Source organism: Pseudomonas sp. Leaf129, assembly GCF_001423465.1.
Lineage (GTDB): Bacteria > Pseudomonadota > Gammaproteobacteria > Pseudomonadales > Pseudomonadaceae > Aquipseudomonas > Aquipseudomonas coleopterorum.
Genome location: NZ_LMOC01000011.1, coordinates 1 through 57,671, shown reverse-complemented (window position 1 = coordinate 57,671; position 57,671 = coordinate 1). Strand labels below are relative to the sequence as shown.

Genomic DNA, 57,671 nt, shown 5'->3' with positions numbered 1-57,671 from the left:
GCCGTATGGGCGTTGGCCGGGGCGCAGCTGAGCGAACAACGCCAAGCGACCCTGCGCATGGCGTACGCCGCCGTACTCTTGGCAAGGCTGGGGCAGGACGCCGAGTCCGGTGAACTGTTTCGCGTTGCCAATTTGCTGGTTCGAGCCGACGTGTCACTCGTCGACGAGGCGCAGCGCCTGGCCTTCGTCGATTTACTCATGCGAGCAACACGCCGGGCGATGGCTTGCGCCGCCGCCTCCACAGCCCTTGACTACCTGGCCCAGGCCGATCGGTTGCTCGAAGGGACCGGGGCGACCTATACCCAGCTGTCCGCCTCGGTTGCGCTGCTGGCAATCAATGCCCGGATTCTCAACGCAGATTTCGTGACCGCCGATGAGCAGATTATGGCGCTGCTGGCGACCGCGCGGGACCCGCTGCAACAGGCCAAGCTGTATCGACTCAAGTGCGAGATCTGTTCGCTACACGGCGACTATGCCGCCGCCGTGTGTACCGCGATCGATGGCCTCGCCGCACTGGGAATGACACTGACGCCGACCCCGACCGAGGCGCAGCTGCAGCATGCCTGGCAAGCACTGCAGGACGCCTTGGGTAGGCGCACGCCGGACGCTTTCACGACGCTGCCCGATATCCAGGATGCTCGCTGCCAGTCGATCCTCGAGCTGCTGGCCGCGATGGTGATACCCGGCTCGTTCGTCCATCCCCATCTGATGCTGGCCACGACTTGCCAGATCGCCACGCTGGCCCTGCAGCACGGGCTGTCGGCTGCGGCTGTGCATGGCATAGCGTGGCTTGGCCTAGCCTGCGCCCACCGCTTCGACGACTACTCACGCGGGTTCGACTATGCCGATACCGCCAGAAAACTCGTGGCGCTGCCCCGCTTCGCCAGCAGCAAGGTGTCGGTACTGCTCGCCCTGGATCAGGTCAGCGTGTGGACCCGACCACTGCCCTTCGCCCTGGAATGCGCTGAGTCGGCTTACCGCGAGAGCATTGCGCAAGGCTTGCCGAGCTTCGCGTGTTATGCCAACAACCATATCGTTTCCAACCTGCTGGTACTGGGTGCGCCCATCGAACGCATGCTTCGGCAGATCGATTCCGGCCTGGTGATAGCCAGGAACCTGGAGTTCGTCGATGCCCAGATGATTCTGTTCGCTCAGGCCCGCTACATCCGCCGTCTGGCCGGCAATGTCGCAGGCACTGTCGCCATCCCCGATAGCGCAGAACTGGCGCAGCGGGTAAACCTGAGCAGCATGGGGCCATTGCGTTTCTGGTGGGCGTTGTACGAGGGCCTGTTGTGCTTTCTCGACGGCTCGTTCGACGCCGCTGCCGGTCATTTCGATGCTGCCTGGGCGCTGAGTTGGTCAGCGCCTGCGCATATCCACCTGATTGACCTGGCGTTGTTCAGCGTGCTCAACCTGGCCGCACTGCAAGGGGCGTCGGGCAAGCCGCAGAACGTCGAGCGACCGATGCACCATCTGCGCCTGTGGGCCAGATTGAATCCGCGCTATTTCGCCGACCGCCTGGCATTGGCCGAAGCCGAATTATTGTATCGGCAGGGGCGGAGCATCGAAGCGCTGCAGCGCTTCGAACAGGCGATCGAACACGCGCAGAGCTGCGGGGCGGTTCATCTGCTGGGGCTCTCGCACACGCTGGCCAGCCGCTGTTACCAACAACTTGGCCTGCACAGCAGCCAACATATTCATCTTCGCAAGGCCCATGAAGCGTGGCAGCGCTGGGGCGCCGTTGCCCTGGCGCAGCGCCTGGAAGCCGAACACGGGTTCCTGCGCGAAGGCACCACCGCACACGTGCCAAGCGGTGCCTTGTCCACCAGCCAGAAGCTCGACATGCTGTCCATCACCCGGGCCTGCCAAGCGCTCTCACGGGAAATCGAGCCCGACGCCCTTATTCGCACGCTGTTAAGCAATGCCATGACCCATGCAGGCGCTACCTACGCGGCTTTGACACTTGCACATGCCGGCACGCTGCACGTCGAAGCCACGGGTCACACTCGCGCTGACGGCATCGACCTCTGCCTGGGCAACGCCCTGCCCACGGCTGATACCGCCCCGCTAAGCTTGATCCTGCAAGTACAGCGCGAGCATGAGCCGTTGCTGATCAACGTATGCGATGCCGTGCGCCGCGGTAGCGCGGACCCTTACCTGATGCGTCTGGAAAGCGGTTCGATCATGTGTCTGCCGCTGGTCCAACAGAACGAAGTGATCGGCGTGCTTTATCTGGAAAACGCCTTGATACCCGATGCCTTCGAGGCGTCGCGGATGGGTGTTCTGGAGTTGCTCGCCGCGCAGGCCGCGATCTCCTTGCATACTGCCAGGCTCTACACCGACCTGCTGGCGGAAAACCAGCGCCGTCGAGAAAGCGAATGCACACTGCAACGCACACAAACGCTGCTGGCCATCGGTCAAGAGGTCAGCCGTTACGGCACTTTCGTGTGGAAATACCACACCGAGCCATCGTTCTGGTCGCCGCGGCTGCTGGCCGAACTCGGGCTGCCTCTGCCGGAAAACGCCGACTATCAACGCGATCCGGCAATGCTGGTACATGCGGACGATCGCATGCGTTTCACCCAAAGCCTGGTGGACGGCGGCACATACCATGAAGCCTTTCGCGTGGAGTTCCGGACCGTCTGCCTCGACGGCTCGCTTCATTACCTGGAACTGGCAGGCGAACCCGATGGCGCCGACGCGCTGATCGGGGTGGTGTCCGACATTACTGAACGGCGGCAGACGGAAACGGCCTTGCGTGCCGCCCGTACCGAGCTGGACCGTACCTCCCAGGCGACTGTCCTCGGGGAGTTGGCCGCTTCGATCGCGCACGAAATCAACCAGCCGTTGGCGTCGATCTTGTCCAACGCTGGCGCCAGCATCCGCTGGCTGCAACGCGTGCAGCCGCACATCGGCGAGGCTATCGAAGGCATCCAGGACATTCTCACCGAGGGGCAGCGTGCCGCCGACATCATTCGTGCCATGCGGGCGCTGGCGCAACAAGAGCCACTGGAGCGCAAGCCACTGGCCATGAACCGCGTGATCCGTCAGGTTCTAGCCATTACCCAGCCCGACCTGAACGACAAGCATGTGGCAGTGACCCAGAACCTGTCGCCTGCCGATCACGTGTGGGGTAACTCGATCCAGTTGCAGCAGGTCATGCGCAACCTGATCATCAATGCCGCCGAAGCCATGCACGCCATGCCTTCGGGTTCCCGGCGACTGACGCTGCAAACCCAGCCGGTAGGCTGCGAGCTATTGATAATGGTCGAAGACAGCGGCCCAGGCGTGTCGGCAGACAAGCAGGCGAGCATCTTCCAGACCTTCTACAGCACCAAGCCCAGTGGCATGGGTATGGGTTTGGCGATCTGCGCCTCCATCGTGGCGACGCATGGCGGCTATCTGGGCTGCACCCGGGGACGTGAAGGCGAAAGCCTGTTCTTCTTCACCCTCCCCACTCGACCGCTCGCTTGAATCTGGATTCAGAACTTTTCAGGACTGGCCAAGGATTCGAACAGCGGCCGCGGTGCATTCTTTTTCCACAGGAAAAGGAGCTACCTCATGACCAGCTTGGCTATTTCAGTAACAGCGGTTCTCGTCCCCCCGCCTGACCAACCCCACGTTCCTGCCGAGAAAGTCGTGCTCGCCCCCTGGCAGGAGCGTAAAGCCAAGGCCATTCTCGAGCACAGCCTTTGTACCCGACTGTTCATCGCCGACGTCGCCAAGCAGTGCGCGATGTCGCGCAGCCATTTCTCGCGTGCATTCAAGAAGACCACCGGAATGTCGCCAAAGGAATGGGCACTGGACCTGCGTATCCGCAGGGCCAAGGAATGCCTGGCCACAGGCCGGGTGCCCCTGTCGCAGATCAGCCTGGAGTGTGGCTTCGCCGATCAGTCACATTTCAGCCGGATGTTCAGCAAGCTAGTCGGAGCAACGCCGAAGGGCTGGCAACGATTGAATTTGTCGCCAGAGCAGACCCAATGACTATCCCAATGGGTATGACCGTTAGGATAAGCCCGCCTTAAACTGCCCCTCGAACCGGCGCTAGATGTCAGTCATTGATCTGTAGTGGTCAACTGATCCCGGACACGACGTTAAATTTTTTCTCAGCCTGAGCCGGTGGCAGCCCACCATTCAATTGGTGCGGTCGAATCCAGTTGTACCGGTGCATCAAAAAAATGGCTGATATCCCGCTGAGCTTGTTGGACCGTCGTGTAGCCCATGGTCGGTATCCACTCGGTTTTAAGGCTCCTGAACACCTGCTCCATCCGCGCATTGTCCCAACAATTTCCCCGTAGGCTCATGCTCTGACGCATGCGATATCGCCAAAGGCGGTGGCGAAAACTCTGGCTTCCATATTGCGAGCTCCGGTCGGAGTGGAACAGCAAACCTTGAGGCTTTCCTCGCTGCTCGTAAGCCATGTCCAAGGCCTTGAAGACCAAGTCGGCATCCGGCGTTCCCGACAATGCCCAGCCCACAACTCGGCGGGCAAAAAGATCTAGCACAACCGCCCGATACTGCCATCTCCCTTGAGCCCAGATGTAAGTGATATCGCCTCACCAGACGTTGTCAGGAGCGGGCACATCAAACTCCTGGTTCAAAATATTAGGGATGTCGGGCCGCTCGACCGTTGCCTTTTTGTAAGCATGCGATCCCAGTTGTTTGCTGACCAACTCCAGCTCGCGCATCAGGCTGCGCACCTTGAATCGCTCGATCTGCTCGCCGTCGTCCTGCATCATGGTGATGATGCTACAGCTACCAGGAGCACCGCGGTCTTGGGTGAACAACTCGTTCACCCGACTGCGCAATCGAAGACGTTCTACATCCGATGTGCGGCGCCTGAGACGCCGAGCGTAGTAGCACGAGCGGGTCACTTCGAATATCTTGCACAGCCAATCAAACGACTCGTGGATGCTCAACTAGTCAATCAGCGCGAACGCTCGAGATCTTCCGACATCAAGAGCGCAGTGGCCTTTTTTAAGATCGACTTTTCCCGCTCAAGGCGAGTAATTCGGGCTTCCAGCTCTTGGATTTTCCGCTGCTCCGGGGTCAGCGCTTCGCTCTGCGGGGTGATGCTTGTGCGTTCTTGCTGAATCAAGCTGACCCATCGGCGCAAAGCCGACTCGCCGACACCAAGCGAGCGGCTGGCCTCAATGAAGCTGTAATCCTGCTTGAGAACGAGGTCGGCAGCCTCGCGTTTGAACTCCGGAGAAAAGGTACTGCGTTGTTTGGTCATATGACACCTCTATCTGGCGGTACTCTCGCCTAAATGAGTGTCTGGAATCATTAAACCACTACACTACCAAAGAGTGGTCTGAGAATGGTGAGGTGATGAAGGTCGGCGAGTACAGAAATAACGTTTTCTACGCTGCTCCCGCCATCAGCCAACCGGACAGCAGCGAGATTGATAGCTGCGTTAGTGACCACATTGACAAGTTCCACTCCACTAACGGCGCGGATGCCCCGATCAATAATGAGCAGCTTGGAGAATGGGAAAAGTGGTGCAGCAAAGGACATCGCTCGAACTGAGCTATCAACCTAAAAGCCAGCGAAATCGCTGGCATTCATGCAGGCGTTAATTGGTGGTCACTAAAGCCCCCGCCGGTATTAGCTCAACCATTGACTGTCACCTTTGCCAGGGGAGCGAGGACGCCCGGGTCTCGGCCTCGATGGTGGCTCTGAAGCGTGTCCCTTCCAAAGAGATCTGATGCCCGGGACTGAGAGCCTCAACAATTCATCCGGTTCGGTGATGTACTTCGCAAATTTCTCCAGACCCACACGGGCATCGCCGTCGGTGTGGTGGATAAGTCCTAGAAAACAAATATTCTTTTCCTGGTATCGCTCCTTGCGAGCATTGCAGTTGTAGTGGCTTCCTAAGCCTTCCGTGATGACCTTGTCCCAATGCTGGCCGATCTGCATGGCGACCTCAGTATCCATCCAGTTTCCGTTACCGTCGAAGAAGATAACCCAGTGGCTGTGATAGCCCTTGCGCATGCCCATCTCTAGCCTAGCGGCATAACCTTGCATAGGACCGAACGTGCCTGCGTTGAGGTCACTTAGCATAGCCTGTCGGTGCTGGATGACTGTCTCTGATGTCATTCCACGCCGGTACTGTTGCTTGTAGGAGAGGTCTAGACGGATGATCATCATCCTCGAATGCCTGCCAAAGAGACGTTTGAAGTACTGCATGAGGCTCTCGTAATTTTTCTTGATGGGCCTTCGGTAATCCCTCAAGCGTCTTCGGAAATCAGGACTCAGGAACTCTTGACGGATCTCACTCACGCATTGGTTGAGCCGGTTGACCAAATGCGGTACGTTCTCTCCCCGGGCAGTTCGGATATGAAATTCACCCAACATCATGCCATGGCGGTTCACGGCCATAAGGAAGGTGTCGAAATAGGGGTTGAATTTCGACAGCGGGAACATCTCGAAGATGTCCATTATCTCACTTCTTAGGCAGCGAAGAAACCATCCACCGAAGCGGGTTACCTTCACCTTATGCTCTCCATCGCGGGCTTTCTCGACACTGAACAAATCATGCACAGTCTTCTTTAGCATTTCGAGCATCGGTTTCACCCGATACACGAGTGTCATCCTGACCTGATGCTCCTCATCGGGTGTCAGCACCCCGTGCTCGTCAGAAGCTAAACTTGCTGCAAGAAATGAGGGGATTGCACCCTCCATGGCGTCAAGTGCACCATGGTCGTCAGATAGGTTCATCGGTTGACCTTGATAACCAGAATGATAGGTTTGCAGGCAGCAGTCGTCGGCTCGGTATTCGCGCGAGTGCTGTTACCCATATGGAATTGGCGGCTAGTAGATTTCTGCAGGGGGCTAGGGACAGATCCGAGCCATCAAAGAGCCCGTCTGACTGATGCGTAGAGTTGATTTTGGATTGGATTTATTCTGCTACTTCGGATTCGATTCTTTAGGTATACGAAATTCAAGCTGATCCAAAGCCAAGATCTGTCTGGCTTTGACGCACATTTCTGTGCTGGAAACTAGTACTCTAGCCGTGGCCGGCCACGAGTTCGTCGCCGGTGCACGGATCGGACAGTTTAGGGATTTGAAACAGAAGCTATTGATGCGTCAGAACGGCGGCCTCCATACCAGTGTCTCGCTCTTCGATGCGAGCTAGTAGCCAATCATAGACCTCGCTGTCTACCCACCCAACGCACCGGTCGCCGAGCGTCACGGGCCGTGGAAAAATCCCGTCGGCTATGTATTTGTACACCGTAGATCGGGACAACCCTGTCGTATCAATGACGTCTTTCAGGCGCATTACTCTCATAGCTGCGATCCTCTGTTATTCGCAGAGGATCAGGTACAGCAGTATTTCTTCCGGACGATCACTTACTCGCCTTTGAAGCACTGTGCAGTCCAGACCTGAACTTCGGCCAAGCCCGAAGCGGATTGGCTAGATAGCCAGTAACTATCCATAGCTTCGAAGTCAGAGGGTGGTGAATCAGGCTAGGGTAGCGGCTATTGATGTGCATGGCATTTGTCGTTAGCACGGCATAATTTTCGGAATCCCTCGCCTTAGAAGACGAGCTTTCAGTCAAGTGTGCTGGCCGTAAACAAAATAGCCATCCACCCTCCTCGACATATGCTGGCGTACGCCCCTTAAAAAGTTCATCCAGGATATTGCTGGCAATCCTCAAAAGCTCTCTCAAAAACCATGTTAGATTTTCGTCCGAGATGCCGGAGGGTGCCAAAGCGCTAATCACCTGACCCCTCAGCCGAGGGCTTTCCACAGGAATGGCGCTGGGCATCGACATCATTTCCGAAATCACTAATAGGAAAAAATTATGACAAAAAGCCCGTATTTCCTGCCTACTGGTGATCTCATCTATTACGGTATGGCATAGCCACCTACGGCCAACGGCCTCACTCTCGCCGGTAACACGCTTCCAATCTGCACGAGTAATCGTAACTCCACTCCAAGATGGGTATAGCCCCTGCCAGCAGGGATGAAGAAGATTTAGGTAAACACAGCTTTTTGTAGTACGAAAGACACTACGTCCCGTAACGCCAGGTACGACGAGGCCAACGAACCCAAGCTCCTGCAATCGCTGCATTTGCGTCTTCAGCTGATGTTTAGGGTTAAAACCGGTGAGCCTGCTGAGCATCCGGTCACTTACTGCAGACACACGCCCATCCGCCCCAGCTAGACACAATAGAATTCCCAAAAGCAGCGCGTTGTTTGGCTTCAAAACCTGACCTGCAAAAGCTACCAACACCATTGCGAAACGATCATTGTAGGTGAGCGTATGCCTAATGGCATCGATGTTGGGCACTCGGATTGTTGATAACGTTACATCCGGGTCAAAGCGGCCATCTCTGATCCATCCGCAAAGCTCCAGATCTCGAAAAGCGCGAAATTCCTTTCGCCGGGAGATGCCAACGCTTTTACAGAGTTCTGCCCTTGGGGACCGGCCTACAGGTCCGGGCTGTCCGAGAAGCAACGCAAGCCTTAACGCTAACCACTTCGCGTCACCAGAAGATAGATGCTTCCGAGCTGTGCACCGGCTGGTGGCGGAAATCGGCGTACGTAAGATCCCTTGCAGGACAGCCCCAAGCCATTCAGCGTCCATGACCACCTCGCCTAAAACTACAAAATACCGCCTGGTATAGTGACATGTCACGAGCTATCTCACAGCACATGTCACGCCATTTATCTGATTTTTACCCAACCCTTTTGACGAGCGTATCTTACGGATGCTATTAAGGCTTTTTCCACAGCCGGAGGTCTTATGGGATCAGCTTATGAATCACTGTCAAGCTGGATCGGAGATGGCGGTCCGGCAAAGGCAGCTTGGGCACTAAAATACTTTCAGAAAAAGTTCGGCCCTCAGATACTATCTCTCGATAATATCACCTCTTACATTTTGTATCACAGCAGCCCTAAATCAGTCATTGACGCAGCGAAAGTTGCATGGAGACAGGCCAAAAAAGCACAGAAGCTTAAAGAAATAGATAAAAAACCCCTACAAGTTTACTTACAAAACGACTCGATTAAAAAAATAGATAAACATTGCCGGTGTTTAAAAGTTGACAGAAGCCACTTGATCGAGTCACTAATCTCCCAATTTGATCAATTAAGCCAAACTGAGCGCAAAGTTATCTTTGCGCAAATTGATAAAAAGCACCATGAAGTAGAACTACTAAAGGCCAATAGCAGGCTTCAGAACTTAACACTGAAATCTGAATCCTTGGCTTATCCATACGAACATCCAGAATCGATCGAAGAGGATGCAGTGAATAGAAACCCAGGATACAGCGGAAGAATTTACTAATTATCCAATAGTTTTAATTCTGCGACGCTCAAGTACCTAATGACATATTATCCATAGTGATGAATTTTTATTCTCAAGCAAACCTCAAATCAAATTCGTGACTGTAGCCATTTACGCTAATTAGACTAGAACAATACCAAAAATATTAAAGCCACCTCAATCATACTTACAAAGCAAAAAAAATAAGATCTATATAACTAAGGCGACCAATCACTCAGGAGTCGCCATGGCCATTTCATGCCCACAATGCCAATCCCGAAAAACCGCATCTATAAAAGCTACGCGACGTCTAGCGTTATGTGCTGAAGCCGTCAATCTACTCATTCTTAGCCGCCTCCAGGCGTGTTATCCGGCCGTACCAAAATCCGCTACTTACATTACGCTGGAGAAGCTTTCTCAGAACCTAGTCGCGGCACTCGCGAGCTCCGTTCGGATCAAGTTTAGCAATATACCGGACGGGGACCGCCATACGCATGTTTGCCTAGGCTGCGGGCACATGTTCGATCCAGTGGCCCAAGCTGCTCAGCATCCCAATAATCAAAATCAATCCAACTCTGACCAAGGTAATTAATCATGGCGCACGAAGTACAACAAATGGCGTATGTCGGTGAAACACCTTGGCATGGTTTGGGAAATCGTCTCTCTCCCAATCAACCGCTTGAGATCTGGCAGCGCGAAGCAGGTATGGACTGGCGGATTGAATCCAGTGCCGTCCATTTCAAGTCAGTTGGATCAGGGCTGCTGGCTCCGATCCATACCTTTCCTGCCCAGAAGGTCTTGTACCGTTCTGATACCCAAGAGCCACTATCGGTGGTTTCGCAGCGGTACCAAGTCGTACAGCCGAATGAAGTACTTGAGTTTTACCGAGACCTTACGGAGGTCTCGGGTTATGAGCTGGAGACAGCAGGTGTATTGAAAGGCGGCAGGAAGTTTTGGGCGCTAGCACGAACCGGCCAATCGGTAGCGCTGAAGGGAGGCGATGAGGTCGGGGGTTACCTGCTGCTTGCCACGTCCTGCGACGGTACTCTGGCCACCACAGCGACGCCTACGACCGTACGAGTGGTATGTAACAACACGCTGGCGCTATCACTGAACGGAGCCATCAGCGCGATCAAGGTGCCTCACAACACCCGCTTCAACCCGGACCTCGTAAAGAAGCAATTGGGCGTCGCAGTCTCACGCTGGGATGAGTTCATGTACGAGATGCGTATGCTCGCTGAACGCAAAGTATCGAGTAAGGAAGCAGAGCGCTTCTTCAACCAGGTACTGAGCGTCACTAGCACCGACGCGACTGCGTCGGCAAGGCAAACCAATCGCCATGCAATCTCCAAAGCCCATAGCCTTTATGACGGCCGGGGTAAGGGGGCTGAGCTCGCCTCGGCCAATGGAACGGCCTGGGGCTTGCTGAACGCCGTCACGGAGTTCGTGGATCATGAGAAGCGCGCACGCTCTGCAGATTACCGCATAGATTCGGCATGGTTTGGCCAAGGCGCAATGCTCAAACAAAGGGCGCTTCACAGCGCCCTCAGCCTAGTCGCATAAAGCAACTGAAACCAACACCAGCGCCCGTTCGGTATGGAGCGGGCGTTATACCCTGCTCAACCAAAAAAACCTCACTCCCAAGGACACTGAAAATGTCGAAGCTCAAGCTTGCCTGTGCGCTACTCGCGCTTATCATCGCATTGTGGTCTGCAACCGCAGTCATAGCTGTAAAGATCAATCTAGCCGTAGCCCTGCTCTGCATCACGATGGTAGTCGCTTTGATCAGCTTGCTCATGCGTGCCGCTGGCCGTGGCGATGACTGTGGTCCAAAAAGCGTATGAGTGATCAGCATCCTATGAAAGACGCAGACGAGACTGAGATAGAATCACAACGATCTGCAAGGCGCTGCGTCGCATCGTAGATGCGCATCGCCGAGTAGTAGCTGTCCAAAGTTTTAGGATCGGATCGCATCGCATCGCATCGCATCAACCCCGACTATGGGTTGCCATGAAAAGCAGCACAGAACAATTCGGTATTCCAAACGGTATTCCTTAGAATTTTCATAACCCATCAAAACCTTTTAAATCAATAATCTAGAAGATCAGTTCAGATTACCCCGGCCCAAACAACCCTCACAAACCCATCACTTCGCATAGCCCGCCAATGCTTTTTCTGCGCCTCAACCGATGGCCTTGGCTCAATCGCCCCGTGCCACAACATCGCTCAACCCGCCCCCCCTTGCAGAACCCCAATCACAGGCCGCAAACTCCTCAAAACGAAGAGGTACCCCATGGCACTCAACTACCCGCCCAGCCTCCTGTCCCAGGAAGAACGCGCTGCCATTGCTGAAATCGAAGCCACCACCAACATCCTGCGGCTGGTGACCCGGCTCACCAACATGCGCTTCGCCGCGATCACCAAATTCGGCGACGCCGAGTTGGTGATCTGCTCTGTGCACGACGCTGCTGATCTGGGGATCGGCGCAGGTGAGGCTTTTCCGCTGGAAGACACGATCTGCAGCGAGTTTCAGCGGGATCCTGCGCCATTGCTGATCCCAAGAGTGAGCCATGACCAGAGCTTCGCCTCACGACTCATCGTCAGGACCTATGATCTGGACAGTTACGTAGGCGTGCCCATTTTCCTGCCTGATGGCCGGTTGTATGGAGCGCTTTGCGCGATCGATTCGCGGCCTGTGCTGTTTGAAGATCCGGATGTGTGCGAAACGCTGGAGATTTTTGCCCGGTTGATCGGGTGCATATTCTTCGCGAGCTTGGCCGTGAAAGTGGCGGGCGTCGGGATTGAGTTGGAGTGATTGTAGGAAGGGGATGCTAGCTCAGGTCACCTTCGAGCGATGTGTACATACCGCCCCACACAACAAGCGCGACAACTGCTCCACCGAATACGGCTTATGCAACAGCTCAAACCCATCCGTGCCCTTCTCCGCCAGCACATGGCTGTATCCCGACGTCAGCACTACAGGTAACCCTGCGTATCGCCGACGAATCTCATGGGCCAGCTCGATGCCTGTCATCCCCGGCATCACCACATCGGAAAACACCACTTTGAATCGGCTGGCGTCGCGGGCCAGTTCGGCCAGGGCTTCCTGTCCGTTGATGGCAAGGACCGGCCGGTAGCCAAGATCCGTCAGTGAATGCATCGCAAAGGCGCCCACTTGAGGGTTGTCTTCGACGATCAATACACCGGTGCCGTGCCCTTGCACCAATTCTTGGGGCACATCGACAACACGATGCTCGCGCGGCTCGGATGCCTGGGGCAGATAGAGGGTGAAAGTGGTGCCTTGATCGACTTCACTGTCCACGGTGATCTCGCCACCCGATTGCTTGGCGAACCCAAACGCTTGCGACAGGCCAAGGCCCGTGCCCTGCCCCACGCCTTTGGTGGTGAAGAAGGGCTCGAATATCCTGCCCAGGTGCAACGGCGCGATGCCGCTGCCGGTATCGGTCATCGAGATCACTACCTGATCGCCGGCGATCATCGGCTGCTCGCCGGCCTTGGCTTCGTAGCGGGCTGGACCCACTCGGATGGTGAGGCGCCCTTGGCCGACCATGGCGTCACGCGCGTTGACGGCCATGTTGACGATTGCCATGTCGAACTGAGAGGGGTCGGCGATCACGAAGTGGCTGTGTTCGGGGATGTCCATCACCAGCTCCACTTCGGCGCCCACCAGTGTCTTGATCATGCTGGCCAGGGCCCGCAGGTTCTCGGCAGGTGCGAACACTGTGGGTTGCAATGTCTGGCGCCGGGCGAAGGCAAGCAGTTGCGAGGTGACTTTGGCGGCTCGTTCGACGGTGTCGGCGATGGCTGAGACATAGCGTGCGCGTCGCTCGCTGGAGAGATCCGGCCGTTTGAGCAGGTCCGTCGACGATTTGATTACGGTCAGCAGGTTGTTGAAGTCGTGGGCGACGCCACCGGTGAGTTGGCCGATGGCTTCCAGCTTCTGCGATTGACGCAGGGCTTCCTCGGCGGCGGCCAGGGCGCTGGCGCTCTCCCGCTCGGCGGTGAAGTCGCGGCCCACGGCGTTGATCTGCTGCTCGTCTGGCTGGGTCGACCAGGATATCCAGCGGTAGCTGCCGTCCTTGTGGCGGTAGCGGTTGTCGAACCGGGCGAAGGCATGGCCGTCAGCGGACAGACTGGCGCCCTGTTGGGTGTGCGCCAGGTCGTCGGGGTGGATCAATTCGAAAAGCGACAGGCCGATCAACTCGGATTCCTGCCATCCCAGTAGGTCAGTCCAGGCAGGGTTGACCGCGGTGATGACGCCGTCGAAAGTGCAGCGCAGCATGATGTCTGCCGACAGCAGCCAGAGTCGGTTACGGTCAGCGGTACGGCGGGAGATTTCTTCCTCGAGCCCGGCGTTGAGCTCGCTCAAGCGCAGGAGGGCCTGGGCCCGTTCATGCTCGGCACGATCCCGTTTGCGATCGGCGAGCACTTGCTGGGTCATTTCGGAGGCCAGCAGCAGTACGCCTTCATAGCCGCCGCTTTCGCCCTGAACAGGCGAGAAACTGTAGGTCCATACGGTCTCTTCCTGCTGGCCATGACGCTGCATCATCATCGACAGGTTCTCTATGGAGAAACCATCGCCTGTGGCAAGCACCCGTGCCACTTGGGGGCTGAGCACCGGGGCGATGTCGATGAGCACCTCAGGCATCGGGCGACCGAACGCGGCGGGATGCCGATCGCCCAGTGCCAGGCCGTAGGCGTCGTTGTAAAGCAGCCATTGCTGCGGCCCCCAGTAAAGGGCCGCGATGCCTTTGGTGTTCAACACCAGCGACAAGGCGGTACGCAGGGAGGCAGGCCATGAGCAGTAATCACCCAGAGCAGTGCTGGACCAATCCATGTCGCGCACCAGGTCCCCCATTTCTCCGCCGCCGATCATGGGCGGGACAGGAGCCCGCGTATTGGGGGAGGCAACTGGCATGGGGGACGTCCAAGGGGATAGGGCTGGAAGTGTGAGCGATTGTGGATAGAGCGGCAATGCTTGGGGGAGTTCAGGCAAGTCTCCTTAACGACCCACGAGCCTCTTTGTATTTATGCTCGGGACACTGCTTGCAAACGATCAACCGGCGCTGGTGACCGGGCTTGATAGGCATCACAGTTGACCTCCCCACCCACCCTGCCTGTCCTCTCGCTCGTCACGCCACATGCGTGACCAGGTTTGACGGCCTGTCTTACATACGAACGCGCAGTCTCAAGACTCGGCTCGGGCGCCTCTGCACCCGTTTCGAACGCTATGGCGGCTGTGCGTGGGGCACCTTCGGGTGCGCCGGGTTCGTATGTGACCGGTCCGTCAACCCATGCACAGCTGCCACCCACTCGTTTGACGGCGAGTGCTGGCAGATCTCACCTCACATACGGAAGTCGCCAATCATGAAAGATCAAACGAATCTCGTTGCTTACCAATCCCTTCAACGTGCTAGTCAATTGCTAGATACCGCGTCTGTGCTTGCCGCGGAAACGAGCGATGCCAATCAGCAGGTTTGTCGTGCGCTTAACCAAGCCGTTGCCTTGCTGACGGAGACAAGCAGGACGTTGGTGGAGGATTCGCTGTTGGAGATGAAGTTGCGGTTTAGTTGATCCCTGTCGTCACCAAGCGAGAAAGCGGTGCCGATCGAACTTGATAGGTACCGTTCAAAAAATGAACAGCGTTGCAATAGGTGAGTGCCGTTCACTACCTCAGAATCCAGTATCGGAAGTCGGCCCTGGTGGCTTTTTCACTAATCGCGACGCTCTTCTGGGACCAAGTGGGGACTAAGTCGGGACCAAGTTCTTCACGTCCACGTCACACCCCCCGCATCACCTCTCCTCCCTCCACCCCAATCGCCTCGCAAATCTCCAGAAACTCCACCACATCCATCCTTCTCTCCGCATTTTCCACCTTGGAGATATACGACTGCGGCCTGCCCACTCGCCGCGCCAGCTCGGTTTGGCTCAAGCCCTTCTCTTTCCTGCACGCGATAAGTGCCTGGATCAGCGTGGAATACCGTTCTGTGTGGATGGATTTCATAAGGGCTGCCGAATGACGATTCGGCTCCTTAAGTAAACCCAAAACAGGATTATCCCAAAATAGGATATAGGTGCTATGGTTGGTGTCAGCTTTCACATCAGCCAAGAAGGGGAATGGTCATGGGACGTCCATCACAGTCGCTCAAGCTCGTTGGTTCGGATTTCTCTGGAGGCAGTCGAGGGCCGACTGCGATTACCAAAGATGAGATCCTTGAGGGCATTTGCCACTGCGTGCTGGAGCGCTGGCATCAGCTTGCTCCTGATAACCAGACGGCGCTGGGTCTGGATACCCGCACTGCCGAATCACCCGATGAGCAAGCACTTCAGTCGGTGACCTGGCTGCTTCTGGAGGCCGCGAGTTTGGCCGCGCAAAAGGCTAGGCAGGCGTGCAACAAACGGTTGGACGCTGCCGATTACTAGCGGTGAAGGCCTTTACCCCATCGGACTGAACCCCGAAGCCGCCGAACAATACCGCTCCCGCAGTGCCGTATTCCGCTCTGAACGGCACTGCTCCTTGAACCACTGCTTCGCGCCTTTCCTGCATTCCCGATATTCAATCGACCCGCTTCGGTAGGCAGTGCAAACACTGCCGTAATCAACCCGGTTATCACTGACACTCCACGAAGCTATGTACGGGCCGCCGCCATCCCAGCCCTTTATGCGGTGCGATTCAGATCCACCGCTAACAGCTTGCCGAACGGGCCGCGCGCTCTGCCCTGCCTTGTACTGCGCCAGATACTGCGCCGACACCATCCCCTGCACCGCCCGCTCTTCCCGCATTGGCTGAGGACGGTCGCCATACCTACACCTCAATACCTGATCGTTGACCACATTGTCAGCGCCCATGCACGCCTGCAGGCTTTTAGGCACAACGGGCGCCACTGCTCGCACAACAGGTGCAGATACCGGTGCAGGTTCAACAACCGGCGACTCATATCGCTCAACCACCTCAGCAGGCGGTTCTATACGCGCAGGTTCAAAGTACGCGGCAATCCGCGCCCAGTTCATCCCCACCGCGATCGCTGGTACCAGTAGCCACAACAGCCACGCCGGGTGCAGCCGTTGTTGAACGCGTGGACGTGGCGCAATAGGTCCATCGTGCAGGTCGTCTTGCAGACTCATTTGAATTCCATTTCCAAAGCAAGGGCTGAAATGCCATCACTGATTACCTATCGGTAGCCCTTTGCCATTCTTTAGGTAGAACACCTGCCGAGTCGACTCATCGGACTTCGTGAAAATCCCCTCAAAAAAGCGTTAACGCTTTGTGAAACTCTTGTTAGGATACGCGCCACTGAGACACATTCTCAGTTGCCAGGGAGGCGCTTCATTGACCTCTTCTATTCCCGGAATTGCTCCCATGGCCCTTCGTTTTCCTTCTCGCCCTACCCTTCTGGCGGTGTGCTGCTCACTAAGCCTCGGCGCCCACGGGGCGGACGCTCTCGTGTTGGACGCTACCTCGATCGATGCGCAAACCACCAAAGCTGCCAAAGGTGCTTCGCCCGAGGTGTTTGCCGGTGGGCAGGTGGCGCGCGGTGGGCAGATGGGTGTGCTGGGCAACCAGGACAACATGGATGTGCCGTTCACGCTGACCAGCTACACCTCGAAGCTGATCGAGGATCAGCAGGCGGAGGACGTGGGCGATGTGCTGCTGAATGATCCGTCGGTGCGGCAGTCGTTCGGGTTCGGTAACCAGGCGCAGGTGTTCGTGATTCGTGGTTTGCCGCTGTCCAGTGATGACATTTCCTACAACGGTTTGTACGGGGTGTTGCCGCGGCAGATCATTTCCACCGATGCGGTGGAGCGGGTCGAGGTGTTCAAGGGGCCGAACGCGTTCATCAACGGGGTGAGCCCGACGGGGACCGGGTTGGGCGGTAGTGTGAACCTGGTGCCCAAGCGGGCGGATGATGAGCCGATTCGTCGCTACACGCAGGACATCAGTACGGATGGCCGTGTGGGTGAGCATCTGGATATGGGTCAGCGCTTTGGCGAGGACAACCGCTTCGGTGCGCGGGTCAACTTGGCTCAGCGCGAGGGTGATACGGCCATTGATGACGAGTCGCAGCGCACCAAGCTGTTCACGCTGGGGCTGGATTATCGGGGTGACAACTTCCGCCTGTCCGGCGATTTCGGTTATCAGAAGCAGCGCATCAATGGGCTGCGTAACTCGGTGCGCTTCGGCGCGATCACGCGCATTCCGCGGGCGCCGGATGCCAGCCACAACTACGGACAGGATTGGACGTACAGCCAGACCGAAGACACGTTCGGCATGTTGCGTGGCGAATGGGATCTCAACGAGGACTGGACGGCTTACGTGGCGGGTGGCGCCAAGCACACCCGGGAGAACGGTGTGTATGGCACGCCGGTGCTGACGAATTCGAGCACGGGTGCGGCGACCATTGGCGGGTCGAAGATTCCGCACGACGAGGACAATGCCACGTTCATGACCGGCATCAACGGCAACCTGCAGACGGGGCCGGTGAGTCATCAGATCAGCGTGGGTGCGTCGAGCATCTGGACCGAGCAGCGCAACGCCTATGAGTTCTACCAGTCCACGGGTACCACCAACATCTACAACACCGGGCCGCTGGCCAAGCCTTCTGCTGTGACCTTCGCAGCCGGTGACATGAGCGACCCAGGCATCACCGGCAAGACGCGTAACCGCAGCTTGGCGGTGTCGGACACCTTGGGTTTCTTCGACGACACGGTTCTGGTCACGGCCGGGCTGCGCCGCCAGCAGTTGCTGGTGCAGAACTATGCCTATGAGTCGACCACCGGTGTCGGCGGCTCGCGCACTTCCATGTACGACGAGGCGATCACCACGCCGGTGTATGGCATCGTCTACAAGCCGGTGGAGTCGGTATCGCTGTTTGCCAACCGTATCGAGGGGCTGGCGGCGGGGCCAACGGCGTCGGGTCAGGTCGTCAACGTGGGTGAGGCGTTCCCGCCCGGTCGCACCAAGCAGGTGGAAGCCGGGATCAAGCTGGACAAGCAATCGTGGGGCGCCACGCTGGCGGCATTCCGGATCGAGCGGCCTACCGATGGTTACACCCAGAGCTTCGCGACGGCCGGCGGCGGCAGCGTTGATGTGTACGTGCGCGACGGCAAGCAGGTCAATCGCGGTGTCGAGTTGAGCGTGTTCGGCGAGCCGGTGGAAGGCTTGCGTTTGATGGCCGGCGGTACGCGTCTGCAATCCGAGCTTGAAGACACGCGCGGCGGTTTGAACGATGGCAATCACGCCGTCGGGGTGCCGACCTTCCAGCTCAATGCGACGGTGGATTGGGACGTACCGGGCCTGAACGGCCTGGCCCTCAACGCCCGTGCGCTGCGCACCGGTGGCCAGTATGCCGACCAGGCCAACAACCTGAGCCTGCCCACTTGGAACCGCTTCGACGCGGGCGCACGCTATACCTTCAAGGTCGAGCGCAAGGACATTACCCTGCGCATGAACGTGGAGAACATCACCGACAAGAACTACTGGGCATCGGCCAACGGCGGCTACCTGACCCAGGGTGAGCCGCGGTTGGTGAAGTTTTCCGGGACGGTGGACTTCTAAAACACGATGCTTATGGGCGTGGACGGAGAAGATGCAGAGTCTGATCCACACCTAGCGCCTCGATGAAGGCATCGTCGTGGGACACCACCGGCAGCGCGCCCTGGTACTGACCGAGCATCTGTTCAAGTGCCAGCTTGCTGGGCGGCAGATCCAGGTGGTTGTCGGGCTCGTCCAACAGCAATAGCTGGGGTGGGCGTTGCGCGTGCAGCAGTGCCGCCAGGGCTATCTTGAGACGCTCGCCGCCGCTGAGCTGCGCGGTCTGCAGTAGGACGCGATCGGCGTCGATGCCCAATTGGGCCAGCCGAGTTCTGGCTTCGGCTTCGGGCAGTTCCGGATTGCTTTCATGCAGCCACTGCACGGCGGTCCGATCAGGGTGTTCGAGGCCGGCGTGTTGGTCCAGCCAACCCACTTCCACCGTGCAAATGACCTCGCCGGCGCTTGGCACCAGGCGACCGGCGATGACCTGAAGCAGTGTCGATTTACCGCTGCCGTTGGCTCCCGTGATGGCCATGCGCAGGGGGCCTGTCAGGGTAAAGCTGATCGGCGCGACATGCCCGAACGGCAGTATCAGATCATTGAGCTGAAGCACCAGTTTGCCGTTGGGTACGACGGTTTCCGGGGGCAGCATTATGCGTTGGATATCGGCGGCGCAGCGCGCACGGGCATCGGCAATGCGCTGTTGCTGCTGCTCGCGGGCGAGCTGTTGATTGAGGCGCAGTTTGCCCTGGCTGTTCTCGCTGCGTTCTTTCTGGGCGTTGGTGATCAGTTTGGTCTGGCTGCCGTCACGGGCGTTACGATCACCGCGTGCATTGCGCCGTTGCTGGCGCTCCATCTGCACGGCCATTTCCCGTTGCTCGCGCTTGGCTTGGGTGCGTTCGCCTTGCAAGGTCGCCTGGAAGGCTTGTTGCTCTAGTTCGCGGGCAGCGACGTAATGGCTGTAGTTGCCGCCATAAACGGCGAGGCCGATGGGGGAGAGCTCGACGATTTCATCCATGAGTTCGAGCAGGGTGCGGTCATGGCTGATCATCACCAAGCCGTTCGGCCAGCGCTGGATCTGCTGTGCCAGTTTCTGCTGTTGTTCGCGGTCGAGGTGGTTGCTCGGTTCGTCGAGGATCAGCCAGTCGGCCTTGGACAGCCAGGCACCGAGCAGTGCGATGCGTTGGCGCTCGCCACCGCTGAGGGCGTGCGTCGGTGTGTCGGTGGTCAAGTGGCCCAGGCCGTTCAGGTCCAGTTCGGCGTGAAGACGTGCCGCGCAATCCCACTGGTCCATCGCAAGCGTGTGGTCGTGATCATCGAGGCTGCCTTCGGCGATCCGCTGCAGGGCTTGCAGGATGTGCTCGACGCCCGCCAGCGCGGCAACGGTGGGAAAACGCTCGGGCTCAAGCTGTTGAGAGACGACATGGACATGCCCTTCGCGGCGGACGTGGCCACTGCTGGGTGCACGGTCGCCAGCCAGCAACTGGCCGAGCAGGGATTTACCGCTGCCATTGGCGCCGACGATGCCGGTGGCTTTGGCGTGGAAGCTGTGGTTGAGGTTGTCCAGCAGTAGGCGGCCATCCGGGAGGGTGAGGCAAAGGTGATCGAGATGGAGTTGTCGTTGGGTCATGGTGCTCCTTGCGTGATATCTCTCGAATGGAACCATCATGAACTTGATCAGTTATTGCGTCATTTCATTTCATTTCGGTTTCAAGTTATTACCTTGGCCTTTTCTTGAAAAACAGTCCTGTTAGGATTGCACCCCCTTTTGCTGGCTTGGCAAAAAACAACTTCTGACCACACCGAAAAAGGTGGCCAATAGCTGGCCATTCGCAGCAATTCTATTTTTCACTCTTCCAAGTAAGGTTTAAAATACACCTATGCAATGGTTGAAAGACAAGTACGCTGCTACGCCAGTGGCACATCGGTTTTATATGGTTTCCGTCATTCTGGTCTTCTCTGGAGTGTGGCTATCCAGGAGCTGGGGCACTGCGGCCCTCGACGTGACCAGCATGATGGCTGCTGGCTTCATGATTGCAGGTTTCATCATGTGGTGCCTGCCAATGGCGCGGTGGATGCGTCTGAAGTGGCACAAACCGTTGTACAAGATACCTATCGTCCTATTGCACTTGTTGGCACTCTTGGTCGCTACCGGGTTGTCGCGCTTTGCAGTTTCCGAAGCATTGGGCTTGCCGCCGCAGTCTTTCGATCTGACGGTTGGTCTGCTGGCGTTGCTGTTTTATGTACCGGCATGGATGGCAGTGCTAGCACTTTTGCTGTCACTCGGTGGCCTTCTGCTGCTTGTCCTGTTCGGTGTTGCAGTGGTTATCTTCGCGGCCATTCAAATGCTCGCTTCATTCCTGAAGATCTTCGGCGTTAATTACGCTCCCAAGCTTAACCTGGGTATGACGTTGTTCCACCCCGGAGGCGCTATTGCAGCGGGTATGGTGCTGGTTGCATGCTATTCGTTCTTCACCGACACCTATCAGCCGTGGGTGCTCTCTGCGATCAGAACAACCGCTGTGATCGCAGACTTTCATCCTGCACCGAATTACCCAGGTGTGCTGCCTGGGGAGAGAATTCACCCGCTTGATAACGGTTACACCGCCTATGCACAGGAGCAGCCTGACCACAGCATCGTGATCGGCGTAAGAACGCAGGAGACCCGCGCACATGACCAGCCTTTGGCTAATCCCATCCCCTCTCCGGCGCAGGTGATGAAGCCGCTGTTTGAGCGGTTATCCGTTCCAGTAGAGTTGGGAGATGCGTCACGAACGAAGCAATAGAACTGCGCATTTATCAGTAAGAAAACTGTTCATGGACGCTGGGAATTGCAGTGGTTTTTCAGGTTGAAAAGCCCCAGCTACCCTTGCAGATCCGAAGGGTCATGGGTCTTGAGCCAGTCCGCCAATGCGGCATTCATGCGCGTCTGCCAACCAGGCCCAGAGGCTCGGAACTCTGCGAGCACGGCCGGTTCGAGGCGGATCGAAATGCGCTCTCGCACAATGCCAGATTTGGGTCGACCACGGCGGATGACTTGACTACCTGCGTACTCGTCGGCACGCTCGAAAAAAGCATCGGTCAGCTCCGGAGCATCGTCAGGGTCAACCCAGTCGATGCTGATAGCGGTCTTGTTCTCGCTCATTGGCTTTCCTCATGGAAATGATGCGGCGCGAGGTCCGCATCATCAGGATCAATCGTGCACGGTGATCAAGATCATAGCCCTTTCAGATACGCCTGCCACGCCCCCCACACCTCCCGCCACCCATTGAACCCCCCTCCCCCTTACCGCACACTGACGCGATTCCTTTCCGACAAAACGGCCGTCCATGAGCAACCCACCGAGCCCCATCCCCCTGATCATCCTCGATGTGCAAGACGCCATCGACCAGCCGAGATGGAAGGGCAAGAGCAACCCTGGCTATCTGGAAACCATCCAGCGGCTTCTGCAGCTGTGGCGCTCGAATGGTTGGCCGGTGCTGCATGTGAAGCACAATGAGCCGACGCCTACGTCGACGTACCACACCCATGGGCCGTGGAATGGGATCAAGCAGGAAGTCGCGCCGGTGGAGGGCGAACGGGTGATCACCAAGCAGCAGAACTGTGCGTTCATTGGCACGGAGCTGGATGCGGTGCTCAAGGCCATGCAGGTGACGCGCTTCGTGCTGACGGGTGTGGTCGTTCACAACAGCATGGATGCCACCGTTCGCGCCGGAAAGGCGCTGGGCTACAGCATCACCCTGCCCTCGGATGCAACGACGGCGGTCCCCGTGACCGGCGCGGATGGAACGGTTTGGGATGCGGGCACCGTTCACGATCTGACGTTGGCGATACTCGGCAGCGAGTACGCCGAGGTGGTGCTGGCCAGCGATGTCGTCGAGGCGCTCGGGCTGGGGTGAGCGGTGAGCGGTGACACCAACTCCAGATCATCCCGTATACACGCCACTCCATGACCAGCGCTCACTTCGCGCAACAGCGGTCGATCCTGTGCGCAGGCGGGCAGCACGTAGGGGCAGCGGGTGCGAAAGGCGCAGCCTGAGGGGGGTGAGATCGGGCTGGGGATATCGCCTTGCAGCACGATTCGCTGCCGCCGCTGCCCAGGTTCGGGCATGGGGATGGCCGACATCAGCGCTTCGGTGTAGGGGTGGCGGGGATGGCTGAACAGTTCGCGGGTGGGCGCTATTTCGACGATGCGGCCCAGGTACATCACCGCGACGCGGTCGGCGATGTGGCCGACCACGGCCAGGTCGTGGGTGACGAAGAGCATGGTCAGGTTCATCTGCCGACGGATGCGCGCGAACAGGTTGAGCACTTGCGCCTGCACCGAGACGTCCAGAGCCGACACCGGCTCGTCGGCCATGATGAATTCAGGTTCCAGGGTCAGGGCGCGGGCGATGCCGATGCGCTGGCGTTGGCCGCCGGAGAACTCGTGGGGGTAACGGTCCAGGTACTGGGCGGCGAGGCCGACGGTTTCCAGGGCCTGCCCGGCCTTTTCGCGGCGCCCGGCGGCGTCGAGTTCGGGGTTGTGGAAGCGCAGCGGCATGGCGAGGATGTCACCCACGCTCATGCGCGGGTTCAGCGAACCGTAGGGGTCCTGGAAGATCATCTGCATGCGCTTGCGATAGGGCTTGAGCAGGCGGTCGTTGAAGGGTGTGATTTCGACGTTGTCGAAGACGATGTGCCCTTCGGTGGGCGGGTCGAGCATCATCAGGCTGCGGCCCAGGGTGCTCTTGCCCGAGCCGCTTTCGCCCACCAGGCCGAGCACTTCGCCACGGGCGATGCTCAGGTCGACGCCATCCACGGCGCGGACCAGGTTGTCGTCACGGTCGCGGCGGTGGGCGAGGAAGGTCTTGCGCACGGGGAAGTATTTCTTCAAGCCGACGACGTCGATCAGCGGACGCTCTTTCATCGTGCACCTTCCTGTTCGGTCGCCAGTTCCCGCCAGCGCACGCAGCGCAGTTGGTGGCCCATTTCGATTTCTTCCAGCACGGGTGCCTGTTGGTCGCAGCGGCCAGCGATGCTGTAGCCGCAGCGCGGATGGAAAGCGCAGCCGCTGGGCGGTGTGCTGGGGTCGGGAACGAAGCCGGCGATGGTGCCCAGTTCACCTTGCGCCAGACCGGCCTGTTCGAAGCGCGGCACTGCGGCCAGCAAGCCGCGGGTGTAGGGCATACGCGGCGAGGACAGCACCTGGCTGACGCTGCCCTGTTCGACGATGCGCCCGGCGTACATCACCATGACCCGGTCGGCGATTTCCGCGACCACGCCGAAGTTGTGGGTGATGAACAGGATCGCCATGCCGTTCTTCTTCTGCAGGTTGCGCAGCAGGTCAAGAATCTGCGCCTGCACGGTGACGTCCAGCGCGGTGGTGGGTTCGTCGGCAATCAGCACGTCCGGCTCCATGGCCAGGGCGATGGCGATCATCACCCGCTGACGCATGCCGCCGGACAGCTCGTGGGGATAACAGTCCAGACGCTTCACAGGTTCCGGAATGCCGACCTGCTCCAGCAGGGCCAGCGCGCGCGCCCGGGCGTCGGCCTTGCTCAGGGATTGATGGAAACGGATCGCTTCGGCGATCTGGTCGCCCACGCGGTGCACCGGGTTCAGCGAGGTCAGCGGTTCCTGGAAAATCATCGCCACGCGGTTGCCGCGCACATGGCGCATCTGCTGCTCGCCCATGGCCACCAGGTCGATGGGCGCGCCGTGGCGGTCGGCGACGATGGCGCTGCCGTCGATGCGGGTTTTCGGCGCTTCGGCGAGCAGCTTCATGATGGCCAGACTGGTGACGCTCTTGCCCGAACCGCTCTCGCCCACCAGGGCCAGGGTTTCGCCGGCACCGATGGTGAAGTTGATGTCGTGGACCACGGGCACGTAGCCGGCGCCCTTGCGGAAGGCGACGTTGAGGTGCGCCACGGCGATCTTTTCATCTGCGTTCATTTCAGGTCGCTCCTGCCGTCCAGCGCGTCGCGCAGGCCGTCGCCGATGAAGTTGAAGCTGGTCACCGCGAGGGTGATCGCCAGTCCGGGAATGATCGCCAGCCAGGGCGCCTTGCCCAAGTACTGTTGGGCGGCGTTGAGCATGTTGCCCCAACTGGGCAATGGCGGCTGGATGCCGTAGCCGAGGAAACTGATGTAGGCCTCCAGCAGGATGGCGTTGGCGATGGTCAGGGTGGCCGCGACGATGATCGGGCCGATGGCGTTGGGCATCAGTTCGCGGAACATGATCCAGCGGTTGCTGGCGCCGATCATGCGGGCGGCAAGGGTGAAGTCGCGTTCGCGCAGCGAGCGGATCTCGGCTTCGACGATGCGCGAGATTTCCATCCAGCTGGTCACGGCGATGATCAGGGTGATCATCATCGGGCTGGGTTTGGTGAACGCCGCCAGCACCAGCACCAGAAACACGCTGGGGAAGGACAGGAAGGCATCGACGAAGCGCATCAACCCGGCGCCGACCCAACCGCGGTAGTAACCGGCGATGACGCCGATCAGGGTGCCGATGACGATGCTGATGAGCATGGCGCAGAAGCCCACCATCAACGAGATGCGCCCGGCGTTGAGCAAGCGGGCAGCCGTGTCGCGGCCCAGCGCGTCGGTGCCCAGATAGTGATTGCCGGTGAACGGCGGCGCGAAGCGGTTGCGGATGTCGATGCTCAGGTCGTTGTAGTGCAGCAGGTAGGGGCCGAACACGCAGGCCAGAATCAGTACGGTGATCATCACCACGCCGAGCACGGCCAGTTTGTGGCGCATGAATCGGCGCAGGGTGGGGTTGGCCAGCCAGGCCCAGCGGCGGCTGGCGGGCAGGTAGTGCGTGGCGGTGGTCATGGGCGGTACTCCTTCAGGCCAGCCGGACACGGGGGTCGGCGACACCTATCAACAGATCGGCGAGCAGGTTGCCCAGCAGCACCAGTACGGCCGAGAACATCAGGATGCCCATGATCACCGGGTAGTCGCTGTAGCCCAGGCTGTCGAGGAACAGCCGGCCCATGCCGGGCCAGGTGAACACCGTTTCGGTGACCAGCGCGCCGCCGAGGATGGTGGGTATCTGCAGCCCGGCCAGGGTGATCATCGGCAGCAGGGCATTGCGAATCACGTGGTGGGTCAGCACGCGGCGATAGGGCACGCCCTTGGCGCGGGCGGTGCGGACGAAATCCTGGTCGATCACGTCGAGGGTGGCGGAGCGCATGTAGCGGCTCCAGATCGCCACGTTGACCAAGGCCAGCACCAGCACCGGCAGCACCAGGTGAATGGCGTAGTCGCCCAGGGACTGGTCACCGATGGTGTACATGTTGCCCGCCGGCAGCCAGCCCAGGTGCAGGGAGAAAAAGAAGATCGCCACCAGCCCGAACCAGAAGGTGGGAATCGACAGCGCCACCATCGCGCCGACCGTGGCCAGGGTGTCGAACACCGAATAGCGGCGCACCGCGCCCAGTACGCCGACCCAGGTGCCAATGACGATGGACAGCAGCGTCGAGGTGCCCATCAGCAGCAACGTCGCGGGCAAGTGCCCGGCGATCACGCTGAGCACCGGGCGGCCGTCGCGAAACGAGTGGCCCCAGTCGCCGACGAACAGATGGCTGAACCAGTCGATGTACTGCACCAGCAATGGCCGCTTCAAGCCCAGTTGCTCGGCGATGCGGTCCAGCTCGGCCTGGCTCATGCCGGGGTTCAGGGCGAACTGCGACATCGGCCCGCCGGGGGCCAGGTTGAGCACCATGAAGCCGATCAGCGAGACCAGCACCAGCACCACGGCGCTCTGCCCCAGGCGGTTGAGAATGTAGTTCGGCATGCTTGAATCCTCTGCGGTGCGAACGACACCCGACCCTGCGGCCAGGCATGGGCGTGCTCAGGTCCAGGACCAGGTGTTGACGTTCCAGGGTTCGATGCGCAGGTTGATGTTGCCGGTGAAGCCCTTGAGGCTCGATTTGTAGCCGCGCACGTAGGTGTACTGAAACAGCGGCAGGATGGGCAGGTCCTGGCGGATCAGGTCCTGCACCTGCACGTACACCGCCTTGCGCTGGGCGACGTCCTGGATCGCTGCGCCCTGAGCCAGCAGCTCGTCGACCTTGGCGTTGACGTACTGCGAGTTGTTCTGCCCGGCCCCGCCTTTGGCGTTGGTCGATTGCGAACCGAAGTAGTCGCGGGTGTCGGGGTCGGCACCGGTGAGGAAGTTGTTGCCGACGATCACCGAGTCGAATTTGGACTGCACCCAGTACTCGCCCCACATCACCGCAGGCGGCAGGTTGGAGATTTTCATTTCCACACCGATGGCCAGCCAGGTCTGCTGGATGAACTGCTGCGCCTGCTCGCGGATCTGGTTGCCGGCGGTGGTGGAGTTGGTGAACGAAAGGCGCACCCCGCCCTTCTCGCGAATGCCGCCAGCGCCCGGTTTCCAGCCGGCGTCATCAAGCAGTTTGCTGGCCGCCTCGATGTTGAAGCTTTGCTTGGGCAGGTTCGGGTTGTAGTAGGCCGACTGTTGCGGCATGTAGGTTTCGGTGGGCAGTACCAGGCCGAAATACAACTCGTCGATGATGGTCTTCTTGTCGATGGCCATGTACAGCGCCTGGCGCACGACGGGGTCCTTGAACTGCGGGCGCTCCATGTTCAGGGTCACCGACTCGATGGTGGCCACCGGCAGGATCACCACGGTGCGCCCGGCCAGGTCCTTGGCTTCCTCGTAATGGTCGGGGGTGATGCCCTGCATGGCGGTGACGTCGATGTCGCCGGTCTTGAACTGGGTGTAGAGCACGGTCAGGTCGGGGATGTACTTGAAGATCACGCTGTCGATCTGTGGCTGGGTGCCGTGATAGTCCGGGTTGGCCTTGAGCTGGATGTGGTCGCCAGCCACCCGCGTGCCCCACTTGAACGGGCCGGTGCCGATGGGTGCGTTGTTGAACGGTGCCGTGTTGACGTCGGCAGCGACTGAAAGAATGTGTTTGGGCACCATGAAGGTGGACGACAGGATCGAGGCGTAGGGTGCGTAGGATTTCTCCATGCGCCAGTGGATTTCGGTGGGCGAAACCACGGTGATGTCGCGCAGCAGATCGTGGCCGGCGCGGCGACCGCTGCGAAAATTCGGCGAGACGATCAGTTCCAGGGTGTACTTCACGTCTTCGGCGGTGAAGGGTCGGCCGTCGTGCCATTTGGCATCGCTGCGCAGTTTCACCTTCCACTGCAGCCCGTCGGCGGAGATGCCGCCATTGGCCACGGTCGGCACTTCGGTGGCCAGGGCCGGAACGAATTCACCGCTGGGCGAGATGCCGAACAGGGGGTCGAACACGTTCCAGTGGATGCCGTCGTCCACTTCGATGTGCGGCATGTGCGGATTGAAGACGGTGGGTTCCTGGGACAGGCCGATGATCACCTGCCCGGACGGCGGGGCGGCCATGGCCGCGAAGGATTGGCTGGCCCGGCCCAGGGGCAGCAGGGTGCCTGCGGCACCGATGATGGCCATGGCCAGCGCCTGGCGGCGGGTCGGGTTCAACAGGCTGTTGCCTTTATCCAAGTCATCGCGTTGCGACATGCTGAAGCTCCCACAGTAAGGAAGAAAGGGCAGGTGGCAGGCGTTGGAAAGCGTCCTGGACGCTGGACCCGGGCTCGTTCGAACGAGCTTCTGCAGGGCTGTTGCCGAGTGATCGGGTGATTCTAGAATCCGGAAATGGGCCGTGGGTTGGAGCCATCGCTGAAGCGCGACAGGCGAAACGCTTGCGGGTCGACGATCGGGGTTTCACCGGTGACCAGATTGGCCATCAGCCTTCCAGCCGCCGGACCGATGCCGAAGCCATGACCCGAGAATCCGGTGGCGATGAAAAATCCGGGCACACCGTCCACTGCCGAGATCACCGGCACGGCATCGGGCGTGACATCGATCATGCCGCCCCAGCTCTGGGCGATCCGCACGTTGGCGAACACCGGGAAGGCGTTGGTCAGGCTGGCCAGGGCGCGGTTGGTTTGCCGGATCGATGGCACCGGATCGAGCACGCGGCGGTATTCGAACGGGCTGGCTTCGTCCAGTGCCCAGCGCTTGGGCAGCACGGCTTCCTGGAAAAAACGCTGGCCCAGGCGAAACGACAGTGATTTGTGCTCCTGCTGCAACGCAGGCCAGAACTGCCGCGCGTAGCGAAAGGAGTCGGGGACGATGTCGGCGATGTTCTCGTGGCCGGAGGCGACGGTGTAGCCGCCGTCCTGGCGTTTGCGCACGGCGAAGTCCATTGCCCAGATGGCGGATTCCGGGCCGCCCTGCAGTGGCGTGGTACGGATCACCGAATTGAGCACCTTGAGCTGCGGCAAATGCACCTTCAACGGCGAGCAGAACAGGCTCGACCAGGCGCCGCCGGCCAGCACCACGGACGTGCAGGCGATCGCGCCGCGCTCGGTGATGACGCCGCTGACCCGGCCTGCCGCGCGCTCGATGCCACGCACCGCGCACTCGGTGAAGATCATCGCCCCTTTGGCCCGCGCCGCTTCGGCAATCGCCGGGGCCGCCTGCTGCGGTTCGGCGCGACCGTCATCGGGAGTGTACAGCGCACCCTTGATGCGCAAACGCTCGGCGCCGGGCAGCACCGTGGCCAGGTCGCTGCCCGAAAGCATCCGCGCACGCACCGGGTAATCGTCCAGATTGGTCTTCCAGCGCTCGTGCTCCGCGTAGCTTTGATCGTCCGCGCAGGTGAAGAGAATGCCGGCCCGGGTGTAGCCGACGTCCTTGCCGATGCGCACGGCGAGGTCGCCCCAGATGTTCAGGGCATGGGCCATCAGCGGCAGTTCACGCGGGTCGCGGCGTGAGATGCGCACCCAGCCCCAGTTGCGACTGGACTGCTCGTGACCGATGCCACCTTTCTCGCACAGCGCCACCTTCAAGCCGCGTTCGGCAAGCTCCAGAGCCGTGGAGGCACCGACGATGCCACCCCCGATCACCACCACGTCGACACGCTCCGGCAGTTGTTCATCGCCCTGTACGGGTACTACGCGAGGTCCTGGCATCGCTGGCTGTTCTCCTGATGGATCATGAATGAATGGGCGCGGCAAGGGCCCGGATATTGCAGCGCATTTGCAGTGCCAGTCGGCCTGCCGGGCCATGGCTCGGCAATCGTCGCTTCACGGGAGAGGTCAGCATGCCCCACACCGACTCATCGACCCGCCGCCTGCCACGCTGCAGCACTCAAGGCACGCAGACGCTGGATCGCTCCTTCGACATTCTCCAGGCGATCGCGGCGCGCGGCGCGCAGGGCGCAACCATCGATGCGCTCAGCGCCGACACCCAGCTCAGCCGCGCCACCCTGTACCGCCTGCTCAAGGCCATGAAATCCTACGGCTTCGTGCGCCTGCCGCGGCTGCGGGGTCCCTACTTTCTGGGTTACCAATTGCTCAGCCTCGGTGCCCAGGCCGGCAACACCGGCGGCGTGCGCGAGTTGGCCCGTCCGGCCTTGCTGCGCCTGTGCGAGACCTTTCAGGACAGCTTCTTTCTGTTCGTTCAGGACGGCTACTACGCCCTGTGCCTGGAGCTGCATGAGGGCGCCAATCCCACCCAGAGTTTTGCCCACTGCGTGGGCGCGCGCGTACTGAGCGGCGTTGGCCAGGGCTCGCTGGCGCTGCTCAGCCACCTGCCCACTGCGGCCCGTGCGCAGATTCTGGAACACAACGCGCCGCGCCTGCTGCGCGAATACGCCATCAGCGACAGCGCCCTGCGTTCCACCTTCAAGCAGGTGCGCCAGCAAGGTTTCGCCTGCGGCCTGGCCGATCGCGTGCTGCCGCTGCACACCGGCGTGGCGGTGCCGATCCTCGATGCCAGCGCCGCCCCGGTGGGGGCGCTGAGCTGCGCCTTGCCCAGCGTACGCATGACCCCGCTTTACCAGCAGCGGTTGGTGCAGGCCATGCGCAAGGAGGCCGATGGCATCGCGCAACGACTGGGACCTTGAATAAACGCGCCTCATCGGGCGAACCGGGCGAAACGAAACGGCGCAGGATCGACCAGGGGTTGGTCGCCGGTGATCAGATCGGCCATCAGGTGGCCGGCGCCCGGTCCGATGCCGAAACCATGCCCGGAGAAGCCGGTGGCCAGATAGAAACCCGGCAGGCTCTGCACCTGATCCATCACCGGGACGATATCGGGTGTGACATCGATCAGCCCCGCCCAGCGCTGCTCGATCCGCGCCTGGGCAAAGATCGGGAATTGCTCGGCGAGCATGCTCAGGGCCTTGTCGAGGTAGGCGTCCACCGGCTTGGGATCGTACAAGCGCTGTGTCTCGAACGGTGAAGCCTGGGCATTGCTCCAGCGTTTGGGCGTGTTGAGTTCCTGCCAGCTCTGGCGGGTCACGCGCAGGCGGTATTCGTGGTGATGCGCCCTGACCATGGGCAGAAAGTCGGGCAGGTAGCGAAAGCTGTCCGGCACCAGCGCCGCCACGTTGGCGTTGCGCAAGGCCACGGTGTAGCCGCCGTCGGCGCGCTTTCTGAACGAGACCTTCTCGGTGGCTACGGCGCACTCCGGCCCGCCCGGCAGCGGTCCGGTGCGCATCACCGAACCCAGCACGCGCAGCTGCGGCAGGCGGATGCCCAGGTTGCCGCAGAACAGGCTCGACCAGGCGCCCGCCGCCAGCACGACGCTGGTGCATTTGATTTCGCCCAGTTCGGTGACCACCGAGCTGACCTTTCCCGCGGTGGTTTCGACACTGCGCGCGGCACAGCGCACGAACAGCTTGGCGCCGCGTGCGCGTGCCCCTTCGGCGATGGCCGCCGTGGCGATGTCCGGCTCGGCGCGACCGTCGCTTTCGGTGAACAGCGCACCGGTCCAGGAGGCCGGCACCTTGGCTTGCAGGCGCGCCTGAATCTGGACGGTGTCGAGCAGCCGCGCCTCGATGCCCAGCGGTTTGGCCTGATCCAGCCAGCTGACCTTGGCTGCCAGCTCGGCTGCCGATTCGCAGGCATAGAGAATGCCGGAGCGGGTGAAGCCTGTCTCGTGGCGCAGCTTGCTGGCCCAGCCGTCCCACAGTTTCAGACTGGCGATGGCCAACGGCACTTCGGCGACGTCACGGCCCATGGTCCGCACCCAGCCCCAATTGCGCGACGACTGTTCGTGGGCGACGCCGCTCTTTTCCACCAGCACCACCGACACGCCCCGCTCGGCCAGAAAGAAGGCCGTGCACACGCCGATGATGCCGCCGCCGATGATGACCACATCGGCGCTGTCGGGCAGAGAAGTGTCGCTGTCGACGTGGGAAATGAGCGGGTACATGGGAACGCCTGCCAATGTCGGTGTCCCTACATCTACGCCTTGGCGCGGCGAGCGGCAAGTCTTGGGGACGTGGCGCGCTCATGCTCTCACATGCTGAGACAACGCCTGGGGCAATGGAAAATTATCCGAATTTTTTCAGTCATTTTTTGCAACACCTTAGCCGCCATGAGACGTGGCCTGCGGCCATTACCACCGGGCACGTTGTCGCAGGCAACGCCCGCCCGGGCGGTTGCGCTGAATCGTTTCAGATGCGATAACAAATAAGCAAACGGCGCGAAAATCTCAAATAAAGCAGATTACAGGGCCCATGCACGCCGTACGCCGGCGATCCTGCTGTGCCCCTCCTGACCCGCCGATTTGTGCCACCGCTGCGTGGCGATTTGCTCTTCACCGAGCCTGCCTTCCAACCTCATCGAGGCCATTCATTCGGCGCGCCCAAGCGCCGTGCTGCAAAAAAGGAACGGACCATTGAGCAATCAATCCACTCCGAACACCCCCCTCTCTCGCCTGTGCGACAAGATCGGCATCCCCTACCCCATGTTCTGGGGCTTCGTCGGCCTGCTGATCTTCATGATCGGCGACGGCGTCGAACTGGGTTACCTCTCCCCGTTTCTCAGTGACCGCGGCATGCCCGAGGGTGAAATCGCCATGGTGTTCACGCTGTATGGCGTCACCGTCGGCATCTCCTCCTGGCTGGCCGGCGCACTGTCGAATATCTGGGGGCCGAAACGGGTCATGATGCTGGGCCTGTTGATCTGGAGCGTGTTCGAGGTTCTGTTCCTGATCTATGGCCTGGAAACCCTGAGCTACAAGATGATCCTGCTGACCTACGGTCTGCGCGGCTTCGGCTATCCGCTGTTCGCCTATGGGTTTCTGGTGTGGATCGCCGCCGCGACACCGTCGCGCAAGATGGGTCTGGCCGTTGGCTGGTTCTGGGTGGCTTATGCAGCAGGTCTGCCGACCCTGGGTTCGCTGGTGGCGAGCGTGAGCATTCCGCTGATCGGGGCGTTGCAGACTTTCTGGCTGTCGTTCGCGCTGGTGGTCATCGGTGGTTTGATCGGCCTGATCGGCATGCGTGAAGCCCACGGCATGCGCCGCCTCGCACCCGAGGGCGAGAAGCCGCTGGTGTCGATGGCCAAGAACGTCACCATCATGTGGTCGCACCCCAAGGTGACCCTGGCCGGTGTGGTGCGCATCATCAACACCTCGTCGATGTTCGGTTTTCTGGTGGTGCTGCCGGGGTTCTTCATGGACACGGTGGGGTTCACCCTGGAGCAATGGCTGCAACTGCTGACCATCGTCTTCGTGTTCAACATCATCGGCAACATGGGTTCCAGCGTCATCAGCACGCGGATCGGCTATCGCAATACCATCCTCTGGCTGGGTGCCATCGGTAGCACGATCACCACGCCGCTGTTCTTCTTCATGCCGCAGGCCTTTCCCGACAACTTCCTGCTGGCCTCGGTGTTCGGCGCGCTGTATGGCCTGACCCTGGCGTGCTTCGTGCCGCTGTCGGCACTGGCGCCGGCCCTGGCGCCGCACAACAAGGCCGCCGCGCTGTCGGTGCTGAGTCTGGGTGCAGGCGCGTCCACTTGGGTGGGCCCTGCGGTGGTGGCGATCTTCAATGAAAGCTTCGGCTTGGAAGGCGTTGTCTGGGCCTTTACTGGCCTGTACGCGTTGAGTGCGGTATTGACGGTGTTCCTGAAGGATCCCGAGCCGGTGCATGAGCCGTTGTTCAGCAAGACCAAGCGCCGGATCAAAGTCCGTGCGCCGCGTCTGGACTATCGCTGGGCGCATGCCACCAAGGAGTGATCGTCCCGGTCAGGGCCGCTCGTAGACGGTCACCCGATTGCGGCCAGCGCGCTTGGAGGCATACAGCGCCTGGTCGGCCCATTCGATCAGTTGCTGGTGTTCGATGCTGGGGTAGCCGAGGTCGGCTACCCCCAGGCTGATGGTGAAGCGGATCGGGCCGCTTTCGTGCTCGACCACTTCAGCCTCGACGGCCTGACGCAACCGCTCGGCCAATATGGCGCCGCCTTCCTTGTCGGTGTCCGGCAGCAGCACGGCGAACTCCTCGCCGCCGTAGCGTCCGGCAATGTCGGCGTCACGAACCAATCCGCGCAGCACCTGCGCCACGCGCTGAATGACCTGGTCGCCCACCTGATGGCCATAGGTGTCGTTGACCCGTTTGAAATGATCGATGTCGAACATGATCAACGAGGTGGCGTGGCCGTAACGCCCGTGCCGGACGTACTCGACCTTCAGCGCTTCTTCCCAATGGCCACGGTTGCACAGCCCGGTGAGGCGATCGGTGCTCGACAGCTTCTGCAATTGCAGGTTGGAGGCCTGCAATTGCCGCCGGTTGATGGCCACGTCGGTGACATCGTAGATCACCACGCAGATGTGCTTGACCTCACCATGGGTGGAGCGCAGTGGCAGGATGGTGGTGTTCTGATACATGAACGCCTCCTGCCCGGTGATCGGCTGGTAGTTCTTGAAACGCAGCAGGTACGGACGCTGCTCCCAGATGGTGAAGGCCGGGGTGCCAAGGGTAACCACGCTGCTGACCTTCTTGCGGAACCACTCGCAATCGATCTCCGGGAACAAGCTGAAGAAGCAGTGTCCGATGGCGTCCTTGGGCTGCACGCCGGAGCGGTTTTCCATGAAGGTGTTCCAGACCTGCACTTGGTAATCGCTGTCGAGCACCACCACGCCCACGTCAATGCTCTGGGTAATCGCCAGCAGCCAGTGAAATTCGTCGAGTTCGATAGGTCGGCTCATGGTTCAGTTCATCAGGTAGTCGAGCTTGTCGCGCAGCAACGGTACCGAGTCCTCGGTGAACAGCAGCAACAGGTCGAAGTGAATGCAGTGGCCTTCCAGGGCGTAGCTGATTTCCACGGTGAGGGTCTTTTTCCAGCGGTGCTTGCCGACGGCGATCAAATCGTCGATCGCGGCATGATTGCCAAGGATGTGCGGGTGGCTCTGGGAGAACATCACGTCCAGTTGCTGGGCCAGGCCGCTGAGGCAGGCGCCGATGATGACCGATGACAGATCCAGCAGCATCTCGAGGTCGGAGTAGTCGAGCGCGCTGCGGTTCATCAAGCGAGCCAGGTCGGCGATGTCGCAATCGTGGAAGATCAGCATCGCTTCGCCGGCAATACCGCCGCCGATGAACCCCTGACAGATGGCGGTGATCGGTTGCTCACTCTGCACGTCCGCCAACACCATGTGCAGCTCGCTGGCTTCGAGCAGGTTGACGTTGGGTACGGGCAGGTGGATGAACACGCCAAGCACTTTGGCCAGCATGGCGGCGGCCTGGCCCATGGCAACGTTGATGGCTTCGCGCAGGGCGTCGATGAAGCCGACGTGCAGCGTGCTGTCGCTGCTGCGACGCAGGGCTGTGCCAGTGGTTTTTTCCAGCAGACCAGCCTTGAGCAGCACCCGGCGCAGTTCTTCGGGTTCGGCCGGTTTCTTGATGAAGGCCAGCGCGCCCAACTCGCGGACCCGGCGCAGGGCCTGATCCTGAACGTCGCCCGAGACGACGATGACCTTGCACGGCAGGTTTTGCTCGCGCAGCGCGGCCAGGACCTGGTAGCCGTCCATGTCGGGCATGGTCAGGTCCAGCAACATCACATCGCCTTTCCCCTCGCGCACGGCCTCGAGCGCCTGGCGGCCGTTCACCGCCTGGGTCACAGTGGTGTCCCAATCCGCCGGCAGGGCGCGCAGCAGCTGCTTGCGAGCCATGTTCGAGTCATCGCAGATCAACAGGGGAATGGGCAGCATGTCCTCTCGTTCTCTCCATGGGGCGACGCGCATGATCGCCATTGATGCACCATTGCCCACCTTACCTCTAAGGCCCTGTCCGCCGCTACCTTGTGTGCTGGCTATTTGCTTTCATTCGGCGCGAATTACGATGTGGCTTACCGCGTTCAGCCTGATTCACCGCATCCACCGCCGACGCGGGGTTGCAAATCGATCACGCCAAGCCTCTGTAGCAGCGGTGCAAGCCGCGTCCGGGTGCACTGCGGGCTGCCTGATTCACCACATCGGCAGCCGAGGCGGCTACAGTGGGTGATTCGGGGGGCAACTTGCCCGGTATATGACCAAATTGTATGATGTCCGTTAACAACCCGCCCACAGGACACGGAGACAACAATGCCTAACATCCTCGGTCACAACTTCATCGGCGGCAACCGCAGCGCCAGTGGCGAGCCTAAACTCAAGAGTGTCGACGCCACCACCGGCGAGGCGCTTCCTTATGCCTTCTACCAAGCCACCGATGCCGAAGTCGACGCCGCCTGCCAGGCCGCCGACAACGCCTTCCTGGAATATCGCCAGCTGAGCCCCGCTCGCCGTGCCGAATTCCTGGACGCCATCGCTGACGAACTCGATGCCCTGGGCGATGACTTCGTGGCCATCGTCTGCCAGGAAACCGCCCTGCCTGCCGGCCGCATCCAAGGCGAGCGCGGTCGCACCAGCGGCCAGATGCGTCTGTTCGCCAAGGTCCTGCGCCGTGGCGACTTCCTTGGTGCCCGTATCGACCTCGCCCTGCCGGACCGCAAGCCGCTGCCGCGCGTTGATCTGCGCCAGTACCGCATCGGCGTCGGCCCAGTGGCCGTGTTTGGCGCCAGCAACTTCCCGCTCGCATTCTCCACGGCTGGTGGCGACACCGCCGCAGCCCTGGCTTCCGGCTGCCCAGTGGTGTTCAAGGCCCACAGCGGTCACATGGCGACAGCCGATCTGGTCGGCACCGCCATCATCCGCGCGGCGGAAAAAACCGGTATGCCCAAGGGCGTGTTCAACATGATTTTCGGTGCCGGCGTCGGTGAGCCGCTGGTCAAGCACCCGGCGATTCAGGCAGTCGGCTTCACCGGCTCGCTGAACGGCGGCAACGCGCTGTGCAAGATGGCTGCCGAGCGCGCCCAGCCGATCCCGGTGTTCGCTGAAATGTCCAGCATCAACCCGGTCGTGCTGCTGCCAGACGCCCTGGCCACCCGTGGCGAAACCGTGGCCAAAGAACTGGCGGCTTCCGTGGTGATGGGCGGTGGGCAGTTCTGCACCAACCCAGGCCTGGTGATCGGCGTTCGCTCGCCGGCCTTCAGTGCTTTCCTCGAGCACCTGCAAGCACAAATGGCAGCCCAGGCGCCACAAACCATGCTCAACGCCGGTGGCCTGCGCAGCTACAGCAAAGGCGTGGAACACCTGCTGTCGCACCAAGGCGTCACGCACCTGGCCGGCAACCCGCAGGAAGGGCAACAGGCTCAGGCACAGCTGTTCAAGGCCGACGTGAGCCTGCTGCTCAATGGCGACGAACTGCTTCAGGAAGAAGTGTTCGGCCCGGCCACCGTGGTGATCGAAGTCGCCGACGATGCCGAGCTCAAGACTGCCCTGCAATCGCTGCGTGGACAGCTGACCGCCACGCTGATCGGCGAAACTGGTACGGACCTGGTCAAGTACCAGTGGCTGGTGCCGGTGCTGGAGCAGAAAGTCGGTCGCATCCTGGTCAACGGCTACCCGACCGGCGTGGAAGTGTCCGATGCCATGGTCCACGGCGGCCCTTACCCAGCCACCTCCGATGCCCGCGGCACGTCGGTCGGCACCCTGGCGATCGACCGCTTCCTGCGTCCGGTCTGCTACCAGAACTACCCGGACGCGCTGCTGCCCGAAGCACTGCGCAATGCCAACCCGCTGGGCCTGCAGCGCCTGGTCAATGGCGAGTGGAGCTCACAGCCGATCGCATGACGCATCGGTAGTGACAATGAACGGCGCGATCTTGATCGCGCCGTTTTTTTTGCGTCAACGTTCTCACTTTTTGTTTCAGCTCTGCCGCCCGTGGCCGATATGGGGAAATCACCGAGACCTTTTCATGGCGACCGCCATAAGCACAACTATGGTCGTCCAGGTCTGACCCTTTACTGTCAGGAGCACATTTTATGAACGGCTGGTTCGGCAATATCAGCGTTACCCGAAAACTTGCATTGGGCTTCGGCCTGGTGCTGGTATTGACCGCGCTGTTGGCGCTGACCGGATGGACCAGCTTGAGCAGCCTGATCCAGCGCAGCAACTGGATGAGCGATATTTCCGAGCTCAACAACAGCCTGACCAAGCTGCGCATCGTGCGGCTGCAATACATGCTGGCCAACGGCGACGACGCTTCGGCGCAAACCGTTCAAACCCAGCTCGACGCTTTCAAGGCTCAGCAGCAGAAGCTGATCGAAGGGTTCAAGAGCCCGGAAAACCTGCAGCGGCTCAAAGCCCAGGCGGAACAGATCGAGGCGTACCAGAAGTCGCTCAACCAGATGCGCGACGGCTACAAGACGAGCAACGTGGCGCGGCAGAACATGACCGACACGGCAGCGGCCGCCACTGCACTGGTCGCTCAGATCAACGACGCCGTACTCGCCGTACCCGACATCGAGCTGCGCTTCGAAGAATTGCAGGCCAGCGCCCGGATTCGGGAATTGACCCAGCAGACGCGCTATGAAGTGCTTGCCTATGTCAGCAACGCCAACGAAAAATCCGAGCAGGCTGCATTCTCGCAGATGGACCGCGCCGCCGTCGAACTGCAACAACTGTCCACTCGCCTGCCTACCGAGCAGGCCCGCATGCAGCAGCTCATTGCCGCACTGGTCAATTACCGCAATGCGGTGACCAGCTTCAAAGCATCGATTGCCACCATCACTACCGCTCGCGCCGAAATGACCGTCGAAGGCTCGGAAATCGTCCGCCTCAGCGATGAGCTGTACAAGATCCAGATCCAGCGCCGCGACGCCGAAAGCGCCGAAGCGCGCAGCTATCAGATCGGCGCGGCACTGCTGGCATTGATCTTCGGCATCCTTGCCGCCTGGATCATCACCCGGCAGATCACCCGCCCTCTGCAGCAGACCCTGGACGTGGTCGAGCGCATCGCCAGTGGCGACCTCAGCCACGACTTGAAGGTGACGCGCAAGGACGAACTGGGCGTACTGCAGCAAGGCATCCAGCGCATGGGCGCCACCCTGCGCGAACTGATAGGTGGCATCCGCGACAGCGTCACCCAGATCGCCAGCGCCGCCGAAGAGCTGTCTGCCGTCACCGAGCAGACCAGTGCCGGGGTCAACAATCAGAAGGTCGAGACCGATCAGGTCGCCACCGCCATGCACGAGATGACCGCGACCGTTCAGGAAGTGGCTCGCAACGCCGAGCAGGCCTCGGTAGCTGCGACCACGGCCGACGAAGAGGCGCGCGAGGGCGACAAGGTCGTCGGCGAAGCGATTGCGCAGATCGAAAAGCTGGCCGAGGAAGTCCGCCGTTCCACCGAAGCGATGAACGCGCTGCAGAAGGAAAGCGACAAGATCGGCAGCGTCATGGACGTGATAAAGGCCGTGGCCGAACAAACCAACCTGCTGGCCCTCAACGCGGCCATCGAAGCGGCCCGTGCAGGCGAGGCCGGACGTGGTTTTGCGGTGGTGGCCGATGAAGTGCGCGGCCTGGCCCAGCGCACGCAGAAATCCACCGAGGAAATCGAAGGGCTGGTGGCAGGCTTGCAGTCGGGTACCCAACAGGTCGCCAGCGTCATGCTCAGCAGCCGTGGCCTGACCGACAGCAGTGTCGAACTGACGCGCCGCGCCGGCACGTCGCTGGAAAACATCACGCGCACGGTGTCCAGCATCCAGGCCATGAACCAGCAGATCGCCGCAGCCGCCGAGCAGCAGAGCTCGGTCGCCGAGGAAATCAGCCGCAGCATCATCAACGTGCGCGACGTGTCGGAACAGACCGCCTCGGCCAGCGAAGAAACCGCTGCCTCAAGCGTCGAACTGGCCCGCCTGGGTAATCAGCTGCAAATGATGGTCAGCCATTTCCGCGTCTGAGGCCTGCACCGCCCTGCTCCCCAGGCCACCTGTGGGAGCAGGCTCTGCCTACCTTGCTCCTCCAGAAATTGTGGGAGCGGGCTCTGCCCGCGAAGAAGTCGCCACAATCCTTCGCCACTACTACCCGCATCGGATGCCGATTCACTCCACTTCCTTCAACACCCGCTCTTCATGAAAGAAGTCATTGGGGTCCACCCCGGCGCGGAAGAAGTACCCGTAATCCTCTAGGTAATACAACGTCTCCACCCGCTTGAAACTGTCCTCCAGATGCGCACACCGCAGCTTCTTCGCCTGGCCGCTCAGACGGGCGTTGACCTGCGCGGCGGGCACCTGCTGTTCGACGCGGCAGTCGAACGCCTGGCGCGGCTTGCCGTACTCGCCCACCACGCTGTTGCTCATCTTGCCGTCGGTGACATAGCCCAACTGAGTGCCCACCGGCATGTTCTTCCAGTCGCCACTGAACGCGATGGCATTCAAGCCGATGTTATCCACCATCGGCGCCTCGCCGCTGTACACGGTCTGCTGGGCCAACGCGACCAGCCCGCGAAAGCTCACCGCCTGCCCCTCGAAGTTGCTGCCCTTGGTTCGCACCGCCAGCAGGCCCGACGCCTTGTCCTGGCTGAACGACTTCTCCTCGGTGAACGGCGCACTCTGCCCCTTGAGATGAGCGGTGCCGGTTTCCACCGTCCGCTTCAACTGCTTTGCCGGTGCCGGCAGGTTCAACTGTTTGACCGCCGACAACGCCGGCGCCTGCACCCTGGGCGTGGTCAGCACCAACGGTGCCTTGCTCCGCGGTTTGAATGCCGGCAACGCGGCCAGGCCCTCGGATTTGCCGCAGGCCGCATCGAACAGTAATCGATAGTCAGGATCGCTGCCCTTCACCGAGTAGGTCTTGGGCTCGAAGAACACCCCGCCATCGGTCACGGTGTTGTGTTCGTCCAGGTCATACCCGGCCAGCAGGCTGAAGGTCTGTTTGCCGCAGTCCAGCGCATAGCGTTCGCGCTTCTGTGCATAGGGCGCGTTGTACGGCAGGTCATGGCCGATGCTCGGCGAATCGTAGCCGGCCCAGAACTGCAACTGGCCGTCGACGGTGGACAGGCTGTTGCGATCGATCAGCACATACTGCTCGTCGCCCTTGCCCTTGAGCACCCGCCAATCCGGCTGGGGCGTTGTGGCGCAGGCACGCTGGAAGGCGGGGCTGGCGTTGAGCACTTCTACCTGGCCGGCAGGAATCGGACGCGCCGGCGCGTATTTGCCATCGGGGCTGGCGAAATAGATGCGCTTCACGCCATCCAGATAGATCAGGCTGGCGCTGGGGCTGGAACAGGCCGCATCGACCTGCAACAGAAAGCCGAACGGGGATGTCTCGCTCTTGGGCTGCAACAGCATGAAGCTCAGGCGGTCACCGTTGCGCATCACGCTCTGCGGCACGGGCGGCTGCGACATCGCCTCCTTGAACATGTCCTTGGCCTGTTCGTTGCCCAGGCTGCCGTCGTCGGGCCCCTTGCTGGAGCAGCTGGCCAGCGTGATGAGGGCGGCGAGCAATGCGATGCGCTTCATGATGAGTCCTGGCAGTGGCAATCAGGCTTCATGGTAAGCGGCGGATCGAAAGCGGTGCAATCCATCTGCGCCCGCGTCAGCAGGCATAGATTCAGCAGGCGTAAATGGCCAGCTTGTCCTGAATGAAGTCCAGGAAGCACTGAATCCGCAACGCCAACTGCGAATTGCGGTAGTACACCGCATGGATCGGCTGTCGATAGCCGCTGTTGGCCTCGGCCAGCACCACCTGCAAACGCCCCTGACGAATGTCTTCGTGGGTCATGAAATGCGACAGGCAGACAATCCCCTGCCCCTCCAGCGCCAACTGACGCAACGTTTCGCCACTGGACGCCGCGATCCGCGGCTGGATCTGCAACCGATCGCCCTCGGCATGACGCAACGGCCAGTGATTGAGGGTTTCAGTTTGGGTGAAGCCCAGCAGCACATGCTGGCTCAAGGCGGCGATAGTCTGGGGAACGCCATGGCGTTCGAGGTAGGCCGGGCTGGCGAGAATATTCAGCGGCGTGCAGCCCAGAGAGCGTGCATGCAAGGTCGAATCGGCCAGCACGCCGATGCGAATGGCGACGTCGGTGCTGTGTTCGATCAGATCGATGATCAGATCGTCGCTGTTGAGTTCCAACTGAATGTCCGGATAGCGCTCGCGAAATTCGGCCACGTACGGGACGATCGCGTGCAGCATGAACGGTGACGCGGCATTGATGCGCAAGCGCCCGGCCGGCGTCTGCTGACGCAGCGACAAGCGCTCTTCAAGCTCATCCATGCGCGCCAGGATGTCCTTGGCCTGCTCGAAGAAAAACCGCCCCTCCTCGGTCAGGTCCATGCGCCGCGTGGTGCGGTTGATCAGGGTCGTGTCCAGCTTGGCTTCAAGCTTGGACAAGGTGCGGCTGACCGCCGATGGGGTTTGCCCGAACTGCTCGGCGGCCGCGGAAATGGAGCCGCTCTGGATGACGGCGACGAAGACTTGCAGCTCATCGGATCGGGATTTCAAGGCAGGCCTCATCGGGTGTACCGGGACGTGCGCAACATACACCAATCGCTACCCGGGCGAGCGTACCGTCAGCCCAGCACCTTGGCCAGGTGCGCTTCATAGCGCGCGACGTCGTTGTCGATGTCGGGCCTCTTCATCACATCGACGCTGAGGAAGGTCGGCAAGGCGGTCATGTCGAGAAACTCGTTGGCCTTGTGGAACGGGAAGTACACCGCGTCCACCCCTTTGCCCTCGAAGAAATCGGCAGGATCGTCGAACGCCTGCTGCGGCGCGTTCCAGGTGGCCGAGATCATGTACTGCTTGCCCTTGAGCAAACCGCCGCTGCCATATTTCTGCGAAGCATCGGAACGCGTGCGGCCGTCGTTGGCGTAGAGGCTGCCATGGCCTTCAGTGAACACTTCGTCGATGTACTTTTTCACGGTCCACGGCGCGCCCATCCACCAGCCCGGCATCTGATAGATGATCACATCGGCCCACTGGTATTTCTGCACTTCTTCGGTCAGGTCGTAGCCGCCGTCGATGAAGGTCTGCTTCACATCGAAACCGGCGCGGTCCAGGTAGGCGACGGCGGCGTCATGCAGGGTCTGGTTGTAGCGACCGTCGGAGTGGGCGAACTGCTTGCCGCCGTTGAGCAGGAGAATCTTTTTCATGAAGAGGGCCTCGTTGACTGTGCGAGTAACATCGATGGGCGCAGTCTAGAGGCCTTGGTTGCGGGGAGTAAGGCAACGATACGCAAATGTATGTTGCCTGGAAGGCACGAATGAACGTTCATTCGTGCGATTTCCTTGGCGAGCCGAAATACGCGCGCCGGCCATGTCCACGCGGATTTCAGCTCATGATCAAAGCGCTTTCTACTCCTTGCTCAGGTCCACCAACGGTGTCTGCCGCACCTGGGTCTGGCGACCGTCGCGAATCGTGTCGATGGTCTTCAGCGCCTTGTCCACGGCAGGCTTGTCCGCCAGCAGGCTGTAGCTGATGCTGAACTGCTTCTGCTGCTTGGGCCCGATGGTCGGGACCAGGTTCAGGGGCCGCTGGTAACGGCGGTTATAGGAAAAGCTGGTGCCCGGCTCCAGCCCCGTCACGTACCCCTGGCCTTGCGTATCGGTGTTCTTCCACAGCGAGAACACCGGCAACTGCTGGACATTGAACCCCACCGCCACGCCCAGGCTGCCGGTCTTGTTGTGCAGCACGGTCAGCGTGTCGCCCTTGGCGTCGCCGTAGGGCACCACGTTGTAGACGGTTTCGTCATAGTCCTTGGTCGGCGCGCGATAGGTCTGCCAATCGCCCAGGTCGCCCTTGGCCTTGTCGTTGAACGGCGACACCTGTTTGACCGCTGCGGCGAACCGCGCGCCCTCCTCCAGGAACGGCGTGCTGAAGTTGCTGTGATACAGCGCCTGGTATTCCTTGGGGTAGTCGCCGTTGTTGGTCAGGGTGTCGTTGAGCACGAAACGAGCCGCGCCGGGTTCGGTCACCAGCTCGGTCTGTACGCTGAAGTCGACCTTCTTGAAAGCCTGCTCCTTCAGCTCGCCACGCACATGAATTGCATAGGGCGGCGCTTCGTCGATGTGCACCGTGACCTTGCTGGCCGGAATGTTCGCAGCGCGACCATGCAGGGTCAGCAACTCGCCATTGTCCATGCCGGGGTGACCGACCCATTCGTAACCGCAGCGGGTGACCAGCTCGTTGAAGCCTTCCAGCCAACCCAGACCGCCTCGGCCGTTGAGCTCAATGAAGGCCGGATTGACCACCTCCTTCACCGGCGAATCCCAGCCCATTCGCGCATCGCCGACCTGGGCATGGAGCACGTTCATGCCGCGCGTAGGCACCAGCGTCAGCTTCATGGTGCCGTTATCGATATCGATCAGGCTGACACCTTCCTGACGGCCGCCGTGCAGGGTTCGCATGGTGATGGAAAACGGCTTGTCGACTTTGACGCCCAACTGTTCGCTGGTGATGCGCTGGTTCTGCGCAGGCTTGTCGCTGTCCAGCAGCACGAAATCCCAGGCCAGGGCGTGAGAGCTGAGGGTGAACGCGGAGATGGCACAGGCGAGAGGGAGCAGTTTCATGGGGATGGGCCTTTATTGGAGTTATGAGGCAGCAGAGTGAAACGTTTCAGCTTTTGAGTCTAGTCTGCCTACGTCCATTTGGAAATCCATCTGTAGCAGCGGCGCGGGCCGCGTCCGCTGCCTGAAACATCTTTCCTCTACTACCTACAGGCCGCTGGTCACTCCATTGGGCGCTGGTACGCCTTGACGATCGCCGAAAAATCCAGCCCACCCTCCCCGCGCAAACTCATCGCCTGATACAACTGCTGCGCCACCGCCCCCAGGATCACCGGCTGGCGGGCCTGCTTGGCCGCCTCGGTCGCCAGGCCCAGATCCTTGAGCATCAGCTCGGCTCCAAAGCCCCCGCTATACCCACGAGCAGCCGGCGCTGTCTCGCTGACGCCCGGCCATGGATTGTAGGTGTCCGAACTCCAGCATCGCCCCGTAGAGCTGTTGATGATCCCGGCCAGCACTTGCGTATCGATGCCCAGCGCATTGCCCAGGGCCATGGCCTCGGAGACGCCGACCATGGAAATTCCCAGCAGCATGTTGTTGCAGATCTTGGCGATCTGCCCCGTGCCCACCTCACCACAGTGAACGATGTTGCGCCCCATCTGCGCCAGCACTGGCTGCAACTGGCCAAACAGTTCGGTCGAGGCGCCGACCATGAACGTCAGGGTGCCCGCCTGGGCGCCGCCAGTGCCACCCGATACCGGCGCATCGGCCAGGTCGACACCCTGCTTGGCCGCGGCGGCGGCAATGTCGCGCGCGGTCTGCGGATCGATGGTGCTGCAATCCACCGCCGGCGTACCGGAACGAATACCCGCCAGCACGCCCTCCTCGCCCAGGTAGACGCTGCGCACATGGGCGGCTGCCGGCAACATGGTGATCACCAGCTCGCCCTGCGCGGCGGCATCCTTCGGCGATGCGCTGATAAGGCCACCCAACTGCGCCAGTTCGGCAAGCACAGCCTGGTTGAGATCGAACAGGTGCAACGTATGGCCGGCCTTGAGCAGGTTGCGCGCCATGGGCGCGCCCATGTTGCCCAGGCCAATGAAAGCGATGTTCATGGCGGTGCTCCTACTTCAAGTTGATGGTGGTGTTGACGCCATCGTTCACGCTGTCGTCATCGAACCAGCGCGCCGTGACTGTCTTCGTCTGGGTATAGAACTGCACCACCTGCTTGCCGTAGGGTCCCAGATCGCCGAGCTTGGAACCGCGCGATCCGGTGAAGCTGAACGAAGGCACCGGCACGGGAATCGGGATATTGATGCCCACCTGGCCAACATCGATCTCGCTCTGGAACTTGCGCGCCGCCGCACCGCTCTGGGTGAACAGCCCCACACCGTTGCCGAACGGGTTGGCGTTGACCAAGGCGATGGCGTCATCGAGGGTGTCGACTTCCAGCGTGATCAGCACCGGCCCGAAAATCTCCTGCGTGTAGATCTGCATATCCGTGGTGACACCGCTGAACAAGGTCGGCCCCACGAAGTTGCCCTGCTCGTAACCGGGGACCTGCACACCGCGTCCATCGAGCTCCAGCTTGGCGCCTTCCTGCACCCCGCTGTCGATCAAACCCGTGACACGCTCCAGCGCACGCCGGGAAATCACCGGACCCACGTCGGTGCCCGGCTCGCTGCCTGCGTTGACCTTGAGTTTCTGCGCCAGCGCCTTCAGGTCCGGAATCCACTCCCGGGACTTGCCCACCAGCACCGCCACCGAAGTCGCCATGCAGCGCTGCCCGGCTGCACCGAACGCAGCGCCGACCAGCGCATTGAGGGTCTGCTCGCGGTTGGCGTCCGGCAATACCACGGCATGGTTCTTGGCTCCCATCATCGACTGCACACGTTTGCCCTGGCGGCCAGCCAGGTCATACACATGAGTGCCGACCGCAGTCGAGCCGACGAACGACACCGCTTTGATATCGGCGTGGGTGCACAGCGCATCCACCACTTCCTTGCCGCCATGCACCACGTTCAGCACGCCAGGCGGCACACCCGCCTCCAGCGCCAGCTCTACCAGCTGGACCGTGGACAGCGGATCCTGCTCGGACGGCTTGAGCACGAAGGTATTGCCGCAGACGATCGCCATCGGAAACATCCACAACGGAATCATCGCCGGAAAGTTGAACGGGGTGATCCCGGCACAGACGCCGATGGGCTGACGCAAGGTGTAGGTATCGACGCCCCCGGCCACGTTCTCGGCGAACTCGCCCATCTGCAGGCTGCCGATGGAGCAGGCGTGCTCGACCACTTCCAGGCCGCGGAAAATATCGCCTTCGGCGTCGGCAATGGTCTTGCCCTGCTCGGCACTCAAGGTCTGAGCGATCCGCTTGGAGTGTTCGCGAATCAGGGCCTGCAGCTTGAGCATGATGCGCATCCGCGCACCCAGCGGCGTCAGACGCCAGGTCTTGAACGCACGCTGCGCGGCAGCTACCGCGGCATTGACTTCATCGGTCGTGGCGAAGGGCACACGCGCCAGCACTTGCTGGGTGGCCGGGTTGACGACGTCGCGCCATTCCTGAGTGGTCGATGCGACCCATTGGCCATCGATCAGCAGTTTCACATCGTCGAGCTTGCTGGCATTCGGTTGAACGGACACGTTCATGGATGACCTCCGCGTATTTATTGTTGTGGCGAGACGGTTCTGCGGTGGAGTATAGAGGCTGCAAACATCTAACAAGAACTCACAATAAAGCCGGTCCAACATGCAAAAAGACCTTAGCAGCCTGAACTGGGACGACCTCAAGTTCTTTCTCGAAGTGGCCCGCACCCGCAAGGCCAGCATCGCGGCCAAACGCCTGGGGGTGGACTACACCACCGTTTCCCGACGCATCGGCTCGCTGGAAAACGCGCTGGGTACCCTGCTGTTCGAAAAATCACGGACCACCGGCTTCGTCCTCACTGCCGAAGGGCAGCGCCTGCTCGCGTCGGCCGAATCAATGGAAAGCACCCTGCACATGGCCTGCGAACAGGTTTCAGGCTCCGGCGTGGCACTGTCCGGACACATTCGCATGGGTTGCACCGAAGGCTTCGGCAGCTTCTTCATCACCCCGCAACTGAGTCACTTCGTCGACACCTATCCGGCAATCTCGGTCGACATCCTGCCGCTGCCGCACTTCATCAGCCTCTCCAAGCGCGAAGCCGATATCGTCATCGCGCTCGAACGCCCCGAACACGGGCCCTACGTCTGCTGCAAGCTCTGCGATTACCGACTGAAACTGTATGCCACACGCGCCTACCTGGATCGCCACCCGCCCATCGACAGCAGCGCCCAACTCAGCGGCCACCGCTTCATCAGCTACGTCGACGACCTGGCATTCAGCTCAGAGCTGCTCTACCTGAGCAAACTGCTGCCCAACGTCAACGCCGGACTGCGCAGCACCAGCGTGATCGCCCAGTACACTGCGGCGCTCCAGGGCCACGGGCTGGTCATCCTGCCCTGCTTCCTGGCCGCCCAGGACGAACGCCTGGTGGAGGTCCTGTCCGAGGAAATCGATATCACCCGGCAGTTCTGGATGTACTGCCGCGAGGACTTGCGCAAGCTGAAACGGATTACGCTGTTGTGGGATTACATTCGCAACGTGACCGAACGCAACGCACCGCTATTGATGGGAACCCCCGCCCCCCTGTAGCAGCGGCGCCAGCCGCGTCCTGTTCCACTCAGACGTTAGACTGCCACCCAAGCATCAACCCACTGAGCCTCTTCACCTTGCGCCGCACCGCTTCCTCAAACACACCCTTGCGGCTTTCGACCAGGGTGAACCAGTGTTTGGCACGCGTGATTCCGGTGTAGATCAACTCCTTGGTCAATACCGGATTCAACGCGTCCGGCAGGATCAGCGCCGTGTGCGCGAATTCGGAACCCTGAGATTTGTGCACCGTCATCGCGTACACCGTCTCCACGTCATTCAACCGACTGGGCAGCACGAAACGAATGCCGCCCTGCCCGTCGTTGCGCGGGAAGGCCACGCGCAAGACCCTTCGCTCGCGCCCGCCACCCTCGGGCAGCATAAGGGCGATGCCGATATCACCGTTCATCAAACCCAGGCCATAGTCGTTGCGGGTCATCAATACCGGACGGCCCTCGTACCAGGGTTGGCTTCCGTCGATCAGGCGCGCCTGCGTCAAGGCCTGGGTGGCGCGTGCGTTCAGGCTTTCTACCCCCCAAGGCCCTTTGCGCACGGCGCACAGCAACTGAAACTCGTCGAAAGCATTCAGCAACCCACGGGCCCAGGTTGCCCAGGCTTCATCTTCCAGTGGTGCTTCGGCCGGCGGTCGAGCCCTGTCGATCTGCTCAAGATAGCGGCGGTAGCCTTGAGGTCCATCGCTGCTGCGACCCTGCCCGTCCAGCAGCAGACGCAACAGTGCCGCATCGTGCTCACCCTTGAGTGGCAGCCAATGCACATCCTGGTACCGGCCTTCCTGGAGCAACGCACGCGCACCTTCGGCGTCCTGCAGGTTGACCCGGGCGGCCAACTGGCCGATGCCACTGTCCTCGCCGAACCGACGCGAGTGCCGCAACATGACCACCTGTTGTGCCAAGGCGTGATCACGCTCGTTACCTTCGAGCAAACCACTGTGCGCCAGATCCTCGCCGCTCACCTGCTCCAGCCAGGCCCGCGTCGCCGGGCTGTAATAGCCGGCCTCGGCCTGGCTGCATAGATCGCCCAGCACGGCCCCCGCCTCGACCGACGCCAACTGATCCTTGTCGCCCAGCAGCACCAGCCGCGCATGAGGCGGCAGCGCATCGAGCAGGTTAGCCATCATCTCGAGGTCGATCATCGAGGCCTCGTCGACCACCAACACGTCCAAGGGCAGAGGGTTGGCCGCATCGTGACGAAAATGCCGCGTACCTGGACGGCTTCCCAGCAGCCGGTGAACGGTGGTTACCTCAGTGGGAATGCGTGCCTTGATCGCCGCGTCCACTTCCAGGCTCTGGACCTGCAGGCTGATCGATTCCGTCAGCCGAGCCGCCGCCTTGCCGGTCGGTGCCGCCAGACGAATGCGCAGCGGTTTGTCCTGGGCAACGGCAGGCCCCTGCAACAGCGCCAGCAGGCGTACCACCGTGGTGGTCTTGCCGGTCCCCGGGCCGCCGGTGACGATACTGAAGGCGCCACGGGCCGCCAGCGCGCAGGCCAGCTTCTGCCAATCGATCCGCGCCCCATCGGCGGTGCCGAACAATTGCGTCAAACGCTGGGCAAGATCGTCCGGTATCGGCTCGTGCGCCTCCAGACGCTGGCGCAACGCATCACCGATGCGCCGCTCGTACGCCCAGTACCGACGCAGGTACAGACGTTGACTTGAAAGCACCAAGGGCGAGCTACCAGAAGTGTCGTCCCCGTTGCCCACCAATGGGCTATTCGCCAGACTGCTCAACCAGGCGTCGGCGCTCAGGCCCTCCAGCAACTGCGATGGCAGCAGGGCCACGCCTCCCTGCAGGTCGCCTTCAGGCGGCAGCGACAAGGCGAAATCCGGCGCCTGCAGCGTTGCTGCCAAGTCCAGGCAAACGTGTCCATGCCCAAGCTGGTGACTGGCCAAGGCAGCAGCCAGCAACACCAGGGGATCTCCCTGCGGATCGAGGTCAGCCAGAAACGCCACGAAGGCCTTGTCCAGCGCGCGCAGCCAGCCGCGCTCCACCCAGCGTTCGAGCAGCGCCAACAGGTCAGCCGTATGTGTGCGGGGCTGCAATCGAGCAAGGCTGTGTGCGTCCAGAGGCGTCGGCAACAGGTCGGCAAACGAGCGGGTCATGGTGTACTTTCCTCGAACAGGTCGGCCTGGACATCGCGGCGTCCGCCTTTGAACAACGCATCGAGCTCCTCGATGAGCTCACGTGGCGGACGCGTGAAGTACACCCCTTGACTGGGCGCCCCCAGGCCGCGCAGAAACACGAATACCGCACCTCCGACATGCTGGTCGTAGTCGTACTCCGGTAGCCGGGCTTTCAACTGTCGGTGCAAGGCGAGCAGGTACAGCACGTATTGCAGGTCGTAGCGGTTGGCCAGAATGGATTCGGTCATCGCCTCCTGGGTATAGGCATCATCATCCGGGCCCAGCCAGTTGGATTTGTAGTCGGCAACGTAATACTGGCCCTGATGCTCGAAGCACAGGTCGATGAAGCCCTTGAACATGCCATTGAGCATCGCCCCTTCGGCTGGCAGCCGAAGCACGCCTGGGTGAGTGTACTGGCGCACCAGAGCATCGAGGCGGGTCACGTCGACCTTGTGGCTGGCAAACCAGAACTCCATTTCGATCTGGTATTGATCGAGCTCAGCCATGCGTACCGGCGCGCGCTCGGATCCGAGGCGCAATGGCTCGTCGATGAAACGTCGCAGCCATTCGTCGAGGGTCGGGATCCAGCCGGTCCAGCCGCGCCGACTGCAACGGCGGGCGACGTTGTCGGCCAAACGTTCTGGAGCCGCCGCAACACTGGCAAACCCTTCGTGTCCCGCCCACTCCAGCAAACCGTGCAGAAAGGTCCCTGGACCCGGACCACGGGGGAAACGATGAATATCGCCGCTGGTGGCCGGCACTTCGCGCGGTACCTGGACGTCCAGGCGCTCATCGTCCATGAGCTTCTGCTCAAGCGCGCTGTCGGGCGCCTGATCGTCATCCGCGCTCAAGGTGTCGCTGATGCGCAACGCACTGTAGGAGGCTATCCACCAGTTTTCCCGCGCACTGCGCTTGGGTAGACGCAACTTGAGCAGCGCGGCATCGCTGCGCAACGGTATGTAGCGGGTCTCGTCCGCTTCCGGTACCGGCAGGCTCACGATGTCCGGGCATCCCGCACTCGCAGCCTGCAACCAGCTCGCAAGCTGGCTCGCATCGACCAGAGGCTGCCCGCCGCCCAACAGGTAACCAATGGCCGAGCGATGAAACACCGACTCCTTGGTCGTGCCGCGCTTGAGGTCCGCGATGCCGAGCCAACAGCTGTGTTGAGCCCGGGTCAAGGCCACGTAGAGCAGACGCAGATCCTCGGCCAGACGCTCGTCGTCGGCCAGCGCCACCTGTTCAGGCGTAGGGCTCAGCGTCAGTTGCGCCCGGTGTGACGCATCGTGATAGATCAACGGCAACCGCTTGCCATCGACCGGCTTGCAGCTGCAGATGAAGGGCAGGAAAACCAGCGCGTACTCCAGCCCCTTGGACTTGTGAATGGTCACCACCTTCACCAACTGCTCGTCGCTTTCCAGGCGCAGGATGTGCTCCTCGGCCGCGCTGCCGGACAGCGCCAGCTGTTCGCTCAGATGACGGATCAACGCTTGCTCACCATCCAGTTCGCTGGATGCCTGCTGCAACAGTTCGCACAGGTGCAGCAGGTTGGTCAGGATACGTTCGCCATCGTCGCGACCGATCAACGCCAACGGCAGGTCGAAGTCGTGCAGCAACCTGCGCAGCATCGGCAGCACACCCTGGCTGCGCCAGATGGTTCGATAGCTGCGGAACTGCATGACTCGCGCTTCCCATTCCAGCTCGCTGAGATTCAACTGCTCCAGTTCATGCAGCGAACGGTTCAGCGTCATGCTCGCCAAGGCAGCGCGCAATTGCCGCTCCGAATCGGGCTCGGCGCACGCCTTCAGCCAGGCCAGCAGATCGTGGGCCTCCTGTGCAGCGAACACCGAGTCCTTGTCCGACAGGTACACGCTGCGTACCCCGCGCTCGGTCAACTCGGCGCGCACAGCCTGAGCTTCCTTGCCATCGCGTACCAAAATGGCGATGTCGGCCGGCAAGATACCTCTGGCTTTGCGCCCCTCCACTTGAAAGCCACCTTGCCCGGCTTGGCCAGCGTTCAACAGGCGCACGATTTCGGCCGCGCAGGCAGCCGCCAGGGCCTTGCGATAGACAACACCCGAAACCGGCTGATCACTGGGCAATTGCCAGAGGGTCAGCGCCGGTATCGCCTGGCCCTCGACGACCAACGATTCCTTGCGCCCTTGGGCCTGCACATCGATGAACGGCACCGGATTGTCTCCACCCTGCCTGAAGAGGAACGCACCTCGTCCCTGCACACGCTGCTCGGCCTGCATGAACACATGGTTGACCGCCCCGACCATGGCCTGGGTTGACCGGAAATTTGTACCCAATGTATGCAGCCGGCCCTCGGTCGCACGACGTGCCTGCAGGTAGGTGTGTATATCGGCACCGCGAAAGGCGTAGATCGCCTGCTTCGGATCGCCGATCAGAAATAGACCGGTCTCCTGTTCGTTCTCCTCGATGTGATAGATACGCTCGAAAATGCGGTACTGAACCGGATCGGTGTCCTGAAACTCATCGATCAGGGCCACCGGGAACTGTTCGCGAATCAACTGGGCCAACTGCTCACCACCGGCGCCCTGAAGCGCACGGTCGAGCCGGACCAGCATATCGTCGAAGCCCATTTCCGCACGCCTGCGCTTCTCTTCCTCGAAGCGTTCGCCGATCCACTGGGCAGCATGCCTGAGCACCGCGCTTTCAGGTGTCGGCAGCGCCGCCAGCGCTGCGGGCAGCATGACCATCGCCTGCAATCCAGGATGATCAGGGGCCTCTCCCTTCCAGGCTTCGGCCATGCCTTCGGGGGTCAGGCGGGTAAAGCCGGTGCCGATATCCAGCTCGTGCTGATCCGGGTCGGTCGCCCAGGCCGTGATCTTCTCGAACCAGGGTTCGAAATAGCGGGCCTGCATCTTGCGACCGTCGACCGCCTTCGCCGCCACGGCCTGCAGGCAGATTTCACGCAACTCGATGGCCCACTGCGGCCAGGGTTTCTTGAGCTCGATCAAGGCTTGCTCGCGCTCGGCCAGAGCATGCTCGATCAGCTCGCCAGGTTCATCGCCCGAAGCGCCCTCGTGCGCATGGGCAAACAGCCCACGTACCCTGGTGAGCAACGCTGCGGGCCCGCCCAGATGAGCTCTTACCCAATCCAGAGCAGCGTCTTGCATCGGGTAGTAATAGCGCCGCCAATAATCGCGCACGACTTCGCCCAGCAGGTCGCTGTGATCGGTCTCCAGGCTCTGGGTGAACAAACTGCCGCTGTCGAATGCATGCTCGCGCAGCATGCGCTGGCACCAGCTATGAATGGTGGAAACAGCCGCCTCGTCCATCCATTGCGCAGCAATATCCAGTCGGGCTGCGCTGGCCGCCCACTGGGTGGTGTCGAATTCGTCGCGCAACTGCGCGATCAATGCATCCGGTGCCGCGATCTCGTCTCGAAAAAAACGAGCTGCTTCGGCCAGCCGTATGCGGATCCGCTCGCGCAGCTCCTTGGTCGCCGCATCGGTGAAGGTCACGACCAAGATCTGCGGAGGCAGCAGTTCGCGACCGAATCCGTTGATGTCCGCACCGTGGCCCAGGATCAAACGCAGATAGAGTGCGGAAATGGTGAATGTCTTGCCGGTGCCCGCGCTGGCTTCGATCAACTGACTGCCACGCAGGGGGAAGGCCAACGCCAATGGACGTTCAAGAGACGTCATGATCGGGCCTCCTGATCATCGACGGAGCGCCAGGGCGCTTCCAGCATGGGTTGGTAGAGCGTCTGAGCCCAACCCTCGAATTCTTCACTGTCGACCAGTGCATCGAAATCAGCGAACTGACGCATCAACGCCACCGCCTCCCGGCGCTCGCCATTGCTGGTCACCCCATCCCCCTCATAGGCTTTTCGTGCTGCCGCCAAGGCTTTCTCCTCATCAGTCTGCGAAAGCCAGGCCACGGCTGTCTTCACCGCTACCGGCAGAGGATGGGTCATGCCCGTCTGCCAGGCCAGCAAGAGATCGCTCAGCGCCGTTTGAGCCTGGTCCAGAGGCAATGGATCGAGCAACAAGGTATCGTCGCTGGCCACTACCGCCGTTGTCAGGGGCAGCCCCACGGCGCACGAGGCGAGATGCAAGACCCAGGGACGTATCAGACGATGCCATTTGCGCGAGCGCACGCCGCCGATGGCATTGGCGATCGTCGAAACGCTGAGGCAGTTGCCATCCTCGCGCTGGTACACGCCCGCCAGCCACCCCTCCAGCACGATGCCCTGTGCTTGGAAAGTGATCGGTAAAGCGCTGTCCAGCCGGGAAGGCCAGAGCACGAGCAACTGGCGATAGCGCTCGAGCAGATCGGGCAATGGTTCGATCAATTCTTCCCGCAGTCGCGTACCGAACTCTGCCATTGGCAAAAGACCGCTGCCCTGCAACTTGCGAGCGTGGTTCTCCAGCGCGTCGGTGATTTCACCGGCACTGGCCATGCCCGCACTGAGCAGGCTGTCACTGAGGGTGTAACGCTCCAGCGCATCGAGCACGAAGGGCTCGATATCGGACACCGGCTTCTCGGCCGACTCGAAGAAGACCTTGAGCCGCTGGCTGAAAAAGTGCCTGACAGGATTGCGCAGAAAATCCTGCAGTTGAGCCACGCTCAATGGCTCCTCCTGACGATGAGCAGGCAGCGTTGCCTGTGTATCTGCCACCGCCACCCCTGCGTGCAAGTGCTGCCACTCGCTGGCAAAACTGAAGAGCGCAGGATTTCCCTGATGAAAGTACCGAGCACTGAAAGGCTGAAGCGGATGCTCCAGCGTGAGCGCGTGCAAGAGCTTCTGTCCGCTAGCGGAACTGTCCAGTGCCTCGTCGCCTGACAGCCGCCAGCCACTGGCTAGGTGATCGCGCAACTGCCCGATCAGCACCGACGGTGGACGTTCGCTGTTGTCCCTGATGCTGCGCCCCACCCAGCTCATGTAGAGTTGCTCACGCGCCGAGAGCAGCGCTTCCAGCAGCAGGTAGCGGTCATCCTCGCGACGGGAACGGTCGCCTGGGCGGTAATCGCTGCCCATCAAGTCGAAATCCAGCGGCGGCTGCGCCCGCGGATAGTCGCCATCGTTCATACCCAACAGGCAGACGATCTTGAATGGAATGGCGCGCATCGGCATCAAGGTACAGAAGTTGACGGAGCCTGCCAGAAAGCGCTGGCTCAAGCGCCCCTGATCCAGCCCCGCGAGCCAGGCTTCACGCACCACCGTCAACGGCAATTGCTCGACCAGCCCCACCGCTTCGCAGGTTTCCAGCCACTCTTCACGCAGTTCCTCCAATTGATTGAGCAGGTATTCGTCATGCTCAGTCTCGGCAGTAAAGAACAGCTGCAGCAACTGATGCAGTCTGATACCCCACTGAGCAGGGGTGGCCGAACGATCAAGTTGCTGACAGGCCACTTCCAGCGCATCCAAAAGCGCTGCAAGCGGCCCGATAAGCGTTGCATCCAGGCCACCGATTTCGTCGTAGGGCTCAATGTCACTGCACCCTATTCCGGTTCCCACGGCATAACCAAGCAACATTCGTCGCAGCCCAAAGCGCCAGGTGTTCTGCTCCAGTTCGATCGGCAGTCCCATCTGCGTGCGTTGGCGTGCATCGAGACCCCAGCGAATACCCGCCCCTTCGATCCAGCGACGCAGCGTCGGCAGGTCCCGCTCCAGAATCGCAAATCGACTGCGCAGGGCAGGCACGTCGAGCAGATCAAGAATCTCGCTCACGGGGAAGCGACTGTCCGGCAACTTCAGCAGGTGCTCGACCGCTATGAGCAAAGGGTCACGCCCGCGTTGCCCTTGATCGGTGAGCGTGAAGGGGATGAATCTCCGGTCATCCCGGTCCAGTTGGCCAAACACTGCCCGAATATGGGGGGCGTAGCTGTCGATGTCGGGCACCATGACGATCACGTCACGTGGACGCAGCGCGGCATCGGCACTGAAGCGTGCCAACAGCTGATCGTGCAGAATCTCCACCTCGCGCTGCGCACTGTGGGCAACGTGGAAGCGAATGCTCTTGTCGGTCTTGATATTGACGCTGGGCCAGATCGACTGTGTTTCAGCCAGGGGGCGCAGCTCGAGGATGTCGTCCTGCAACTGACCCAACAGGTGTCGCGGCTCGCCTTCGCTGAAAAGGTCGATACGACCGTCGCCAAATGCAGCCTGATAGCTGGCGGGGTCGTCATAGCTGTCGAGCAGATTGATGTAGTCACGCCCTTGCTTGCCCCAGGCGGCGAGCAGGGGATGGGCGTGCTGATGCAGGTTGTCTGAATCCAATACGATCGGCATGCCCTGCTTGCGAGCCTGTCGCTTGTATTGATGACGCAGCAGGTCCTTGTCCGCCACGATATCGGCCCAATGGTGCCGACAGGGATTGTGCACACACAACAGCACCTGACTGAAGCGACCCAGCGCCGCCAAGGCTTCCAGGCCTTGGGCTGGTAACGAAGAGATACCGAACACGATCACACGCGATGGCAATGTCGAAGGCGCTTCATCCAGCGCCGCAGCAGCCTCCATGAAGCGTTGATGCACCCCCGCCCGGCTTTGTGCCATGCCTTCGGACCCTACATCCTCCAGCAACGCCCTCCACAACTCCGCTTGCCAGTAGTTGCCTGCTGGCAAGGGCTTGCTCAAACCTCGCCCATTGCGCAGTTGATGCTTGCCTACCGCCCAGTCCTGAAGCCAATCCGCGCGATAGACCTGGTACTGATCGAACAAGTCTGCCAGGCGCTCTGACAACTGGTAGCGCTTGCGCAGGTCGTTATCGTCGAGCAGGAAGCGCTGGAGAGGTTCGAAATGAGGCCGGTCGATCAGTTGCGGCAACAGACGCATCAAACGCCAGGTAAGCGGTGCCTTGTCGAGCAGCGAGGAAGAAGGAATCTGGTCGTGCCCTAATACGCTTCGATACAGCTGCCACATGAAACTACCAGGCAACTGCACATCCACCGCCGCCGAGATTCCTACCCCTCCTTCCTCATCCGTGCTTTCGTCCGCGGCGAGCGCAAGCTTGAGCCATTGAGCGATGCCATTGCTCTGCACCAGGATGATTTCGTTTTCCAGTGGACGCAGCGGGTACAGGCGCATCCAGCTCACGACAAGACTGCGCAGTTCGTCCAGGCGATTGCCATGTACAACCATGAAACCGGGGGTAAGAGGCGACATGGCCGACATGTGCGAAGTCCTTGAGGTAAGCGTGAATCAAGGATCAACCATATCAGATGTAGCTTTGTCAGTTGAGCCAGCCGGTTCTGCTCAACGTGTAAGAGACAACTGAATGTCGACTTGATAAGTAGGAGAGGTCTTACAGGGAAGCGCTAGAGAAAAAGCCGTACGAAGACAAAACCCCTACCTGCTTGCGCAGATAGGGGTTTCGGAATTGAATCTTGACGATGACCTACTCTCACATGGGGAAACCCCACACTACCATCGGCG

The 57,671-nt window shown here is 60.8% G+C and carries 41 protein-coding genes and 2 pseudogenes (1 of these 43 running past the window's edge); 17 read left to right on the top strand and 26 right to left on the bottom strand.

Going from position 1 to position 57,671, the window contains the following annotated elements:
• Positions 1 to 3,474, top strand: the 3' portion of a protein-coding gene (locus ASF66_RS20770; RefSeq protein ID WP_056845205.1) for a protein kinase domain-containing protein. 1,098 nt of this gene lie to the left of the window's left edge; the window shows 3,474 of its 4,572 coding nt (coding positions 1,099–4,572); its start codon lies off the left edge, out of view; its stop codon occupies positions 3,472 to 3,474.
• Positions 3,475 to 3,561: 87 nt separating this feature from the next.
• Entirely contained in the window at positions 3,562 to 3,984 is a 423-nt protein-coding gene (locus tag ASF66_RS20765) for a helix-turn-helix domain-containing protein (protein ID WP_082484731.1), read from the top strand.
• An 88-nt stretch (positions 3,985 to 4,072) separates the two neighbouring features.
• Here ASF66_RS20765 and ASF66_RS22255 read toward each other — a convergent pair.
• From ASF66_RS22255 to ASF66_RS20740, 3 genes and pseudogenes are all read right to left on the bottom strand, one after another.
• Positions 4,073 to 5,236 (bottom strand): annotated as a pseudogene (locus ASF66_RS22255) (IS3 family transposase).
• Between the two features lie 371 nt (positions 5,237 to 5,607).
• Positions 5,608 to 6,720: an inovirus-type Gp2 protein gene (locus ASF66_RS20745; RefSeq protein ID WP_056845202.1), complete on the bottom strand. Its 1,113-nt coding sequence runs from the start codon at positions 6,718 to 6,720 to the stop codon at positions 5,608 to 5,610.
• 358 nt (positions 6,721 to 7,078) lie between these two features.
• Complete coding sequence (locus ASF66_RS20740; protein WP_056845201.1) at positions 7,079 to 7,291, bottom strand: helix-turn-helix transcriptional regulator; 213 nt, start codon at positions 7,289 to 7,291, stop codon at positions 7,079 to 7,081.
• A 1,462-nt stretch (positions 7,292 to 8,753) separates the two neighbouring features.
• Between ASF66_RS20740 and ASF66_RS22575 the strand changes: the two genes are divergently transcribed.
• The 4 genes from ASF66_RS22575 (at position 8,754) to ASF66_RS20725 (ending at position 12,090) form a co-directional block, all read left to right on the top strand.
• Entirely contained in the window at positions 8,754 to 9,296 is a 543-nt protein-coding gene (locus tag ASF66_RS22575; protein ID WP_156463239.1) for a hypothetical protein, read from the top strand.
• A 573-nt stretch (positions 9,297 to 9,869) separates the two neighbouring features.
• Complete coding sequence (locus ASF66_RS20735; RefSeq protein WP_056845200.1) at positions 9,870 to 10,838, top strand: DUF932 domain-containing protein; 969 nt, start codon at positions 9,870 to 9,872, stop codon at positions 10,836 to 10,838.
• A 92-nt stretch (positions 10,839 to 10,930) separates the two neighbouring features.
• Complete coding sequence (locus ASF66_RS20730) at positions 10,931 to 11,119, top strand: hypothetical protein (protein ID WP_056845199.1); 189 nt, start codon at positions 10,931 to 10,933, stop codon at positions 11,117 to 11,119.
• A 449-nt stretch (positions 11,120 to 11,568) separates the two neighbouring features.
• On the top strand, positions 11,569 to 12,090 hold the full coding sequence (locus ASF66_RS20725; protein WP_056845198.1) for a GAF domain-containing protein: 522 nt from the start codon (positions 11,569 to 11,571) through the stop codon (positions 12,088 to 12,090).
• 21 nt (positions 12,091 to 12,111) lie between these two features.
• On the opposite strand, the gene ASF66_RS20720 is transcribed toward ASF66_RS20725, so the two are convergent.
• Complete coding sequence (locus tag ASF66_RS20720) at positions 12,112 to 14,214, bottom strand: ATP-binding protein (protein WP_236707136.1); 2,103 nt, start codon at positions 14,212 to 14,214, stop codon at positions 12,112 to 12,114.
• A gap of 449 nt (positions 14,215 to 14,663) precedes the next feature.
• On the opposite strand from ASF66_RS20720, the gene ASF66_RS20715 reads away from it, so the two are divergent.
• Positions 14,664 to 14,870, top strand: coding sequence for a hypothetical protein (locus ASF66_RS20715; RefSeq protein ID WP_056845197.1), 207 nt, complete (start codon positions 14,664 to 14,666; stop codon positions 14,868 to 14,870).
• A gap of 205 nt (positions 14,871 to 15,075) precedes the next feature.
• Here the strand turns inward: ASF66_RS20715 and ASF66_RS20710 are convergent, their stop codons facing one another.
• Positions 15,076 to 15,396, bottom strand: a complete 321-nt coding sequence (locus ASF66_RS20710) for a helix-turn-helix domain-containing protein (protein ID WP_330219448.1) — start codon at positions 15,394 to 15,396, stop codon at positions 15,076 to 15,078.
• Between the two features lie 23 nt (positions 15,397 to 15,419).
• Here ASF66_RS20710 and ASF66_RS20705 point away from each other — a divergent pair, with 23 nt between their 5' ends.
• Positions 15,420 to 15,719 carry a hypothetical protein gene (locus tag ASF66_RS20705; RefSeq protein WP_156463238.1) on the top strand — a complete coding sequence of 100 codons (300 nt, stop codon included), beginning with the start codon at positions 15,420 to 15,422 and terminating at the stop codon, positions 15,717 to 15,719.
• 12 nt (positions 15,720 to 15,731) lie between these two features.
• Here ASF66_RS20705 and ASF66_RS20700 read toward each other — a convergent pair whose 3' ends face one another.
• Positions 15,732 to 16,421: a hypothetical protein gene (locus tag ASF66_RS20700; protein WP_056845194.1), complete on the bottom strand. Its 690-nt coding sequence runs from the start codon at positions 16,419 to 16,421 to the stop codon at positions 15,732 to 15,734.
• A 235-nt stretch (positions 16,422 to 16,656) separates the two neighbouring features.
• Here ASF66_RS20700 and ASF66_RS20695 point away from each other — a divergent pair, with 235 nt between their 5' ends.
• Positions 16,657 to 18,852 carry a TonB-dependent receptor gene (locus tag ASF66_RS20695; RefSeq protein ID WP_056845193.1) on the top strand — a complete coding sequence of 732 codons (2,196 nt, stop codon included), beginning with the start codon at positions 16,657 to 16,659 and terminating at the stop codon, positions 18,850 to 18,852.
• Positions 18,853 to 18,862: 10 nt separating this feature from the next.
• Here the strand turns inward: ASF66_RS20695 and ASF66_RS20690 are convergent, their stop codons facing one another.
• Positions 18,863 to 20,458 (bottom strand): ATP-binding cassette domain-containing protein, encoded by a 1,596-nt coding sequence (locus tag ASF66_RS20690; RefSeq protein ID WP_056845192.1) that lies wholly within the window; start codon positions 20,456 to 20,458, stop codon positions 18,863 to 18,865.
• 250 nt (positions 20,459 to 20,708) lie between these two features.
• Here ASF66_RS20690 and ASF66_RS20685 point away from each other — a divergent pair, with 250 nt between their 5' ends.
• Positions 20,709 to 21,614 carry a hypothetical protein gene (locus ASF66_RS20685; protein ID WP_056845191.1) on the top strand — a complete coding sequence of 302 codons (906 nt, stop codon included), beginning with the start codon at positions 20,709 to 20,711 and terminating at the stop codon, positions 21,612 to 21,614.
• A 77-nt stretch (positions 21,615 to 21,691) separates the two neighbouring features.
• Here ASF66_RS20685 and ASF66_RS20680 read toward each other — a convergent pair whose 3' ends face one another.
• A complete protein-coding gene (locus tag ASF66_RS20680) occupies positions 21,692 to 21,973 on the bottom strand; it encodes a BrnA antitoxin family protein (protein WP_056845190.1) in 282 nt (93 codons plus the stop codon).
• Positions 21,974 to 22,157: 184 nt separating this feature from the next.
• Between ASF66_RS20680 and ASF66_RS20675 the strand changes: the two genes are divergently transcribed.
• Entirely contained in the window at positions 22,158 to 22,727 is a 570-nt protein-coding gene (locus tag ASF66_RS20675) for an isochorismatase family protein (RefSeq protein ID WP_056845189.1), read from the top strand.
• On the opposite strand, the gene ASF66_RS20670 is transcribed toward ASF66_RS20675, so the two are convergent.
• The 6 genes from ASF66_RS20670 to ASF66_RS20645 all read right to left on the bottom strand — a co-directional run bounded on the left by ASF66_RS20670 (position 22,640) and on the right by ASF66_RS20645 (position 29,801).
• Positions 22,640 to 23,737: an ABC transporter ATP-binding protein gene (locus ASF66_RS20670; protein WP_082484729.1), complete on the bottom strand. Its 1,098-nt coding sequence runs from the start codon at positions 23,735 to 23,737 to the stop codon at positions 22,640 to 22,642. The two genes, ASF66_RS20675 and ASF66_RS20670, sit on opposite strands and share 88 nt — an antisense overlap.
• Entirely contained in the window at positions 23,734 to 24,762 is a 1,029-nt protein-coding gene (locus tag ASF66_RS20665) for an ABC transporter ATP-binding protein (RefSeq protein ID WP_056845188.1), read from the bottom strand. The genes ASF66_RS20670 and ASF66_RS20665 overlap by 4 nt, the downstream gene beginning before the upstream one ends.
• A complete protein-coding gene (locus ASF66_RS20660) occupies positions 24,759 to 25,646 on the bottom strand; it encodes an ABC transporter permease (RefSeq protein WP_049858630.1) in 888 nt (295 codons plus the stop codon). The genes ASF66_RS20665 and ASF66_RS20660 overlap by 4 nt, the downstream gene beginning before the upstream one ends.
• Before the next feature lie 13 nt (positions 25,647 to 25,659).
• On the bottom strand, positions 25,660 to 26,610 hold the full coding sequence (locus ASF66_RS20655) for an ABC transporter permease (protein WP_043190850.1): 951 nt from the start codon (positions 26,608 to 26,610) through the stop codon (positions 25,660 to 25,662).
• Between the two features lie 57 nt (positions 26,611 to 26,667).
• Complete coding sequence (locus tag ASF66_RS20650; protein ID WP_056845187.1) at positions 26,668 to 28,344, bottom strand: peptide ABC transporter substrate-binding protein; 1,677 nt, start codon at positions 28,342 to 28,344, stop codon at positions 26,668 to 26,670.
• Between the two features lie 122 nt (positions 28,345 to 28,466).
• Positions 28,467 to 29,801: an NAD(P)/FAD-dependent oxidoreductase gene (locus ASF66_RS20645; protein WP_056845186.1), complete on the bottom strand. Its 1,335-nt coding sequence runs from the start codon at positions 29,799 to 29,801 to the stop codon at positions 28,467 to 28,469.
• Between the two features lie 131 nt (positions 29,802 to 29,932).
• Here ASF66_RS20645 and ASF66_RS20640 point away from each other — a divergent pair, with 131 nt between their 5' ends.
• Positions 29,933 to 30,736 (top strand): IclR family transcriptional regulator, encoded by an 804-nt coding sequence (locus tag ASF66_RS20640; protein ID WP_056845185.1) that lies wholly within the window; start codon positions 29,933 to 29,935, stop codon positions 30,734 to 30,736.
• An 11-nt stretch (positions 30,737 to 30,747) separates the two neighbouring features.
• On the opposite strand, the gene ASF66_RS20635 is transcribed toward ASF66_RS20640, so the two are convergent.
• Entirely contained in the window at positions 30,748 to 32,049 is a 1,302-nt protein-coding gene (locus ASF66_RS20635; protein WP_056845184.1) for an NAD(P)/FAD-dependent oxidoreductase, read from the bottom strand.
• A gap of 468 nt (positions 32,050 to 32,517) precedes the next feature.
• Between ASF66_RS20635 and ASF66_RS20630 the strand changes: the two genes are divergently transcribed.
• Complete coding sequence (locus ASF66_RS20630; RefSeq protein WP_056845183.1) at positions 32,518 to 33,861, top strand: MFS transporter; 1,344 nt, start codon at positions 32,518 to 32,520, stop codon at positions 33,859 to 33,861.
• A 9-nt stretch (positions 33,862 to 33,870) separates the two neighbouring features.
• On the opposite strand, the gene ASF66_RS20625 is transcribed toward ASF66_RS20630, so the two are convergent.
• Together ASF66_RS20625 and ASF66_RS20620 are read right to left on the bottom strand one after the other, a co-directional pair.
• Entirely contained in the window at positions 33,871 to 34,830 is a 960-nt protein-coding gene (locus ASF66_RS20625; protein WP_056845182.1) for a sensor domain-containing diguanylate cyclase, read from the bottom strand.
• A 3-nt stretch (positions 34,831 to 34,833) separates the two neighbouring features.
• The gene (locus ASF66_RS20620) at positions 34,834 to 35,832 is read right to left on the bottom strand and encodes a response regulator (RefSeq protein WP_056845181.1); all 999 of its coding nucleotides are present in this window, start codon (positions 35,830 to 35,832) and stop codon (positions 34,834 to 34,836) included.
• A gap of 372 nt (positions 35,833 to 36,204) precedes the next feature.
• On the opposite strand from ASF66_RS20620, the gene ASF66_RS20615 reads away from it, so the two are divergent.
• The 3 genes and pseudogenes from ASF66_RS20615 to ASF66_RS23365 all read left to right on the top strand — a co-directional run bounded on the left by ASF66_RS20615 (position 36,205) and on the right by ASF66_RS23365 (position 39,899).
• Positions 36,205 to 37,791 (top strand): aldehyde dehydrogenase (NADP(+)), encoded by a 1,587-nt coding sequence (locus tag ASF66_RS20615; protein ID WP_056845180.1) that lies wholly within the window; start codon positions 36,205 to 36,207, stop codon positions 37,789 to 37,791.
• 326 nt (positions 37,792 to 38,117) lie between these two features.
• Positions 38,118 to 38,996, top strand: a pseudogene (locus ASF66_RS23370) (methyl-accepting chemotaxis protein); the annotation flags it as partial.
• 39 nt (positions 38,997 to 39,035) lie between these two features.
• The gene (locus ASF66_RS23365) at positions 39,036 to 39,899 is read left to right on the top strand and encodes a methyl-accepting chemotaxis protein (protein ID WP_414705042.1); all 864 of its coding nucleotides are present in this window, start codon (positions 39,036 to 39,038) and stop codon (positions 39,897 to 39,899) included.
• Between the two features lie 141 nt (positions 39,900 to 40,040).
• Here the strand turns inward: ASF66_RS23365 and ASF66_RS20605 are convergent, their stop codons facing one another.
• The 6 genes from ASF66_RS20605 to ASF66_RS20580 all read right to left on the bottom strand — a co-directional run bounded on the left by ASF66_RS20605 (position 40,041) and on the right by ASF66_RS20580 (position 47,099).
• Complete coding sequence (locus ASF66_RS20605; protein ID WP_056845178.1) at positions 40,041 to 41,459, bottom strand: hypothetical protein; 1,419 nt, start codon at positions 41,457 to 41,459, stop codon at positions 40,041 to 40,043.
• A gap of 91 nt (positions 41,460 to 41,550) precedes the next feature.
• Positions 41,551 to 42,447, bottom strand: a complete 897-nt coding sequence (locus tag ASF66_RS20600) for a LysR family transcriptional regulator (RefSeq protein WP_056845177.1) — start codon at positions 42,445 to 42,447, stop codon at positions 41,551 to 41,553.
• A gap of 68 nt (positions 42,448 to 42,515) precedes the next feature.
• A complete protein-coding gene (locus tag ASF66_RS20595; RefSeq protein WP_056845176.1) occupies positions 42,516 to 43,097 on the bottom strand; it encodes an NAD(P)H-dependent oxidoreductase in 582 nt (193 codons plus the stop codon).
• A 201-nt stretch (positions 43,098 to 43,298) separates the two neighbouring features.
• Complete coding sequence (locus ASF66_RS20590) at positions 43,299 to 44,513, bottom strand: aldose 1-epimerase family protein (RefSeq protein ID WP_056845175.1); 1,215 nt, start codon at positions 44,511 to 44,513, stop codon at positions 43,299 to 43,301.
• A 158-nt stretch (positions 44,514 to 44,671) separates the two neighbouring features.
• A complete protein-coding gene (gene mmsB / locus ASF66_RS20585) occupies positions 44,672 to 45,562 on the bottom strand; it encodes a 3-hydroxyisobutyrate dehydrogenase (RefSeq protein ID WP_056845174.1) in 891 nt (296 codons plus the stop codon).
• Positions 45,563 to 45,572: 10 nt separating this feature from the next.
• A complete protein-coding gene (locus tag ASF66_RS20580; protein WP_056845173.1) occupies positions 45,573 to 47,099 on the bottom strand; it encodes a CoA-acylating methylmalonate-semialdehyde dehydrogenase in 1,527 nt (508 codons plus the stop codon).
• 100 nt (positions 47,100 to 47,199) lie between these two features.
• Between ASF66_RS20580 and ASF66_RS20575 the strand changes: the two genes are divergently transcribed.
• Positions 47,200 to 48,126 carry a LysR family transcriptional regulator gene (locus tag ASF66_RS20575; protein WP_056845172.1) on the top strand — a complete coding sequence of 309 codons (927 nt, stop codon included), beginning with the start codon at positions 47,200 to 47,202 and terminating at the stop codon, positions 48,124 to 48,126.
• Positions 48,127 to 48,154: 28 nt separating this feature from the next.
• Here the strand turns inward: ASF66_RS20575 and recD are convergent, their stop codons facing one another.
• The 3 genes from recD to recC are packed head-to-tail and all read right to left on the bottom strand — an operon-like array spanning position 48,155 to position 57,410.
• Entirely contained in the window at positions 48,155 to 50,242 is a 2,088-nt protein-coding gene (recD, locus tag ASF66_RS20570) for an exodeoxyribonuclease V subunit alpha (protein WP_056845171.1), read from the bottom strand.
• Positions 50,239 to 53,934, bottom strand: a complete 3,696-nt coding sequence (gene recB / locus ASF66_RS20565; protein WP_056845170.1) for an exodeoxyribonuclease V subunit beta — start codon at positions 53,932 to 53,934, stop codon at positions 50,239 to 50,241. The genes recD and recB overlap by 4 nt, the downstream gene beginning before the upstream one ends.
• Positions 53,931 to 57,410, bottom strand: a complete 3,480-nt coding sequence (recC, locus tag ASF66_RS20560; protein ID WP_056845169.1) for an exodeoxyribonuclease V subunit gamma — start codon at positions 57,408 to 57,410, stop codon at positions 53,931 to 53,933. The genes recB and recC overlap by 4 nt, the downstream gene beginning before the upstream one ends.
• Positions 57,411 to 57,671 lie beyond the last annotated feature (261 nt).

Bases quoted from the DNA above. Each gene is read 5' to 3' on its own strand.
- ASF66_RS20645 (WP_056845186.1), bottom strand. From the start codon at position 29,801: ATGCCAGGACCTCGCGTAGTACCCGTACAGGGCGATGAACAACTGCCG.
- ASF66_RS20675 (WP_056845189.1), top strand. From the start codon at position 22,158: ATGAGCAACCCACCGAGCCCCATCCCCCTGATCATCCTCGATGTGCAA.
- ASF66_RS20765 (WP_082484731.1), top strand. From the start codon at position 3,562: ATGACCAGCTTGGCTATTTCAGTAACAGCGGTTCTCGTCCCCCCGCCT.
- recB (WP_056845170.1), bottom strand. From the start codon at position 53,934: ATGACGTCTCTTGAACGTCCATTGGCGTTGGCCTTCCCCCTGCGTGGC.
- ASF66_RS20735 (WP_056845200.1), top strand. From the start codon at position 9,870: ATGGCGCACGAAGTACAACAAATGGCGTATGTCGGTGAAACACCTTGG.
- ASF66_RS20700 (WP_056845194.1), bottom strand. From the start codon at position 16,421: ATGAGTCTGCAAGACGACCTGCACGATGGACCTATTGCGCCACGTCCA.
- ASF66_RS20695 (WP_056845193.1), top strand. From the start codon at position 16,657: ATGGCCCTTCGTTTTCCTTCTCGCCCTACCCTTCTGGCGGTGTGCTGC.
- ASF66_RS23365 (WP_414705042.1), top strand. From the start codon at position 39,036: ATGGGCGCCACCCTGCGCGAACTGATAGGTGGCATCCGCGACAGCGTC.
- ASF66_RS20615 (WP_056845180.1), top strand. From the start codon at position 36,205: ATGCCTAACATCCTCGGTCACAACTTCATCGGCGGCAACCGCAGCGCC.
- ASF66_RS20650 (WP_056845187.1), bottom strand. From the start codon at position 28,344: ATGTCGCAACGCGATGACTTGGATAAAGGCAACAGCCTGTTGAACCCG.
- recD (WP_056845171.1), bottom strand. From the start codon at position 50,242: ATGACCCGCTCGTTTGCCGACCTGTTGCCGACGCCTCTGGACGCACAC.
- ASF66_RS20740 (WP_056845201.1), bottom strand. From the start codon at position 7,291: ATGAGAGTAATGCGCCTGAAAGACGTCATTGATACGACAGGGTTGTCC.
- ASF66_RS20625 (WP_056845182.1), bottom strand. From the start codon at position 34,830: ATGAGCCGACCTATCGAACTCGACGAATTTCACTGGCTGCTGGCGATT.
- ASF66_RS22575 (WP_156463239.1), top strand. From the start codon at position 8,754: ATGGGATCAGCTTATGAATCACTGTCAAGCTGGATCGGAGATGGCGGT.
- ASF66_RS20670 (WP_082484729.1), bottom strand. From the start codon at position 23,737: ATGAAAGAGCGTCCGCTGATCGACGTCGTCGGCTTGAAGAAATACTTC.
- ASF66_RS20575 (WP_056845172.1), top strand. From the start codon at position 47,200: ATGCAAAAAGACCTTAGCAGCCTGAACTGGGACGACCTCAAGTTCTTT.
- ASF66_RS20605 (WP_056845178.1), bottom strand. From the start codon at position 41,459: ATGAAGCGCATCGCATTGCTCGCCGCCCTCATCACGCTGGCCAGCTGC.
- ASF66_RS20730 (WP_056845199.1), top strand. From the start codon at position 10,931: ATGTCGAAGCTCAAGCTTGCCTGTGCGCTACTCGCGCTTATCATCGCA.
- ASF66_RS20680 (WP_056845190.1), bottom strand. From the start codon at position 21,973: ATGAGCGAGAACAAGACCGCTATCAGCATCGACTGGGTTGACCCTGAC.
- recC (WP_056845169.1), bottom strand. From the start codon at position 57,410: ATGTCGGCCATGTCGCCTCTTACCCCCGGTTTCATGGTTGTACATGGC.
- ASF66_RS20720 (WP_236707136.1), bottom strand. From the start codon at position 14,214: ATGCCAGTTGCCTCCCCCAATACGCGGGCTCCTGTCCCGCCCATGATC.
- ASF66_RS20705 (WP_156463238.1), top strand. From the start codon at position 15,420: ATGGGACGTCCATCACAGTCGCTCAAGCTCGTTGGTTCGGATTTCTCT.
- mmsB (WP_056845174.1), bottom strand. From the start codon at position 45,562: ATGAACATCGCTTTCATTGGCCTGGGCAACATGGGCGCGCCCATGGCG.
- ASF66_RS20665 (WP_056845188.1), bottom strand. From the start codon at position 24,762: ATGAACGCAGATGAAAAGATCGCCGTGGCGCACCTCAACGTCGCCTTC.
- ASF66_RS20715 (WP_056845197.1), top strand. From the start codon at position 14,664: ATGAAAGATCAAACGAATCTCGTTGCTTACCAATCCCTTCAACGTGCT.
- ASF66_RS20640 (WP_056845185.1), top strand. From the start codon at position 29,933: ATGCCCCACACCGACTCATCGACCCGCCGCCTGCCACGCTGCAGCACT.
- ASF66_RS20635 (WP_056845184.1), bottom strand. From the start codon at position 32,049: ATGTACCCGCTCATTTCCCACGTCGACAGCGACACTTCTCTGCCCGAC.
- ASF66_RS20725 (WP_056845198.1), top strand. From the start codon at position 11,569: ATGGCACTCAACTACCCGCCCAGCCTCCTGTCCCAGGAAGAACGCGCT.
- ASF66_RS20620 (WP_056845181.1), bottom strand. From the start codon at position 35,832: ATGCTGCCCATTCCCCTGTTGATCTGCGATGACTCGAACATGGCTCGC.
- ASF66_RS20685 (WP_056845191.1), top strand. From the start codon at position 20,709: ATGCAATGGTTGAAAGACAAGTACGCTGCTACGCCAGTGGCACATCGG.
- ASF66_RS20590 (WP_056845175.1), bottom strand. From the start codon at position 44,513: ATGAAACTGCTCCCTCTCGCCTGTGCCATCTCCGCGTTCACCCTCAGC.
- ASF66_RS20690 (WP_056845192.1), bottom strand. From the start codon at position 20,458: ATGACCCAACGACAACTCCATCTCGATCACCTTTGCCTCACCCTCCCG.
- ASF66_RS20745 (WP_056845202.1), bottom strand. From the start codon at position 6,720: ATGAACCTATCTGACGACCATGGTGCACTTGACGCCATGGAGGGTGCA.
- ASF66_RS20595 (WP_056845176.1), bottom strand. From the start codon at position 43,097: ATGAAAAAGATTCTCCTGCTCAACGGCGGCAAGCAGTTCGCCCACTCC.
- ASF66_RS20655 (WP_043190850.1), bottom strand. From the start codon at position 26,610: ATGCCGAACTACATTCTCAACCGCCTGGGGCAGAGCGCCGTGGTGCTG.
- ASF66_RS20580 (WP_056845173.1), bottom strand. From the start codon at position 47,099: ATGAACGTGTCCGTTCAACCGAATGCCAGCAAGCTCGACGATGTGAAA.
- ASF66_RS20660 (WP_049858630.1), bottom strand. From the start codon at position 25,646: ATGACCACCGCCACGCACTACCTGCCCGCCAGCCGCCGCTGGGCCTGG.